The organism is Rhizobium sp. AG207R (genome assembly GCF_027109195.1).
GTDB classification, from domain to species: Bacteria; Pseudomonadota; Alphaproteobacteria; order Rhizobiales; family Rhizobiaceae; genus Rhizobium; species Rhizobium dioscoreae.
This window is the reverse complement of record NZ_JAEPVT010000007.1, coordinates 226,642-282,877: the sequence shown is the minus strand read 5'-3', so window position 1 is coordinate 282,877 and position 56,236 is coordinate 226,642. Positions and strand designations below refer to the sequence as shown.

Annotated in this window: 55 protein-coding genes and 1 tRNA gene (1 of these 56 cut by a window edge); 29 read left to right on the top strand and 27 right to left on the bottom strand. The window is 60.1% G+C overall.

Features of this window, described 5'->3' with window-relative positions; all coding sequences use genetic code 11:
* Positions 1 to 276 precede the first annotated feature (276 nt).
* Genes JJQ51_RS18725 through JJQ51_RS18690 form a run of 8 tightly spaced genes read left to right on the top strand, consistent with a single transcriptional unit; the run spans position 277 to position 9,417 of the window.
* The gene (locus tag JJQ51_RS18725; RefSeq protein ID WP_113395515.1) at positions 277 to 2,595 is read left to right on the top strand and encodes a bifunctional salicylyl-CoA 5-hydroxylase/oxidoreductase; all 2,319 of its coding nucleotides are present in this window, start codon (positions 277 to 279) and stop codon (positions 2,593 to 2,595) included.
* 7 nt (positions 2,596 to 2,602) lie between these two features.
* Entirely contained in the window at positions 2,603 to 3,382 is a 780-nt protein-coding gene (locus tag JJQ51_RS18720; RefSeq protein ID WP_113395516.1) for an SDR family NAD(P)-dependent oxidoreductase, read from the top strand.
* 3 nt (positions 3,383 to 3,385) lie between these two features.
* A complete protein-coding gene (locus JJQ51_RS18715; RefSeq protein ID WP_113330307.1) occupies positions 3,386 to 4,237 on the top strand; it encodes an enoyl-CoA hydratase family protein in 852 nt (283 codons plus the stop codon).
* A gap of 4 nt (positions 4,238 to 4,241) precedes the next feature.
* The gene (locus JJQ51_RS18710; protein ID WP_269245075.1) at positions 4,242 to 5,423 is read left to right on the top strand and encodes an acyl-CoA dehydrogenase family protein; all 1,182 of its coding nucleotides are present in this window, start codon (positions 4,242 to 4,244) and stop codon (positions 5,421 to 5,423) included.
* Between the two features lie 14 nt (positions 5,424 to 5,437).
* Positions 5,438 to 6,619, top strand: a complete 1,182-nt coding sequence (locus JJQ51_RS18705) for an acyl-CoA dehydrogenase (RefSeq protein WP_113395554.1) — start codon at positions 5,438 to 5,440, stop codon at positions 6,617 to 6,619.
* An 8-nt stretch (positions 6,620 to 6,627) separates the two neighbouring features.
* Positions 6,628 to 7,059, top strand: coding sequence for an acyl-CoA thioesterase (locus JJQ51_RS18700; protein ID WP_269245074.1), 432 nt, complete (start codon positions 6,628 to 6,630; stop codon positions 7,057 to 7,059).
* Positions 7,037 to 7,432, top strand: coding sequence for a RidA family protein (locus tag JJQ51_RS18695; RefSeq protein ID WP_069611780.1), 396 nt, complete (start codon positions 7,037 to 7,039; stop codon positions 7,430 to 7,432). Before JJQ51_RS18700 ends, JJQ51_RS18695 begins: the two co-directional genes overlap by 23 nt.
* Before the next feature lie 17 nt (positions 7,433 to 7,449).
* Positions 7,450 to 9,417 (top strand): 3-hydroxyacyl-CoA dehydrogenase NAD-binding domain-containing protein, encoded by a 1,968-nt coding sequence (locus JJQ51_RS18690; RefSeq protein WP_269245073.1) that lies wholly within the window; start codon positions 7,450 to 7,452, stop codon positions 9,415 to 9,417.
* Positions 9,418 to 9,437: 20 nt separating this feature from the next.
* On the opposite strand, the gene JJQ51_RS18685 is transcribed toward JJQ51_RS18690, so the two are convergent.
* The 3 genes from JJQ51_RS18685 to JJQ51_RS18675 form a co-directional block, all read right to left on the bottom strand.
* Entirely contained in the window at positions 9,438 to 10,649 is a 1,212-nt protein-coding gene (locus tag JJQ51_RS18685; protein ID WP_113330311.1) for an adenylate/guanylate cyclase domain-containing protein, read from the bottom strand.
* A gap of 155 nt (positions 10,650 to 10,804) precedes the next feature.
* Entirely contained in the window at positions 10,805 to 11,707 is a 903-nt protein-coding gene (locus JJQ51_RS18680; protein WP_269245072.1) for an SDR family oxidoreductase, read from the bottom strand.
* A gap of 88 nt (positions 11,708 to 11,795) precedes the next feature.
* Positions 11,796 to 12,536, bottom strand: a complete 741-nt coding sequence (locus JJQ51_RS18675) for an SDR family oxidoreductase (protein WP_269245071.1) — start codon at positions 12,534 to 12,536, stop codon at positions 11,796 to 11,798.
* A gap of 122 nt (positions 12,537 to 12,658) precedes the next feature.
* Here JJQ51_RS18675 and JJQ51_RS18670 point away from each other — a divergent pair, with 122 nt between their 5' ends.
* The 3 genes from JJQ51_RS18670 to JJQ51_RS18660 all read left to right on the top strand — a co-directional run bounded on the left by JJQ51_RS18670 (position 12,659) and on the right by JJQ51_RS18660 (position 15,621).
* Positions 12,659 to 13,570 carry a LysR family transcriptional regulator gene (locus JJQ51_RS18670; RefSeq protein ID WP_145632055.1) on the top strand — a complete coding sequence of 304 codons (912 nt, stop codon included), beginning with the start codon at positions 12,659 to 12,661 and terminating at the stop codon, positions 13,568 to 13,570.
* 137 nt (positions 13,571 to 13,707) lie between these two features.
* Positions 13,708 to 15,054 carry an LLM class flavin-dependent oxidoreductase gene (locus JJQ51_RS18665; protein ID WP_269245070.1) on the top strand — a complete coding sequence of 449 codons (1,347 nt, stop codon included), beginning with the start codon at positions 13,708 to 13,710 and terminating at the stop codon, positions 15,052 to 15,054.
* 24 nt (positions 15,055 to 15,078) lie between these two features.
* A complete protein-coding gene (locus JJQ51_RS18660) occupies positions 15,079 to 15,621 on the top strand; it encodes a hypothetical protein (protein WP_113330315.1) in 543 nt (180 codons plus the stop codon).
* 279 nt (positions 15,622 to 15,900) lie between these two features.
* On the opposite strand, the gene JJQ51_RS18655 is transcribed toward JJQ51_RS18660, so the two are convergent.
* The gene (locus JJQ51_RS18655) at positions 15,901 to 16,329 is read right to left on the bottom strand and encodes an OsmC family protein (RefSeq protein WP_269245069.1); all 429 of its coding nucleotides are present in this window, start codon (positions 16,327 to 16,329) and stop codon (positions 15,901 to 15,903) included.
* A 152-nt stretch (positions 16,330 to 16,481) separates the two neighbouring features.
* Between JJQ51_RS18655 and JJQ51_RS18650 the strand changes: the two genes are divergently transcribed.
* Entirely contained in the window at positions 16,482 to 17,747 is a 1,266-nt protein-coding gene (locus JJQ51_RS18650) for a glycerate kinase type-2 family protein (protein WP_269245068.1), read from the top strand.
* 17 nt (positions 17,748 to 17,764) lie between these two features.
* Here JJQ51_RS18650 and JJQ51_RS18645 read toward each other — a convergent pair whose 3' ends face one another.
* Complete coding sequence (locus JJQ51_RS18645) at positions 17,765 to 17,947, bottom strand: hypothetical protein (protein ID WP_269245067.1); 183 nt, start codon at positions 17,945 to 17,947, stop codon at positions 17,765 to 17,767.
* A 276-nt stretch (positions 17,948 to 18,223) separates the two neighbouring features.
* Between JJQ51_RS18645 and ggt the strand changes: the two genes are divergently transcribed.
* The 3 genes from ggt (at position 18,224) to JJQ51_RS18630 (ending at position 23,457) form a co-directional block, all read left to right on the top strand.
* On the top strand, positions 18,224 to 19,966 hold the full coding sequence (ggt, locus tag JJQ51_RS18640) for a gamma-glutamyltransferase (protein WP_269245066.1): 1,743 nt from the start codon (positions 18,224 to 18,226) through the stop codon (positions 19,964 to 19,966).
* 355 nt (positions 19,967 to 20,321) lie between these two features.
* Complete coding sequence (locus tag JJQ51_RS18635; RefSeq protein ID WP_113330319.1) at positions 20,322 to 21,776, top strand: MFS transporter; 1,455 nt, start codon at positions 20,322 to 20,324, stop codon at positions 21,774 to 21,776.
* A gap of 127 nt (positions 21,777 to 21,903) precedes the next feature.
* The gene (locus tag JJQ51_RS18630; protein ID WP_269245065.1) at positions 21,904 to 23,457 is read left to right on the top strand and encodes an alpha/beta fold hydrolase; all 1,554 of its coding nucleotides are present in this window, start codon (positions 21,904 to 21,906) and stop codon (positions 23,455 to 23,457) included.
* A gap of 72 nt (positions 23,458 to 23,529) precedes the next feature.
* Here the strand turns inward: JJQ51_RS18630 and JJQ51_RS18625 are convergent, their stop codons facing one another.
* Both JJQ51_RS18625 and JJQ51_RS18620 read right to left on the bottom strand, forming a co-directional pair.
* Positions 23,530 to 24,807, bottom strand: coding sequence for an L-fuconate dehydratase (locus tag JJQ51_RS18625; protein WP_113355100.1), 1,278 nt, complete (start codon positions 24,805 to 24,807; stop codon positions 23,530 to 23,532).
* Positions 24,808 to 24,848: 41 nt separating this feature from the next.
* Positions 24,849 to 26,009 (bottom strand): CaiB/BaiF CoA transferase family protein, encoded by a 1,161-nt coding sequence (locus tag JJQ51_RS18620; protein WP_113330322.1) that lies wholly within the window; start codon positions 26,007 to 26,009, stop codon positions 24,849 to 24,851.
* Positions 26,010 to 26,245: 236 nt separating this feature from the next.
* On the opposite strand from JJQ51_RS18620, the gene JJQ51_RS18615 reads away from it, so the two are divergent.
* Positions 26,246 to 26,659, top strand: a complete 414-nt coding sequence (locus tag JJQ51_RS18615; protein ID WP_113330323.1) for a carboxymuconolactone decarboxylase family protein — start codon at positions 26,246 to 26,248, stop codon at positions 26,657 to 26,659.
* A gap of 56 nt (positions 26,660 to 26,715) precedes the next feature.
* Here JJQ51_RS18615 and JJQ51_RS18610 read toward each other — a convergent pair whose 3' ends face one another.
* Positions 26,716 to 27,105: a hypothetical protein gene (locus JJQ51_RS18610; protein ID WP_069611796.1), complete on the bottom strand. Its 390-nt coding sequence runs from the start codon at positions 27,103 to 27,105 to the stop codon at positions 26,716 to 26,718.
* 332 nt (positions 27,106 to 27,437) lie between these two features.
* Between JJQ51_RS18610 and JJQ51_RS18605 the strand changes: the two genes are divergently transcribed.
* The 4 genes from JJQ51_RS18605 (at position 27,438) to JJQ51_RS18590 (ending at position 31,104) form a co-directional block, all read left to right on the top strand.
* Positions 27,438 to 27,941, top strand: a complete 504-nt coding sequence (locus tag JJQ51_RS18605) for a cupin domain-containing protein (RefSeq protein ID WP_113355231.1) — start codon at positions 27,438 to 27,440, stop codon at positions 27,939 to 27,941.
* A 213-nt stretch (positions 27,942 to 28,154) separates the two neighbouring features.
* A complete protein-coding gene (locus tag JJQ51_RS18600) occupies positions 28,155 to 29,003 on the top strand; it encodes a MetQ/NlpA family lipoprotein (RefSeq protein WP_113330324.1) in 849 nt (282 codons plus the stop codon).
* 372 nt (positions 29,004 to 29,375) lie between these two features.
* A complete protein-coding gene (locus JJQ51_RS18595) occupies positions 29,376 to 30,458 on the top strand; it encodes a methionine ABC transporter ATP-binding protein (protein ID WP_113395215.1) in 1,083 nt (360 codons plus the stop codon).
* Positions 30,448 to 31,104, top strand: coding sequence for a methionine ABC transporter permease (locus tag JJQ51_RS18590; protein ID WP_069611800.1), 657 nt, complete (start codon positions 30,448 to 30,450; stop codon positions 31,102 to 31,104). The genes JJQ51_RS18595 and JJQ51_RS18590 overlap by 11 nt, the downstream gene beginning before the upstream one ends.
* A gap of 63 nt (positions 31,105 to 31,167) precedes the next feature.
* Here the strand turns inward: JJQ51_RS18590 and JJQ51_RS18585 are convergent, their stop codons facing one another.
* On the bottom strand, positions 31,168 to 32,199 hold the full coding sequence (locus tag JJQ51_RS18585; protein WP_113395216.1) for a hydroxyacid dehydrogenase: 1,032 nt from the start codon (positions 32,197 to 32,199) through the stop codon (positions 31,168 to 31,170).
* 54 nt (positions 32,200 to 32,253) lie between these two features.
* Positions 32,254 to 32,949 carry a DNA-3-methyladenine glycosylase I gene (locus JJQ51_RS18580; protein WP_113395217.1) on the bottom strand — a complete coding sequence of 232 codons (696 nt, stop codon included), beginning with the start codon at positions 32,947 to 32,949 and terminating at the stop codon, positions 32,254 to 32,256.
* Positions 32,950 to 33,208: 259 nt separating this feature from the next.
* Between JJQ51_RS18580 and JJQ51_RS18575 the strand changes: the two genes are divergently transcribed.
* The 7 genes from JJQ51_RS18575 (at position 33,209) to JJQ51_RS18545 (ending at position 36,355) form a co-directional block, all read left to right on the top strand.
* A complete protein-coding gene (locus JJQ51_RS18575; protein WP_092712227.1) occupies positions 33,209 to 33,469 on the top strand; it encodes a DUF982 domain-containing protein in 261 nt (86 codons plus the stop codon).
* Between the two features lie 190 nt (positions 33,470 to 33,659).
* Complete coding sequence (locus JJQ51_RS18570) at positions 33,660 to 33,917, top strand: DUF982 domain-containing protein (protein WP_113355111.1); 258 nt, start codon at positions 33,660 to 33,662, stop codon at positions 33,915 to 33,917.
* Between the two features lie 359 nt (positions 33,918 to 34,276).
* Positions 34,277 to 34,486, top strand: a complete 210-nt coding sequence (locus tag JJQ51_RS18565; RefSeq protein WP_173002450.1) for a DUF982 domain-containing protein — start codon at positions 34,277 to 34,279, stop codon at positions 34,484 to 34,486.
* Between the two features lie 121 nt (positions 34,487 to 34,607).
* A complete protein-coding gene (locus JJQ51_RS18560) occupies positions 34,608 to 34,859 on the top strand; it encodes a DUF6074 family protein (RefSeq protein WP_069611806.1) in 252 nt (83 codons plus the stop codon).
* 100 nt (positions 34,860 to 34,959) lie between these two features.
* Complete coding sequence (locus JJQ51_RS18555; RefSeq protein WP_156090738.1) at positions 34,960 to 35,379, top strand: hypothetical protein; 420 nt, start codon at positions 34,960 to 34,962, stop codon at positions 35,377 to 35,379.
* 286 nt (positions 35,380 to 35,665) lie between these two features.
* On the top strand, positions 35,666 to 35,920 hold the full coding sequence (locus JJQ51_RS18550; protein WP_113355115.1) for a PilZ domain-containing protein: 255 nt from the start codon (positions 35,666 to 35,668) through the stop codon (positions 35,918 to 35,920).
* Positions 35,921 to 36,145: 225 nt separating this feature from the next.
* Positions 36,146 to 36,355 carry a hypothetical protein gene (locus tag JJQ51_RS18545; protein WP_069611809.1) on the top strand — a complete coding sequence of 70 codons (210 nt, stop codon included), beginning with the start codon at positions 36,146 to 36,148 and terminating at the stop codon, positions 36,353 to 36,355.
* A gap of 96 nt (positions 36,356 to 36,451) precedes the next feature.
* Here JJQ51_RS18545 and JJQ51_RS18540 read toward each other — a convergent pair.
* The 8 genes from JJQ51_RS18540 to JJQ51_RS18505 all read right to left on the bottom strand — a co-directional run bounded on the left by JJQ51_RS18540 (position 36,452) and on the right by JJQ51_RS18505 (position 43,944).
* Positions 36,452 to 36,528, bottom strand: a tRNA-Met gene (locus tag JJQ51_RS18540).
* A 163-nt stretch (positions 36,529 to 36,691) separates the two neighbouring features.
* A complete protein-coding gene (mnmA, locus tag JJQ51_RS18535; protein ID WP_269245064.1) occupies positions 36,692 to 37,891 on the bottom strand; it encodes a tRNA 2-thiouridine(34) synthase MnmA in 1,200 nt (399 codons plus the stop codon).
* 273 nt (positions 37,892 to 38,164) lie between these two features.
* Complete coding sequence (locus tag JJQ51_RS18530) at positions 38,165 to 38,818, bottom strand: CDP-alcohol phosphatidyltransferase family protein (protein WP_269245063.1); 654 nt, start codon at positions 38,816 to 38,818, stop codon at positions 38,165 to 38,167.
* 13 nt (positions 38,819 to 38,831) lie between these two features.
* Positions 38,832 to 39,224, bottom strand: coding sequence for a hypothetical protein (locus JJQ51_RS18525; protein WP_113395220.1), 393 nt, complete (start codon positions 39,222 to 39,224; stop codon positions 38,832 to 38,834).
* Positions 39,221 to 40,171: a phosphatidate cytidylyltransferase gene (locus JJQ51_RS18520; RefSeq protein WP_113330336.1), complete on the bottom strand. Its 951-nt coding sequence runs from the start codon at positions 40,169 to 40,171 to the stop codon at positions 39,221 to 39,223. Before JJQ51_RS18520 ends, JJQ51_RS18525 begins: the two co-directional genes overlap by 4 nt.
* A gap of 2 nt (positions 40,172 to 40,173) precedes the next feature.
* Positions 40,174 to 40,821 carry a lysophospholipid acyltransferase family protein gene (locus JJQ51_RS18515; protein WP_113395221.1) on the bottom strand — a complete coding sequence of 216 codons (648 nt, stop codon included), beginning with the start codon at positions 40,819 to 40,821 and terminating at the stop codon, positions 40,174 to 40,176.
* Between the two features lie 207 nt (positions 40,822 to 41,028).
* A complete protein-coding gene (gene serA, locus JJQ51_RS18510) occupies positions 41,029 to 42,624 on the bottom strand; it encodes a phosphoglycerate dehydrogenase (RefSeq protein WP_113395222.1) in 1,596 nt (531 codons plus the stop codon).
* A 141-nt stretch (positions 42,625 to 42,765) separates the two neighbouring features.
* Entirely contained in the window at positions 42,766 to 43,944 is a 1,179-nt protein-coding gene (locus JJQ51_RS18505) for a phosphoserine transaminase (RefSeq protein ID WP_269245062.1), read from the bottom strand.
* A 267-nt stretch (positions 43,945 to 44,211) separates the two neighbouring features.
* Here JJQ51_RS18505 and JJQ51_RS18500 point away from each other — a divergent pair, with 267 nt between their 5' ends.
* The gene (locus JJQ51_RS18500; protein ID WP_229002024.1) at positions 44,212 to 44,997 is read left to right on the top strand and encodes a glycosyltransferase family 25 protein; all 786 of its coding nucleotides are present in this window, start codon (positions 44,212 to 44,214) and stop codon (positions 44,995 to 44,997) included.
* A 10-nt stretch (positions 44,998 to 45,007) separates the two neighbouring features.
* Here JJQ51_RS18500 and JJQ51_RS18495 read toward each other — a convergent pair whose 3' ends face one another.
* Complete coding sequence (locus JJQ51_RS18495; protein WP_269245061.1) at positions 45,008 to 45,823, bottom strand: outer membrane protein; 816 nt, start codon at positions 45,821 to 45,823, stop codon at positions 45,008 to 45,010.
* A gap of 244 nt (positions 45,824 to 46,067) precedes the next feature.
* A complete protein-coding gene (locus JJQ51_RS18490) occupies positions 46,068 to 46,919 on the bottom strand; it encodes an outer membrane protein (protein WP_069611818.1) in 852 nt (283 codons plus the stop codon).
* A 398-nt stretch (positions 46,920 to 47,317) separates the two neighbouring features.
* On the opposite strand from JJQ51_RS18490, the gene JJQ51_RS18485 reads away from it, so the two are divergent.
* Entirely contained in the window at positions 47,318 to 47,800 is a 483-nt protein-coding gene (locus JJQ51_RS18485) for an SH3 domain-containing protein (RefSeq protein ID WP_269245060.1), read from the top strand.
* A gap of 87 nt (positions 47,801 to 47,887) precedes the next feature.
* Here JJQ51_RS18485 and glmM read toward each other — a convergent pair whose 3' ends face one another.
* From glmM to JJQ51_RS18450, 7 genes are all read right to left on the bottom strand, one after another.
* Positions 47,888 to 49,240, bottom strand: a complete 1,353-nt coding sequence (gene glmM / locus JJQ51_RS18480; protein ID WP_113330341.1) for a phosphoglucosamine mutase — start codon at positions 49,238 to 49,240, stop codon at positions 47,888 to 47,890.
* Positions 49,241 to 49,613: 373 nt separating this feature from the next.
* Complete coding sequence (gene ftsH / locus JJQ51_RS18475) at positions 49,614 to 51,557, bottom strand: ATP-dependent zinc metalloprotease FtsH (protein WP_113330342.1); 1,944 nt, start codon at positions 51,555 to 51,557, stop codon at positions 49,614 to 49,616.
* Between the two features lie 116 nt (positions 51,558 to 51,673).
* Positions 51,674 to 52,999 carry a tRNA lysidine(34) synthetase TilS gene (gene tilS / locus JJQ51_RS18470; RefSeq protein WP_269245059.1) on the bottom strand — a complete coding sequence of 442 codons (1,326 nt, stop codon included), beginning with the start codon at positions 52,997 to 52,999 and terminating at the stop codon, positions 51,674 to 51,676.
* Positions 53,000 to 53,004: 5 nt separating this feature from the next.
* Positions 53,005 to 54,012, bottom strand: a complete 1,008-nt coding sequence (gene ybgF, locus JJQ51_RS18465) for a tol-pal system protein YbgF (protein ID WP_069611822.1) — start codon at positions 54,010 to 54,012, stop codon at positions 53,005 to 53,007.
* Between the two features lie 161 nt (positions 54,013 to 54,173).
* Positions 54,174 to 54,707 (bottom strand): peptidoglycan-associated lipoprotein Pal, encoded by a 534-nt coding sequence (pal, locus tag JJQ51_RS18460; RefSeq protein WP_069611823.1) that lies wholly within the window; start codon positions 54,705 to 54,707, stop codon positions 54,174 to 54,176.
* Positions 54,708 to 54,860: 153 nt separating this feature from the next.
* Positions 54,861 to 56,165, bottom strand: a complete 1,305-nt coding sequence (gene tolB / locus JJQ51_RS18455; protein WP_069611824.1) for a Tol-Pal system beta propeller repeat protein TolB — start codon at positions 56,163 to 56,165, stop codon at positions 54,861 to 54,863.
* A gap of 20 nt (positions 56,166 to 56,185) precedes the next feature.
* On the bottom strand, positions 56,186 to 56,236 hold the 3' end of the coding sequence (locus JJQ51_RS18450; protein ID WP_269245058.1) for a TonB C-terminal domain-containing protein. 288 nt of this gene lie beyond the right edge of the window; only the last 51 of its 339 coding nucleotides appear in the window; its start codon lies off the right edge, out of view — the gene reads right to left on this strand; it ends in the stop codon at positions 56,186 to 56,188.

Genomic DNA, 56,236 nt, shown 5'->3' with positions numbered 1-56,236 from the left:
ATCGATCGATCGCCACGACAGCCGTTTCCCCTCGGCGCATGTGGCATTGCTAAAAAAGATCGCACCGAAGGCTGCAATGTTCAAGCAAGAAATTTTAAGCCTAAAATATTTTTGGCTTCTGATTGATTCAAAAAGGCTATTTTCGATTTTCCTGCTATTATGAGTGCCTACAGGCTGCATATTGGAGCAGGAAAAGCCTTGACGAATGGCTCCAACAAGATATTTTAAACTTAAATTATTTTGAGGTCGGCTCCAGCCGAATAAGGAGGGAAAGCGATGCGCATCGTCTGTATCGGCGGCGGCCCCGCAGGGCTCTACTTCGCGCTTCTAATGAAGAAGCTCCATCCTGAACACTCCATCCGCGTCGTCGAGCGCAACCGTCCCTATGACACCTTCGGCTGGGGCGTCGTTTTCTCCGATGCGACCATGGTGTCCATGCGCGAATGGGATCCGGAAAGCGCCACCGAAATCGAGGATGCCTTCAACCATTGGGACGATATCGAAGTCCTGTTCAAGGGCACGCGCCAGCGCACCACGGGCCACGGCTTCGTCGGCATCGGCCGCAAGAAGCTCTTGAACATTCTGCAACGCCGCTGCGAAGCACTCGGCGTCGAGCTGATCTTCGAGACGGAGGTCAATTCCGACCTCGACTATCCCGACGCCGATCTGATCATCGGCTCGGACGGCCTCAATTCCAAGATCCGCAATCATTATCCGGAAGTCTTCCAGCCTGACATGATCACCCGGCCGAACCGCTATATCTGGCTCGGCACCAACAAGCTTTTCGACGCCTTCACCTTCGATTTCCGCCGCACCGATCACGGCTGGTTCCAGGCGCATATCTACAAGTTTGACGACAAGACCTCGACCTTCATCGTTGAGACGACGGAAGAAGCCTATCTCGCCCATGGCCTCGACAAGATGGACCAGGACGGCTCCATCGCCTTCTGCGAAAACCTATTCTCCGAAGTGCTCGAAGGCGCTTCGCTGATGACCAATGCCCGCCACATCCGCGGCTCGGCCTGGCTGAATTTCAACCGCCTGATCTGCGGCAAGTGGAGTCATTTCAACGGCAATTCCCATGTCGTGCTGATGGGCGACGCCGCCCACACCGCGCATTTCGCCATCGGCTCCGGCACCAAGCTTGCCATCGATGACGCGATCGAGCTGACGCGGCAATTCCAGAACCGCGGGCACGAGAAGGACAAGATACCAGCCGTTCTCGAAACCTACGAGGAAATCCGCCGCGTCGATGTCGCCCGCATTCAGAACGCCGCGCGCAATGCGATGGAATGGTTCGAAGTCGTCGGCCGCCGCTATGCCGATACGCTCGAGCCGCCGCAGTTCATGTATTCGATGCTGACTCGCTCGCAGCGCATCAGCCATGAAAATCTGCGGCTGCGCGACAAGACCTGGCTCGAAGGCTATGAGCGCTGGTTCGCCGAAAAATCCGGCCTCGACGTCGGCAACGATCGCTGCCTGCCGCCGATGTTCACGCCCTACCGACTGCGCGATGTCCAACTTATCAACCGCATCGTCATGTCTCCTATGGCGATGTACTCAGCTGACAATGGCGTGATGAACGATTTCCACATGGTCCATCTCGGCTCTCGCGCGCTTGGAGGCGCAGGGCTGATCTTCGCGGAAATGACCTGCGTGACACCGGACGCCCGCATCACGCCCGGCTGCCTTGGCCTTTGGAACGAGGAACAGGTCGCGCAATGGAAGCGCCTCGTCGATTTCGTTCACACGAACAGCGCCGCCAAAGTCGGCATCCAGCTCGGCCACGCCGGCCGCAAGGGCGCGACGAAGCTTGCCTGGGAAGGCATCGACCAGCCGCTCCCCGAAGGCGACTGGCCGCTGATCTCGGCATCAGCAATCCCCTACCTCAAGAACAGCCAAGTGCCGAAGGCCATGGACCGCGCCGATATGGAGCGCGTCAAGGCCGACTTCATCCGCTCGACCGAGCTCGCCATTGAGACCGGCGCCGACTGGCTGGAACTGCATTGCGCCCACGGCTATCTGCTCTCGAGCTTCCTGTCGCCGCTCACCAATCTGCGCGACGACGAATATGGCGGCAGTCACGAAAACCGCGCCCGCTATCCCCTGGAGGTCTTTAGGGCAATGCGCGCCATCTGGCCAGCGGACAAGCCGATCTCCGTTCGTCTCTCCTGCCACGACTGGACTGACGGAGGCAACACGCCGGAAGATGCGGCTATCTTTGCCCGAATGTTCAAGGAGGCCGGCGCTGACCTCATCGACTGCTCTTCGGGCCAGGTGTCGAAGCAGGAAAAGCCCGTCTATGGCCGCCTGTTCCAGACACCCTTCTCCGACAAGATCCGCAACGAGATCGGCATCCCGACGATCGCCGTCGGCGCGATCTCGGAAGCTGACCACGCCAATTCGATCATCGCCGCAGGCCGCGCCGATCTCTGCGCCGTTGCCCGCCCGCATCTGGCGGACCCCGCCTGGGCGCTGCATGAAGCCGCCAAGATCGGCCTGACTTCCATTCCCTGGCCGAAGCAATATCTTTCCGGCAAGACGCAGTATGAAACCAACCTTGCCCGTGCGGCCACGGCAGCACCGGCGAAATGAGGATGAAATGACGACTTCGGGCAAACTCGCCGGCCGTCACGCACTTGTCACCGGGGCCGGCAGTGGCATCGGTGCAGCGATCGCCAAGGCGCTTGCCGCCGAGGGCGCGCACGTCAGCCTCGCGGGTCGCCGCCGCGAGCCGCTGCAAGCGGTTGCCGCCGAAATCGGCACCCAGACATTCGTGGTCGATGGCTTCGATGTCACCAGCCCTGAAGCCGTCTCCCAGGGCCTTGCCAAAACCCGCGAAAAATTTGGCCCAGTCGATATCCTTGTCAACAATGCCGGCGAGGCACCGAGCGCAGCCTTCGAGAAGACGAGCCTCGAGGCCTGGAACCACGTCCTCTCGGTTGACCTGACAGGCGTCTTCGTGGTGACGCAGGCTGCCCTTCCCGACCTGAAGGCTTACGGTTCCGGCGCGCGCATCATCAACATCGCCTCGACGGCCGGCTTGAAGGGATATGGGTACGTCTCGGCTTACGTCGCCGCCAAGCACGGTGTCGTCGGCCTGACGCGCTCGCTCGCACTGGAACTGGCGAAGACCGGCATCACGGTCAATGCCGTCTGCCCCGGTTTCACCGACACGCCGATCATCCAGCGCTCGATCGAAACCATCGTCGCCAAGACCGGTCGAACGGCCGAACAGGCGCTTGCCGAATTCACGAAATCCAATCCGCAGGGACGGCTCGTCACGACGGAAGAAGTTGCCGATACCGTGCTCTGGCTGGCCTCACCCGCTGCGGCATCGATCAATGGTCAGGCAATTGCGGTTGCTGGTGGGGAGGTTTGAGGTATGAGCGATCGGGACATGACGATGAAGGGGCATCTGAAGCCCTTCAAGGATTACAAGCCTGAGCACTTCCTCTGGAATGTCAGCGAAGATGGCCGCGTCGCCACCATCCGCCTGAACCGTCCGGAACGTAAGAACCCGCTGACCTTTGATAGCTATGCCGAACTGCGCGATCTGTTCCGCGACCTCGTTTACGCTTCGGATATCCGCGCCATCGTGCTGACGGGCGCGGGTGGCAATTTCTCCTCCGGCGGCGACGTCTTCGAGATCATCGAGCCGCTGACGCGCATGGCGATGCCCGAGCTTCTGGCCTTCACACGTATGACCGGCGATCTCGTCAAAGCGATGCGCAAATGCCCGCAGCCGATCATCTCGGCAGTCGACGGCATCTGCGCCGGCGCCGGCGCTATCCTCGCCATGGCCTCTGATCTGAGGCTCGCGACGCCGGAAGCCAAGACTGCCTTCCTCTTCACCCGCGTCGGCCTTGCCGGTGCCGATATGGGCGCTTGCGGCATCCTACCCCGCATCATCGGCCAGGGCCGCGCCGCCGAGCTTCTCTTCACCGGCCGCTCGATGACATCTGCGGAAGGACAAGCCTGGGGCTTCTATAACAGCCTGCACGCTAGCGCCGAGCTCGAAAACGAAGCGCTCAAACTCGCCCGCTCGCTGGCCGACGGCCCATGGTTCGCGCACGGCATGACCAAGACCATGCTGAACCAGGAATGGGCGATGGGCATTGACGAAATGATCGAATCCGAAGCGCAGGCGCAGGCGATCTGCATGGCGACGCAAGATTTCCGCCGCGCTTTCGAAGCCTTCGCGGCCAAGCGCCGGCCTGAATTCCAGGGGGATTGAGCTGATGTCCACGGCAAGCAGCCTCCCCGGCCCGACCCGCGATCATCTGGATTGGCCCTTCTTCGAGGAGCGCCATCACCGTTTTGCCGCCGAGGTCGACGCCTTCGCGAGGTCGGGCATCATGGCTTCCATCGATCACGCCGATGTCGACGACGCATGCCGCACGCTGGTCAAGGCGATGGGCGAAGCCGGGCTTCTAGCTGCCGCGACAGGCGCGTCCGATAGCGAACCGCTGATCGATTCCCGCATGGTCTGCCTCGCCCGCGAAACGCTCGCCTGGCATGATGGCCTTGCCGATTTCGCCTTTGCCATGCAGGGGCTCGGCACCGGCGCCATCGGCCTTTCCGGCTCGCACGAATTGCGCTCGACCGTCCTGCCCAAGGTGCGCTCCGGCGAATGGCTCGCCGCCTTTGCGCTGTCGGAAAAGGATGCCGGCTCCGATGTAGCCGCGATGAGCTGCGCTGCCCGCCCCGATGGCGACCACTATGTCCTCGACGGCGAGAAGACCTGGATTTCCAATGGTGGCATTGCCGACGTCTACACCGTCTTCGCGCGCACCGGCGAAGCGCCGGGAACCCGCGGCATCTCGGCCTTCGTCGTCTTTGCCGACGATCCCGGCTTCTCGATTGCCGAACGCATCGAAGTGATCGCGCCGCATCCACTGGCGACGATCCGTTTCGACAATTGCCGCATTCCCGCGTCCCGCCTTCTCGGCGCACCGGGCGAAGGTTTCAAGATCGCCATGCGCACGCTCGATATCTTCCGCGCCTCGGTCGCCGCTGCCGGCCTCGGTTTTGCCCGCCGCGCGCTCGATGAATCGCTTGCCCATGCGCGGTCACGTCCGATGTTCGGCGCGGCGTTGGCCGACCTTCAGTTGACGCAGGCCGCCCTCGGCGATATGGCCACCGGCATCGACGCGGCGGCACTGCTTACCTACCGGGCGGCCTGGCGCCGCGACGTGCAGCGCTTGCCGACGACGCGCGAAGCCGCCATGGCCAAGATGACGGCGACGGAAACCGCGCAAAATGTCATCGACCGCGCCGTCCAGCTTTTTGGCGGGCGCGGCGTGAAATCGGGCGAGATAACGGAAAAACTCTATCGGGAGATCCGCGCGCTTCGCATCTATGAAGGTGCAACAGAAGTTCAGAAACTCATCGTCGCGCGCGAACTTTTGAAGACCAATTAATGGGAGATACCAGCATGAGCCGCGAGATTTTCGACTGGGCCGATCCGTTCCGGCTGACGGAGCAGCTGAGCGACGACGAACGCATGGTGCTTGATACCGCGCATTCCTACGCGCAGGAAAAGCTCGCGCCCCGCGTCCTCGAAGCCTTTCGCCATGAAAAGACCGATCCGGCGATCTTCCGCGAAATGGGCGAGCTCGGCCTGCTTGGCCCGACGATTTCTCCCGAATATGGCGGCGCCGGCCTCAGCTATGTCGCCTACGGCCTGATTGCTCGCGAGGTCGAGCGCGTCGACAGCGGATATCGCTCAATGATGAGCGTTCAGTCTTCGCTCGTCATGGTGCCGATCGAGACCTTTGGTTCGGAAGCGCAGAAGCAGAAATACCTGCCGAAGCTGGCGGCCGGCGAATGGATCGGTTGCTTCGGACTCACCGAGCCGAACCATGGCTCCGATCCGGGCTCGATGGTCACACGCGCAAAGAAGGTCGATGGCGGCTATAGCCTGACCGGCGCCAAGACCTGGATTTCGAACGCGCCGATCGCCGATGTCTTCGTCGTCTGGGCGAAGACCGAGGACGGTCTTATCCGCGGCTTCATCCTCGAAAAGGGCTGGAAGGGCCTGTCAGCCCCCGCGATCCACGGCAAGGTGGGCCTGCGCGCCTCCATAACGGGCGAAGTCGTCATGGATAATGTCTTCGTGCCCGAGGAAAACCTGATGCCGAATGTATCCGGCCTCAAGGGTCCCTTCACCTGCCTCAATTCAGCACGCTTCGGCATCGCCTGGGGTGCGCTCGGCGCCGCCGAGGATTGCTATGCTAGGGCACGCCAATATGTACTCGACCGCAAACAGTTCGGCCGCCCCCTTGCTGCCAACCAGCTGATCCAGAAGAAGCTTGCCGACATGGTGACTGAGATCACGCTCGGCCTGCAGGGCTGCCTGCGTCTCGGCCGCATGAAGGAAGAAGGCCATCCGCCGGTCGAGCTGACCTCCATCCTCAAGCGCAACAGCTGCGGCAAGGCGCTGGATATCGCCCGCGCTGCCCGCGACATGCTGGGGGGTAACGGCATTTCGGATGAGTTCGGCATTGCGCGCCATCTCGTCAACCTCGAAGTGGTCAACACCTATGAGGGCACGCACGACATCCACGCCCTCATTCTCGGCCGCGCCATCACCGGCATCGCCGCCTTTTCGAACTGAGGCCCGCCTTGGCATTCAAGATCACCAGACCTCTGCGCTTCGGAGATTGCGATCCCTCCGGGATCGCCTATTTCCCATCCTATCTGAACATCCTTGTCGGGGTGCTGGAAGACTATTTCGCCTCGATCAGCTTCTCCTGGCGAAAGTTGATCGACGACCGCCGCATCGGTGTCCCCACCGTGCGGCTCGATCTGACCTTCATCAAGCCGGGCCTGCAGGGTGACGATCTCGAATTCGTCCTTGCAGTCCGTGGTGTCGGCCGTTCCTCGCTCGATCTCGAACACCAGGTTTCGGCAAACGGCCATGTGCTGTGGACGGCCAAGCACCGCGTCGTCGCCACCTCGCTCGATACGCATAAATCCATTGAATGGCCGGATGATCTCCGCGCCGCGCTGACCTCTCATCTGGAGACGACCGATGCACACCATCCTGCAACCTGAAGGCTGGGCCAAGCCGATCGGCTATGCCAATGGCATGGCGGCGACGGGCCGCATGGTGTTCGTCGGCGGCCAGGTCGGCTGGAATGCCGCCTGCGAATTCGAAAGCGACGATTTCGTCGAGCAGGTGCGCCAGACGCTGAAGAATGTCGTTGCAATTCTTGCAGAAGGCGGCGCCGAGCCGAAGCACATCACCTCGATGACCTGGTATTTCACCGACAAGCAGGAATATCTCGGCAACCTGAAGGGGATCGGTCAGGCCTATCGCGAGATCATCGGGCGCCATTTTCCAGCCATGGCGGCCGTGCAAGTCGTCGCCCTTGTCGAAGATCGTGCCAAGATCGAGATCCAGGCAACGGCAGTCATTCCGGAATAATATAGGCGGTCAAGATCATGTCGGCATTGCGCTTTTCGGACACCATCTCGGCGGCGCTGACCGACGGGATTCTCGTCGTCACCATAGACAATGCGCCCGTCAACGCGCTCTCTGCCGATGTCCGGGTCGGCCTGATGGCTGCATTCGACCATGCGGAGAAGGATGGCAATATTGCCGGCATCGTGCTCACCGGTGCGGGCAACAGCTTCATCGGCGGCGCCGATATCAAGGAATTCGGCAAGCCGCCGGTCGAGCCGCACCTACCTGATGTCATCGCCCGCATCGAAACCGTTGCCAAACCCGTTGTCGCCGCGATCAATGGCGTGGCCCTCGGCGGCGGGCTGGAAGTGGCGCTCGCCTGCCATCACCGCCTTGCCGCGCCGACCGCGAAGCTCGGCCTGCCGGAAGTCAAGCTCGGCATTATACCCGGCGCCGGCGGCACGCAGCGCCTGCCGCGGCTCACCGGCATCGCCGCCGCCATCGATATGATCGCCAATGCACGCATCGTCTCCGCCGCCGAAGCGCTCAAGCTCGGTATCGTGGACGGCATGGCCAAAGGTGAATTGATCGCCGAAGCTATCACCGACGCCAAGACGGCCGACGCCGCATCGTTACGCCGCACGGGATCGCTGACCGTTCCTCCGGAAGCTACAGATGTGATCGATAAGGCGGCATCGGACGCATTGCGGAAGGCGCGCGGTCAGCGCGCACCGGTCGAAGCCATTCGCGTCGTGCGCCTAGCGGCGACCGTGTCTTTATCCAAAGGGCTGGCCGAGGAACGCCGCACTTTTATTGCGCTTCGCGATAGCGAAGAGGCCACGGCGTTGCGGCATGTCTTCTTCGCGGAACGCGCCGCCGGCAAGGTCGAGGGACTGGAGGGCGTCGCTGCTCGCAAGATCGAAACCATCGGCATCGTCGGCACAGGCCTGATGGGTTCGGGCATCGCGGTCTCCGCTCTCAACGGCGGCTACCGCGTCATCGGCGTCGAGCAAAATGCCGAAGCGGCTGACAAAGGGCGCGAGCGCATCGCCGGCCTACTCGACAAGGCCGTGCAATCCGGTCGCCTCGATACAGCTGGCCGCGAAGATCGCCTCAGCCGGCTGACCGTGACGGCGGAGATTCAAGAGCTCGCAAAAGCCGATATGGTCATCGAAGCTATTTTCGATGATCTCGCCGTCAAGACCGAGCTCTTCCAACGCCTTGATGGCATCGTCCGCGCCGATGCAATCCTTGCGACCAATACCAGCTATCTCGATCCCGATGTGATCGCTTCGGCCACTAAGCTGCCCAAGCGCGTCGTGGGACTGCACTTCTTCTCGCCCGCCCATATCATGCGGCTCCTCGAAGTCGTGCACTGCAAGCAGACGGCGCCTGACGTGCTGGCGACAGCCCTTGCCCTGGCAAAGCGGCTCGGCAAACTGCCTGTCGTATCGGGCGTCACCGAAGGCTTCATCGGCAACCGCATCTTTTCCGCCTATCGCCGCGAAGCGGAATACATGGTCGAGGATGGCGCGTCGCCGCAGGAGATCGACGCAGCACTGGAAGCCTACGGCTTTCCGATGGGGCCCTTTGCTGTGTTCGATATGGCAGGTTTGGAAATCGCCTGGGCGCGCCGCAAGCGGCAGGCCGCAACACGCGATCCCTCGGAACGCTACGTCGTCATCGCCGACCGGCTCTGCGAAGCCGGCCGCTTCGGCCAGAAGACGGGCCGCGGCTGGTATGCCTATCCCGACGGCAAACGGACTGTTGATCCTGAGGTAGCGGTCATGATCGAAGCCGCTCGCGCCGAAAAAGGCATTGTACCTAGGAGCTTCACCGCGGAAGAGATCGTCGGGCGCCTGCTGAAAGCCATGGCCACCGAAGGCGAGGCGTTGCTTGCGGAAGGCATCGCTGCCCGCGCCAGCGATATCGATCTCGTGATGATCAACGGCTATGGCTTCCCTGCAAGCAAGGGCGGCCCGATGTTTGCGGCCGGCCGCCGCTGAAAGCCGTCACCGCGGAGGGGTCAGGCCGCCGAAGAGAGCAGCGTGAACAATTCCTGCGGCCGCTTGACGCCACGCAGTGCATAACGGCCGACGGAAACGAGATCGTTGCTTTGCTGGCCTGCCAGCGCCTCGACGAAATTCGACGACATGAGGATGTTACGGTCAGCCGATCGGCACATCGAAGCGATACGGCTGACTTCGTTGACGGCCGGCCCGATGACCGTGAAGTCCAGCCGGTCCATGCTGCCTATATTGCCATAGAACACGTCCCCGATATGCAAGCCGAGATAAACGTCCGTGACCGGCCGGCCTTCGATCTGCCGCTGCGAATTGAGGTCACGCAGCCGCTGGCGCAGCAGCGATTCCGCCATCAGCGCGGCGGTGCAGGCGTCAGCGGAATTGCGAGCCTTGAAGATCGCCAGCGTGCCGTCGCCGATCAGCTTCAGCACGTTGCCGCCCGCCTCATGGATCGAGGAGATGACCGCATCGGCATAGGCATTCAGCATCGGGATGATTTCATCCGGCTCGGCCGTATCGGAGATGCGCGTGTAGTTGGCGAGATCGGAAAACCACAGTGCCGCCGAAATCCGCTCCGTCTTGCCTCGGGTGATCTTGCCTTCAAGCACATGCCGGGCGGCGTCTTCGCCGAGATAGACCTCGGCAATGGTACGGGCGATGCGGCTCATGCCGGTGCATTTGATGGCGAGAGCAAGCGCCGGCGTCAGCTTGCGCAGCACGCGCAAATCCTCTTCCGGAAATCCCATTTCGGCGGCGGTGGCGAAGTTGGAATAGAAGCAATCCATTTCGCCGATCGTGCCGCCCTCTTCGAAGCGGTGGATCATGGCGATGTAATCGGTGTGACCATCGGCCAGCAGCGTGTCGAGCCCGTAGAAATCGGTCGGATCACCGAAGCCGATACGTCGGCGCACCTCGTCTCCGCCTGTCGTCAGCATATGATAGAAGGCGGAACGCTGCCAATTCTCGGAGGCGATCCCCTGTTGCGTCGGGCCATATTCGAACTCGCGCTCGATGATCTGATTGCCATCCCAGCGGAAGGCGCGGCCCTCATAGACCGGATGCAGCGTATCCATCAGCGCCATGGCCCGATCGATGTTGAGACCATGCTGACGGCACTGCTCGCAGAAACCCGAGAGGATATCGACTTCCGTCATTCCCTTGAGACCGGCTTGCATGAGCCAGCTGGCAATTTCGCCAATGTCCTTCGCGTCCATGGATATCTCCCGACCCTCTGAAGGATTCGCTTTAGTACGAAACTCTAAGGCTTGGAATGCTGTACAACGCAAAATAGCCCCGATGCACGCAACAGATCGCCGCTTCTGTGGCACAGAAGCGGCGATTTGACACGTTCCAAGGATGATTGCGGGCCTTAGGCCTTTGCATGCGGCTTCAGCAGGTCTTCCAGACCGATGCGCCGGAAAAGCTCCGCGCGAACCCGATCGGCAACACCATTGACGATCTCAGCACCATCCTCTGAAGGATCTATATGGGTACGGAACGGCCGCGTTCCAAACGGCATGTCGACAATATCAACGATTGCCGTCGCCACCGAAGCCGCATCGGCATCCGCCGGTTCCAGCGAGGCTAGACCCTTCAGCGCCTGATCGGGAACGCCGGCATAAGGACCATTGTCATATTCCGCAGCGCGAGCCTTGTCTGCCGGCGAACCGGAATGGGCAAAATGGTTGGTGCCCTTCGTAAAAGCGCCTGGCACGATGATGGCGGTCTCGATGCCCCAGCGTGTCAGCTCCGACGCGTAGGAAACCGCAAGCGAATCCATCGCCGCCTTGGCTGCGAAGTAGGGCGAGAGATAGGGCGGCGTGCCGCCGCGCGTGCTGGACGAGGAGACCCAAACGACCAGTCCTTTTCCTTGCCTGCGCATATGAGGCAGCACGGCTCGATTGACCCGCTGGGTGCTGAGCACGTTGATGTCATAGAGCTCGGCAAACTGCTCGGGCGTGAAGGCTTCCGCCGGGCCGAAGGACATATGGCCGGCATTGTGTATGATGGTGTCGATGCGGCCCTGCTCGGCGATAACAGCGGCAATGCCGGCTTCCACTGAAGCATCGGAGGCGACATCCAGTTCAACGGTCCTGAGATCGACGCCGTTCTCCGAAGCGAATGCCGCAGCTGCTTCGACCTGCGGCGCATTGCGCCCCTTGGTTTCGCGGATGCCGGCATAGACAGTATGGCCTGCCTTGGCGAGAGCGCGTGCTGTCAGAGCCCCGAAGCCGCTCGATGCGCCAGTGATTACGATGACTTGCTTGCTCATGGTCCTGTTCCTTTGCTGAATTGGCTTTAGCTGACGATTGATTGAGAGAGGGAGGCAGGCGGCAGGCATTGCCTGCCGCCTGATTGGCTCAGATCATGCCGCCATTGGCGCGCAGCGTCTGACCGTTGATCCAGCCGCCATCCGGGCCGACGAGGAAGGAAACAGCGGCGGCGATATCCTGCGGCGTGCCGAGGCGCTCCAGCGGGTTCATCTTGGCCATGCGGTCGATCAGCTCGTCGCTCTTGCCGTTCAAAAAGAGATCCGTCGCCGTCGGGCCGGGCGCGACCGCATTGACCGTGATCGAGCGCCCGCGCAGTTCCTTCGCCATAATGCCGGTCAAAAGCTCGACGCCGGCCTTGCTTGCGGCATAGACGCCGTAGGTTTCGAGCTTTAGGCCGACGATGCTGGTCGAGAAATTGACGATGCGGCCGCCGTCACGCAGGCGCTTGCCGGCTTCGCGCAACGTATTGAATGTGCCCTTGAGGTTGATAGCGATATGACGGTCGAAATGGGCGTCGTCCGCATCGGCGATCTTCGCAAGCTGCATGATGCCGGCATTGTTGACGAGGACATCGACACCACCGAAGGCAGCTTCGGCTGCGTCGAACATGCGGCGCACAGCTTCGGCATCGGAGACATCGGCTTTCGCGGTCAGCGCCTTGCCACCCTTTTCCTCGATCTTGCGGGCCAGTTCCTCGGCTGCCACCTCGCTGCCGGAATAGTTGATGACGACGGTGAAGCCATCCTCGGCCAGACGCTCGGCGATCGCGGCGCCGATACCGCGCGATGCGCCTGTCACGATCGCTACCTTATTAGAATTGCTGCTCATTTTCCTCATCCTTCGTTGCTTTGCGCCGCAGCGCGTTTCGATGAGGAGAAGATGCCCCTTTTCATGGTGCGGATAATCAGCCAATAATCGGCATCACTATCCGAATTTAGCGAACAAATAATATGGACAAATTCGATGCCATGCGGGTGTTTTGCCGGGTCGTGGAACGGCGCAGCTTCACGCTGGCCGCCGAAGACACAGGTCTGCCCCGCTCGACGGTGACGGATGCGATCAAACAGGTCGAGGCGCGTCTCGGCGTACGCCTGCTGCAGCGCACGACAAGGCATGTCAGCCCGACACTCGATGGCGAGGCCTATTACCAGCGCTGCCTGCGCATCCTCTCCGATATCGAGGATGCGGAAGGCGCCTTTGCCGGGGCGAAGCCGAAGGGCGTCCTGCGCGTCGACGTACATGGAACGCTCGCGCGGCACTTCGTCCTGCCGAACCTGCCCTCCTTTCTCGAAACCTATCCCGATATCGAATTGCAGATCACCGAGGGCGACCGGTTCGTCGATCTCATCCGCGAGGGGATCGATTGCGTGCTGCGCGTCGGCACGCTGCAGGATAGCGACATGGTCGGCCGCCGCGTCGCCATGCTGGAAGAAGTGACGCTTGCGGCACCTGCCTATGTTGAGCGCTTCGGCATGCCCGCCCATCCGGAGACGCTCGCCGGCCACCGCATGGTCGGCTTCCGCTCCTCCGCAACCGGCGGATTGCTGCCGCTGGAATTCCAGATCGACGGCGCCGTGCGCGAAATCACCCTGCCGGCCACCATCTCCGTCAACGCTGCCGAGAGCTATTTCGCCGCGGCAAAGCTCGGCCTCGGCCTGATCCAGGTTCCGCGCTATCACGCCGAGGAAGCCCTACAATCAGGTCAACTGCTGCATGTGCTGAAGGATTATCCACCAACACGGACGCCCGTCTCGATGCTCTATCCACGCAGCCGCCAGCTTTCGCCGCGAGTTCGCGTCTTCATAGACTGGCTGGTCAAGGTTTTTGCCGGACAGAACAGCACTGAAGTCGAGGCCGGATGAATATTCCGCGAAAGCGATCAAATAAATGAAATCGGCTCTTTGAATGCGCGGCCAGCACGCCTACGTCGTAGTGCATTACCCTACGGGCAATGCCGTCACTACTTCATGACGGCCTGACGATTTTCGAGAGAGAGCCCATGACCGAACAGAAGCAATTGAAGCTCGGGGCATTCATGCGCCCCGTCAGCCTGCATACCGGTGCCTGGCGTTATCCCGGCGCCTATCCGGACGCCAACTTCAACTTCCAGCACATCAAGAGCTTCGCGCAGGAACTGGAGAAAGCGAAATTCGACGCCTTCTTCATGGCTGATCACCTCGCGGTCCTCAACATGCCGATCGAGGCTTTGAAGCGCAGCCAGACGGTTACCTCGTTCGAGCCCTTCACCCTGCTTTCGGCGCTGGCCGCCGTCACCGATAGGATCGGCCTCGTCGCCACGGCGTCAACCACCTTCGACCTGCCCTATCACATCGCCCGCCGCTTCGCCTCGCTCGATCACATCAGCGGCGGCCGCGCCGGCTGGAATATCGTCACGACGTCCAATCCCGATGCCGCCCTTAATTTCGGCCTCGAAGAGCATATGGAACATGGCGAGCGCTACCATCGCGCCCGCGAATTCTACGACGTCGTCACCGGCCTCTGGGACAGTTTTGCCGACGATGCTTTCATCCGCGATCCCGAAAGCGGCATCTTCTTCGATCCCGAGCGGATGCATGTCCTCGGGCACAAGGGCGAGGAACTGAGCGTTCGTGGTCCGCTCAACATCGCCCGCCCGCCGCAGGGCTGGCCCGTCATCGTCCAGGCCGGGCAATCGGATGCCGGCCGCCAGCTTGCCGCCGAAACGGCTGAGGCCGTCTTCGCAGCACCCCGAAACCTTGTCGACGGCAAGTCGATCTTCGCCGATATCAAGGGCCGGATGAAGGCGATCGGCCGCAATCCGGATCATCTGAAGATCCTGCCCGCCGCCTTCATCGTCGTCGGCGACACGATCGAGGAGGCAAAGGCCAAGCGGGCAAAGCTCGACAGCCTCGTCCATTACGACAGCGCCATCGCATCCCTATCGATCGCGCTCGGGCATGACGCTTCCAAGTTTGATCCCGATGGCCCGTTGCCGGAGATTCCGGAAACCAATGCCAGCAAGAGCGGCCGAGAGCGCGTTATTGCGCTTGCCGAAGCCGAAAAGCTCACGGTGCGCCAGCTTGCCCAGCGCCTCGGCGGCTATGCCGGCCTTGCCTTCGTCGGCACGCCTGAGAGCATCGCCGATGAGATGGAGCAATGGCTGTACGAGGAAGGCTCGGACGGTTTCAACGTCGTCTTCCCCTTCCTGCCGCAAGGCCTGCTTGACGTGACCACGCGCGTCGTTCCAGAGCTGCAGCGCCGCGGCATCTTCCGCCGCGACTACGAAGGCACGACATTGCGCGAACACCTCGGCCTGCCGCGCCCGGAAAACCGCTTCTTCAAAGTTGCTGCCGAAGCCGAGCAGTAAGAGAGCCCATCACAAGAGAATAACATGAGTCATATCACGCCGATCGATTACGAGACCGCTTCCGAGGCCGTGCGCGCCGAGCATGATCGCGAAATGCAGCTGCGCGGCCGCATGACAAATATGAAGCGGACATTGCTGCACTCGCCGGTGGCGCATCGCATCTATGCGGAATGGTTTCCTTTGCGCGAGGAATTGCGCCCGGCGCTGGACGATCGTGCCGTCTGGCTGCTCTGCCATGCCATAGCGCTCGAATGCCGCTCGATCATTCCGGTCGGCTTCTTCCGGCGCGCATTGATCAATGCCGGCCTGACGCCGGAAACGATCGTACCGAGCGAAGACGAGGCGCTGCTGATCGAATTCGGCAAGGCGATCGTCAAGGATTCCAACGCCATTCCCGAAGAGATTTGGGCACGGTTGAAAGCGCGCTATGACGAGCCGACGCTCGCCAACCTCGTCGCCTTCGCCGGCATCATGATCGCGACGGCGATCTACAATAATGCGGTAAAGGTAGATATCGATCCGGAGCTTGGGCCTTATCTTGAAGGGTTTGAGTTTCCGGCGGAATGAGGGGCAACGGCGGACACCGAACCATCTCGCCCTTGGCGGGCGAGAAAGCAATTTCATTGGTTTAGGAATTGCGACACGGAAGGTCACACATATTCAGAATGATAGCGCAATTTCTAAGCCATTGAAATCGCAAGAGCAGGGGTCCGTTACTTGTTGCTATTGCACTAGGAAAGCCGGTACGCACCTGCCTACCCCTCCCTTGCAAAATCTAGCACTTAGCCTTGCGGCTAAATGCTGATTTTGCTTTCCCGCCCGCCAGGGGCGGGATAGAGCTAAAACTCACACCGAAATCGTTGTCGAAAACTGCGGATTGCCGCGGATCGTGTTGCTCACCGTACAAATCTCATCTTCGGCGGCATGCGCGATCGCGTTGCGGACTTCATGGCTGAAATCACCCTTGATGGTGAAGGCGATATTGAACTTCTCCACGCGAGAGAGGCCTTCGGTCGCCTTCTCACCCGTGACGACGGCAGTGACTTCGGTGAGCTTGTCAAGTACGCCAAGGCTGCTTGCCGCCATGCGGGCGCTCAAGACCAGGCAGGCCGAGAGCGACGAGTAGAGCAGATCGAGCGGATTGAAACCGGGCTGCGACGGCGAGGTGACGATGTCGATTTCGCCGCCGGTCACCGAGGTCACATGCGGAAAACCGGTGCGGCCGACCGTAGCGGTTGCGCCCGTCTGCCTCGTCTTCACTTTCAATTCGGCCATATCGAAAAATCCTTGAAATAAAAAGCGTGAAACTCTTTCTTTCTAAATAGGGATTCGTCGCGCAAGACACAATTGCGGTTCCCTCCTCTTGCGTCTTTCCTCCAGTTAAGCCACCAAATGGTTACAAGCACATCGCTGACAGGCAGTTCGACATGACCGTTTCCGATCCCCGCGCCTTCCTGACCTCGTTGTTCGATGCAGCCGTGCGCGCCGCCGATCCGCTGACGGGCATCCGTACGCATCTGCCTGCTAAGCCAAAGGGCCGGATGATCGTCATCGGCGCCGGCAAGGGATCTGCCCAGATGGCGGCCGCGCTGGAGCAATGCTGGCAAGGCCCACTGGAAGGTCTTGTCGTGACGCGATACGGATTTTCCGCCCCGTGCCGGCAGATCGAGATCGTCGAAGCAGCCCATCCTGTGCCGGATGAAGCGGGCCTCATCGCTTCTCGTCGGCTTCTTAAACTTGTCGAGGGCCTCACGGAGGACGATCTGGTAATCGCTCTGATATCAGGCGGCGGCTCGGCGTTGCTGCCCTCGCCCGCTGGCGGCTTGAGCCTTGCCGATGAAGTCGCAGTCAACAAGGCGCTGCTTGCCTCGGGCGCACCAATCTCTGCGATGAATGTCATTCGCAAGCATCTGTCGACCATCAAGGGCGGCCGGCTGGCTGCCGCGGCCCATCCCGCCAAAGTCGTCTCGCTTGTCGTCTCGGACATTCCCGGCGACGACCCTGCCCTGGTGGCCTCCGGCCCGACCGTACCGGGCGCGGGCACGCGCGCGGACGCACTCGACCTCATCCGTCTCTACCGCATCGACCTGCCGCCGGCCGTTCTCGCCCATATCGAGAAAGTTGAAGCGGATGCGCCGCGCCCGGACGATCCGCGCTTTGCCGGCAATGAAGTGCATCTTATCGCATCTGCCGGCGTCTCGCTGGAAGCCGCCGCCGAGGTAGCGCGTGCCGCTGGCATTGAAGCCGCCATTCTCTCGGACGCCATAGAGGGCGAGGCCCGCGAAGCGGCCCACGTCCACGCTGCCATCGCCCGCGAAGTGCTTCACCGCAACCGCCCCTTCACCAAGCCGGTCGTACTACTGTCAGGCGGCGAAACGACGGTGACCTTAAAGGGCAAGGGCAAGGGCGGGCGAAACTCGGAGTTCCTGTTGTCGCTAGCCATCGACATCGACGGTCACGCCGGCATTTATGCCATGGCCGCGGATACGGACGGCATAGACGGCAGCGAGGACAATGCCGGCGCCTTTGCCGATGCGGATACGGTGAGGCGTTTGCGTAAAGCCGGAATGGTGCCGGCCGAGATGCTGGCAAACAATGATGCATGGACGGCGTTCAATGCCATCGGCGATCTCTTCGTCCCCGGCCCCACGGGAACGAACGTCAACGACTTCCGTGCTATCCTGATCGCGTAACCATCGGAACCGATGGCTTAGACAATCGCAGTGCAATCGTCACAGCGCCAATAGGCGGCTGCCGTCGATGCCCATCGAAGGAAATGTCGGCTGCAATGGTCGCATTCGATTTCCACGACATGCGTCCTTTCGCCAACGATGAATGGCCTGTTCTTGATCCTGCGCTCGCTCTTCCATTGCTCGAGCTTCGTCACGGCCATGATTACCCTCCACGCAACACTCGCCTCGACAAGCAACAATCTAAAATAGATTCAACTAATAAAAGAATATTGCAAGTGCGAAGCGTTTTTCTGCGTGGCAGGAGGACCAAAATTATCCGTAGTATTGCATGGAAGACATAGCTGATCGGATTCCGGCCCATGGCGGGATCCGCTCCATTAAAAAATTGTGACAGCGGATATCGCCATTTTCACACGTGACACCATGTCATTCGTTGGCGATTTTCCATCAAGATAATAATGGGAGGCATACTCATCATGCGCCACTTCCGCCAGCGGGCGATTTCGTCGGTAACCCTGGTCACATTTACTCTCTTTTCCGTCACCGCCAGAGCCGCCGCGCCGCCGCCGATCGAGGCGGAGCATGGCATGGTGGTCACCGCTCAACATCTCGCCACCGATGTCGGCGTCGAGGTGCTGAAGAACGGCGGCAACGCCGTCGATGCCGCCGTTGCAGTCGGCTATGCGCTGGCGGTGGTCTACCCGACCGCCGGCAACATCGGCGGCGGCGGCTTCATGACCATCCGCATGCGCGACGGCAAGACGACCTTTCTCGATTTTCGCGAACGCGCACCCCTGGCGGCGACCAAAGGCATGTATCTCGACGACAAGGGCAATATCGTCAAAGGCGCCAGCACGGATGGCTATCTCGCCGTCGGCGTCCCCGGCTCGGTCATGGGCTTTGAGACCGCCCGCGAGAAATACGGCACAAAGTCCCGCCAGGATCTGATCGCGCCGGCCATTCGCTATGCCAAGGAAGGCTTTACGCTGAACCAGGCCGACGCCGCCGAACTGAATGAGGGCAAGAAGTGGCTGTCGCGCGATCCGGCCACCGCCGCGATCTTTACCAAGTCGGACGGCAAACCCTTCGCGACGGGCGACAAGCTGGTGCAGCCGGATCTCGCCAATGCCCTATCAGGCATTTCCGATCAGGGGCCGGATGGCTTCTATAAAGGGCCGGTCGCCAACGCCATCGTCAAGGCAAGCCAGGACAAGGGCGGCATTCTCGCAAACCAGGATTTCGAACAATACAAGGTCCGCGAACTCGAGCCCGTGAAGTGCAATTATCGCGGCTACGAGATCATCTCCTCGCCGCCGCCCTCCTCCGGCGGCGTCATCATCTGCGAAATCCTCAACGTGCTGGAAGGCTACCCGCTCTCCTATACCGGTTATGCCTCAGCCGACACGGTCCATTACATGGTCGAAGCCATGCGCTACGCCTATGTCGATCGCAACTCGGCGCTCGGCGATCCCGATTTCGTCGACAATCCCGTCAGCAAGCTGCTGGACAAGGCCTATGCCCAGAAGATCCGCGATGGCATCTCCCCCTATAAGGCCGGCGTCTCCAAGGATCTGATGCCGAAAGGCCTCGGTGAAAGCCACGAGACGACGCATTATTCGATCATCGACAATGACGGCAATGCCGTCGCCGTCACCTATACGCTGAACGGCTCCTTCGGCGCCGGTGTCGTTGCGCCCGGCACGGGCATCCTCTTGAACAACGAGATGGACGACTTCACCTCCAAGCCCGGCGTGCCCAACCTTTACGGCTTGGTGCAGGGCGAGGCCAATGCCATCCAGCCGAAGAAGACGCCGCTTTCCTCCATGAGTCCGACGATCGTCACCAAGGACGGCAAGCCCTTCATGGTGATCGGCAGCCCCGGCGGCTCGCGCATCATCACCATCACGCTGGAAGCGATCATCAACGTCATCGATTTCGGCATGAACATTCAGGAAGCCATTGACGCTCCGCGCATCCATCACCAATGGCTGCCGGATAAAGTCTACATGGAGCCGCGTGCACTTTCGCCCGATACGATCAAGCTTTTGACCGCCATGGGCTATACGGTTCAGGTCGACAATAGCTGGCCGATCTGGGGCCAGGCCGCCGGCATTCTCGTGGGCGGCAATAGCCTCAGCGACATCGCCAAGGGCGGTGGCGCCCGCTACAACGGCGCCGTGGACAGCCGCGCCGGCTCGGGGCTGGCCGAAGGCTACTGATCGCCTCGGTGCCTGCTGAAAACGATGATTCGGATCGGTGCCATCACCAACTGGCACCGGTCTTTTTGCTTATGGCATCCGGCCAAACGAGCACATTATCTTACGCGAACAAACCAAGCGTGAGCATTTCGGCGCGATATCGCGCCTATTCATTCACCTCACGTTCATTTGATGCCGTTTGCCCCTGCATGTGCGTCATTTTTTTCATCCCATGAATGGGATTTGCGATTTCTGATATAGCAATCGCGTGCAAGCAGGAGTATACAAACCGCCGTTCAAATAGGCCTTCGCGCCATGACCAGACTTGCGGTTCTGTCTTAGGACCCCACCGCACCATCGAGAGCGATCCCCGACAATGTCGGATCAGATATTCCAGGCCGCCCCCGTCAGGCGGGCCGCACCGAATTTTCGTGTAGTAGCGCTTATCGTAGCAAGCGCAATGTTCATGGAACAGCTTGACGCGACCGTGCTCGCAACAGCCCTTCCGACCATGGCGAGAGACTTCGGCGTCAGCGCGCCGGCCATGAGCATCTCGCTCACTTCATACCTTCTCAGCCTCGCGATCTTCATTCCCGCCAGCGGCGCGATTGCAGACCGCTTCGGGTCGCGCACCGTCTTCCGATCCGCCATCGCCGTCTTCGTCGTCGGCTCGCTTCTCTGCGCGCAGGCGCCGAACCTGTTCTTCCTCGTGATTGCGCGCCTCCTTCAGGGTCTCGGCGGCGCGATGATGCTGCCCGTGGGTCGCCTCGTGCTGATGCGCAGCGTCGCCCGCAAGGATATGGTCAACGCCATGTCCTGGCTGCTGATCCCGGCGCTGGTCGGCCCCATTCTCGGCCCGCCGATCGGCGGCATGTTCGTCACCTATCTCGACTGGCGCTGGATCTTCTACATCAACGTGCCGATCGGCATTATCGGCTTCATCCTGGTGACGATGTTCATCGAGGAGGTGAAAGGCCCGCGCACCGGCCGCTTCGATCTCTCGGGCTTCATCCTCTCGGGCATCTCGCTCGGCTCTCTGCTCTTCGGCTTCGAGATGTCGAGCCGCGAGGGCGAAGGCTATCTCGCGGTCTTCCTGATCTCCATCGGCCTGCTCTTCGGCATCGCCTATTTGCGCCATGCCCGCAAGCACCCCTCACCGATCATGGATTTCTCCTTGATGAAGGTGCCGACATTCCGCACCTCCGTCATCGCCGGTTCGCTGACGCGTATCAGCCAGGGGGCTCATCCCTTCCTCATTCCGCTGATGCTGCAGCTCGGCTTCGGCCTTTCGGCAGCCGCAGCCGGTCAGATCGCCATTGCGACCGCGCTCGGCTCGATGGCGATGAAGCCGCTGCAGGTCCGCATCCTTCGCACGCTCGGCTTCCGCACCGCCCTTATCATCTTCGGCCTGATCGGCACGCTCGGTTACGGCATGTGCGCCATCTTCAAGCCGGATTGGCCGCTACCGGTCATTTTCGTGATCCTGTTCTTCTGCGGCTTCTTCATGTCGTTCCAGTTCACGGCCTACAACACGATCGCTTATGACGAGATCGAGCGCGACCGCATGAGCATTGCCACGAGTTTCTACTCCACCTTCCAGCAATTGATGCTGTCCCTCGGCATTTGCGTCGCCGCCCTTGCCCTGCATGGCTCGACGCAGTTCCTTGGCCACGCCAAGCCCGAGATGATCGACTTCTCCGTCGCCTTCATTGTCGTCACGGCCATTGCGCTTCTCGCAGTCATCTGGAACGCCAGCTTTTCGCGCACAGCCGGTTCGGAAATCAGCGGCCACCGCCGCAGATCGCCCGAAGACAGCCTCGGCGAGCACTGATGCTCGCCGCCTGCCAAGCCAGGCAATAACCTGTTTTGTGAACAGTGCCTCCACGGACGGCGCATTGCATTGAACAATGACGCCAGCCTAAATACCACCAGAACGAAATAACGGTCTGGAGCATCCCATGGTCGCCGGCATCCACCACATCACGCTGATCACACGTAAGGTCCAGGCGAATGTCGATTTCTACGTCGGCTTCCTCGGCCTGCGCCTCGTCAAGCGCACCGGCGGTTTTGAGGATGCCACGCAGCTTCATCTCCTCTATGGCGATGCCGTGGGCTCCCCGGGCTCGCTGATCACCTTTCTGGTTTGGGAAGATGGTTCTCCCGGCCGGGCCGGCGTCGGTCAGGTCGGCGAAATCTCGCTCGCCATCGATCCGGCCAGCATCGGCTTCTGGCTGACACGCGCCCTAAGCGCCGGTCTGAAGCCGGAGGGTCCCTCAGAGGAATTCGGCGAGCCTGTGCTTCGGCTGAAGGATCCGGACGGCGTCATCGTCAAACTGGTGGGAACGAACACGCTGCAGGCCGCAGCTCCTTGGACGAACGACACCATTCCGCAGGAGCACGCGATTGCCCGCATCCGCGGCGCAACGCTGTTCACCGAAACGCCAGAGGAGACGCGAGCCATGCTGGTCGATTACTTTGACTACCGTCCGCTTGCCACCAGCGGAGCGATCAGCCGGCTCGTCTCGGAGCCCGGCGATATCCTCGATATCCGCGATGCCCGCGGCTTCTGGACGAGCGCGCCGGGCACGGGCACGGTGGATCACGTCGCCTTTCGCGCTGCGGACGATGCCGAATTGCAGTTGGTCCACACCGCACTCCAGGCGATCGATTCCGGGCCGACGACGATGCATGACCGCAAATATTTCCGGTCGCTCTACGTTCGCGAGCCCGGCCGCATCCTGTTCGAACTCGCAACCGATGAGCCAGGCATGCTGATCGATGAAGACGAGGCAACGCTTGGCACGCGTCTCTTCGCCCCCGGCGACAGTCCCAAGCTTCTGGCCGAGCTGAACGTGATTCTGCCGCAGTTCTCCATGCCCGGCGAGCCCCGCGTCATCTATCGCGATCTGCCCTTCATCCATCGTTTCTTCACGCCCGAGCAGGCGAACGGCAACGTCTTCGTCCTGCTGCACGGCTCGGGTGCCAACGAAACAACCATGCTGCCGCTCGGTCACAAGATCGATGCCGACGCGACCTTGCTCAGCGTACGTGGCCGTGCACTCGAGGAAGGCGCCCCGCGCTGGTTCCGCCGCAATGGGCCGATGTCCTTCGATCAGGCCGATATCGCCAGCGAGGCCGAAGCCTTTGCCGCCTTCATTGATGGCGCGGTCCATGCCTACGGGCTTGATCCGGACCGCATCGTCTATATCGGCTATTCGAACGGCGCCAACCTGCTGAACGCCATGCTGTCGCTGCACCCGCACCTTATCCGCCGCACGGTGCTGCTGCGCTCCATGGCGGCCCTCGAAAATCCGCCTGCAGCGGACATGTCGGATGCCCAGGTGCTGTTGGTCGCCGGAGAGAAGGATCTGTATGGTCCCTATACTCAACCGCTGGCCGAACGTCTGCGGAATGGCGGCGCCGAGGTTGAGCTTGCAACAGTTCCAGGCGGTCACGAGTTTGACGATGCGGACGTGCCCGTCATTCAGGCTTGGTTGAACAAATCCGCCTGAGGCGGATCTTCCGAATGTAAACGACAAAAGCCCGCCGGATGGCGGGCTTCTGCTTCGAGCAAGCCAGCAGTTTCAACCCTTGAACGTATATTCCGCGATCGATTCCGGCTTCATCTCGATCGAGAAACCCGGCAGGCTCGGCGGCATATAGGCTGCGTCGCGGATGATGCAGGGGTCGATGAAATGCTCGTGCAGATGATCGACATACTCGATCACGCGGCCGTCCTTGGTGCCCGAGACGGCGATATAATCGATCATCGACAGGTGCTGCACATATTCACACAGGCCAACGCCGCCGGCATGCGGCCAGACCGGCAATCCATACTTGGCGGCGATCAGCAGCACCGCCAGCACTTCGTTGAGACCGCCCATGCGGCAGGAATCGATCTGCACGATATCGATCGCGCCCTCGGCGATGAACTGCTTGAACATGATGCGGTTCTGGCACATCTCGCCGGTCGCGACCTTCACCGGCCCGATGGCCTGGCGGATCTTGCGGTGTCCCGCAACATCATCCGGGCTTGTGGGTTCTTCGATGAAGAAGGGTTTGGCGAAGGCGAGCTTCTTCACCCAGTCGATCGCCTGATTGACTTCCCAGACCTGGTTGGCGTCAATCATGAGATAACGGTCGGGGCCGATCACTTCGCGGGCAATGGTCAGGCGGCGGATATCGTCTTCGAGATCGCGGCCGACCTTCATCTTCACATGGTTGAAACCGGCGTCGATCGCCTCCTGGCACAGGCGGCGCAGCTTGGCATCGTCATAGCCGAGCCAGCCAGCAGATGTCGTGTAGCAGGCATAGCCCTCGCGCTCGAGCGTGGCGATGCGGTCCGCCTTGCCGGCTTCCGCCTTCTTCAGGATAGCGACGGCCTCGTCGCGGGTCAGCACATCGGTCAGGTAACGATAATCGACGATATCGGCGATCTGCTCGGCATCCATCTCCGAAACTAGCCGCCAGACCGGCTTGCCGGCCTCCTTGGCAAGCAGATCCCAGACAGCATTGACGACCGCGCCCGTCGCCAGATGCATCGCGCCCTTTTCCGGGCCGATCCAGCGCAGCTGGCTGTCGCTGGTCAGATGCCGCCAGTATTTGCCGGGGTTTTCCAGAACCGTCGCAAGCTCCGTGCCGACGACAAGATGCCGCATCGCCTCGATCGCCATGCAGCAGATGTCGTTGCCACGGCCGATGGTGAAGGTCAGGCCGTGACCGGCAAGGCCCGGTCTGTCGGTGTCGAGGATGACATAGGCTGCCGAATAATCCGGATCCGGATTCATCGCATCCGAACCGTCGAGGCTCTGCGATGTGGGGAAGCGCAGATCGAAAACGCGAAGATTGGTGATGCGCGTCATTGGAAAACTCCTTCTAAATCCATCGCGGCCTCTCGACCCCTTCAGCCAAGGTCGAACTCCTCCCAGAGTGCCGCATTATGCTCGCCAACGTGCGGGGCCGCACGCTCGAATTTCGGTCGCTGCCCATCGATACGGATAGGCGAGCGGGTGGTACGCAGGCTGACGCCATCATCGCGCCCGACCGTCTGCAGCATGTCGAGAACACGAAATCCTTCACTGCCCAGAAGCTCCGGCCAGTTCAGCACTTTTGCGCACCAGATGTCGGCAGGTTCGAGGATCGCTAGCCAGTCGTCAACGTTGCGGCTGGCGATGCGCGCAGCGATCAACGCTTTGATTTCATCGCGCGCCGTGAACCAGCTTTTCTCATGATCGCGATAGGCCGCAAGCTCGTCTATCCCGAGCAGATCGGCAAGTTTGGAAATCGGCGTCATAGCGATGGCGAGATAGCCGTCGGCGGCGGGATAGACGCCATAGGGGGCGGAAAGATAGGCATGGGCGCTACGAACATGGGAGCGCTCGGGCAGCTTATAGCCATTATTCATGTGAACGCTCAGCACCTCAACCTGCAGATCGACCAGGGCTTCCAGCAGGCTGGTCTCCACCAGTCCACCCTCGCCCGTCACGCCGCGCCGCACCAGCGCCGCCAAAATACCCTGGGCGGCAGCCGCACCCGCCAGCATATCGCCGATCGCGAGACCAAAAGGCACGGGCCCCTGTCCCTCGTCGCCGTTCAGCCACATGACGCCGGAACGCGATTGCGCCAGAAGATCCTGCCCCGGCCGCCCGACCCATGGTCCCTCTTCGCCGTAGCCGCTGATCGAGCAATAGACGAGACGCGGATTGAGCTTGCTTGCGGCCTCGTAATCCAGCCCCAACCGCTCGATCACACCGGGGCGAAAGTTCTGAATAAGCACATCGACCTTGGAGACCAGCTTGCGCAGCACGCTCATATCGCGCTCGTTTTTCAGATCGACCGCGAGGCTTTCCTTGGAGCGGTTAATCGCGTGGAAGATCGTCGAATCACCGCTTTCATCGTCGCTGAGATAAAGCCTGCGCGAAAGATCGCCGCCACCGGGACGCTCGATCTTGATCACCCTGGCGCCGAGATCCATCAGCCGCAGCGAGCAATAGGGACCCGACAGAAACTGGCTCATGTCGACGACGACAAGTCCGGCCAGCGGCAAGTCCCTCTTCAGTGTCATTGATATTCCCGCTCCCCGACATCACCCCGGCCCAAAGCGCCTCTCCGCCTTGAGGATTATCCTCGTCACCGGTTCCTGCGTCAGCCTCAATCTTCTTATGTGAATAGTATTTTCACATATGGATGACTTTTGCAAACGAAAAGAGGAAGGATAATGGAAGCTCCCGCGCCCAGGTCGTCAGGAAATAGATTATGGTTCCACATAATGAGAGCTGATGAAATGAAGGGAGATAAGGAATGGCGACGGTCAAGTTACTCGATGATGCGGAAGCCGAGGCAATCCCGGCGGTCAAGGCTGTGTTCGACGACATTCGCGCGGTGAGAAAATCCGATTTCGTCAATAATTTCTGGCGCGGCCTCGCCAATGATCCTGCATTGCTTAAGCGCACCTGGGAGGGCCTGAAAGCGGTCATGGTGGCGGACGGCGCACTTGATCCGCTCGTGCGCGAGATGATCTACATAGCAGTCTCCACGGCCAACGGTTGCACCTATTGCGTCCATTCGCATACCGCAGCCGCCAGAGCAAAGGGCATGACTGACGCCCAGCATGGGGAACTGCTGGCGGTTATCGGACTTGCCGGACAGACCAATCATCTCGTGACGGCGATGCAGATCCCCGTCGATCCGGAATTCGATGTCGGCGGCCGATGACACGCAAAAGGCCCGCGGGCACATGCCGGCGGGCCTTCCATAAACAATCTTCGCTGTTAGCGATCCGACGTTTCCGCCGCCTGGGTATCTGCCGCAATGGCAGCGACGTTGACGCCGTTGTTCACGACCAGCAATCTTTTGCGAACCAGAACGCCCATCACGCGGGCGGCGGTCGAAAAGGTCATCGTGTCGAGCGGACCCTCGCCCTCCCAAGGCTTGGTCAGCCGCTCGGTCACGGCCGAGACGATATTGTTGGGCACGATATCAGTGCATTCGCGCATAGCTTCGAACACGACGCTAATGGGATGGATACGTCCCTCGAACGTCACGATTGGTTCGGTTACTTCGCTGTCCCATTCCTCGAAGGCATAGAGCGCTTCGCGGAAGAGCTGCTGCAGGGTAATGGGGGCATGACCCTCATGAAGGGGCGGCAAGGCATTCGACATGTCTGTCTCCTTTCAATTGGAAGTCCGGCGCATATATGAAAGTTGATGGTCTCTCCTCCGAGACCCAAGCGCTGCTTCTTCAGTTTGGCGCGCCTTAAATGGGGGGAGCGGCGCGGCAAACCATCTTGTGACCGGCGCAACGCGGGACGCACACGAAATGTTCCCACCGGTCATGTAACTTGATCAAGTCTATAGATTAATCTCGACTTGAAAAGCCTCAATGATAACTTTCTGCAATTCTCTTTATTTTTGAATGGCTTCATGTAGAGTGAAATGACAGCGCATCTGTGGAAGGCATGCGAATCTCCATTCAGGGCCGAAAGGACGCGACCATGTGCGGCGATCACGAACACGAGCACCAACATGGGCATGATCATAGCCACCAACAGGTCGATTGGCGTGAACATGGCGTCAAGATCATTCCGGGCAATGCCCTCGACCCGAATACGGCGCAGACGCCGGGCATGAACCGCGCAACCGCAATCAATCATGCCCGCGCAGGCGCTGAAAAGATCTGGGCAGGAACCGTGACGATCCACGCCAATGCCAAGACCGGCGCCCATCATCACGGCGACCTTGAAAGCATCATTTATGTGGTCAAAGGCCGGGCGCGAATGCGCTGGGGCGAGAACCTGGAATTCGTCGCCGAAGCCGGGCCTGGCGATTTCATCTTCGTGCCGCCTTATGTGCCGCACCAGGAGATCAATGCAAGCCGCGACGAAACGCTGGAATGCGTGCTTGTCCGCTCCGGGCAGGAGCCAGTCGTCGTCAATCTGGATATCGAACCGGTCGAAAAGCCGGAAGAGGTCCTCTGGAAGGACCCAATCCATCGCTGAGGCGATCAATTTTTGAGCAAATGCCTATTTTGCCGCATAAGTAATCTATAGTAATTATAGAAAATAAGTTTGCTCTTTTGCGTTGCACTGAAAAGAGTTTTTCAGAACCGCAGTGCACAACGCATGATCCTGCTTCGCGGATAGACCGCGCGTCTGAAATGATCCTGCTGTCAACGAGAGAACGATCTCGATCATCTGGAACAGGGATTTCCCATGACTGAAAAGCTTTCTAGAGGTTTCGCTGCGCTGCGCCTTTCCCGCCGCGCCGGCCTTGCCGCCATCCTCGCTTCCGCTGTCGCCGTCTTCGGCCTGACAGCAACCGCCATGCCGTCTTTCGCTGCAGACAAGACGATCAAGGTCGGCATCATGAGCGGCGAGGACGAGGATGTCTGGCGCGTCGTGGTCGCCGAGGCCGCCAAGAAGGGCCTGAAGGTCGAGCCGGTCGTCTTCAACGATTATACCCAGCCCAACGAAGCACTCGAGCGCGGCGAAATCGACGCCAACGCCTTCCAGCACAAGCCTTACCTCGACAACCAGATCAAGCAGCACGGCTATCACATCGCGATTGCCGGCTACACGGGCATCTGGCCGATCGGCCTCTACACGAAGAAGTACAAGACGGTAGCCGACCTTCCGAAGGGTGCTGCCATCGGGGTGCCAAACGATCCATCCAACGAAGGCCGCGCATTGCTCGTTCTGCAGCATGAGGGCATCATCAAGCTCAAGGAAGGCACCGGCATCCTCGCCACGGTTGCCGATATCGCTGAAAACCCGAAGAACGTCGACATCAAGGAGCTGGATGCCGGCATCGTCGGCCGTTCGATCGATGATCTCGATGCAGCCGTCGTCAACACCGACTGGGCACTGAAAGCAGGGCTCTCGGCGAAAGACCGCATCGCGCAGGAGCAGACCGAAAACAATCCGTACCGCAACTTCATCGCCGTCAAGCAGGGCAGCGAGAATGAAGCCTGGGTCAAAACGCTGGTCGCCTCCTATCAGAACGACACCGTCAAGGCCGAGTTCGACAAGGTCTACAAGGGCACCGGTCAGAGCGCCTATTGATCTCAGAACGGCGCGGGGGGACAGCGCTGAACGGCGGGCGGCCGGGGCATCTTGCCCGGGCCGCCTTTGATGTTTTCCCCGGCAGGATGCGATGAAGTGTAACTGAAATTGGCCGAGAAATTCGTGGAGAGTGTGCACCCCCCTTCTGTCCCTTTCGGGACATCTCCCCACAAGGGGGGAGATCGGAAATACGCGGCAAGCCATTGCCAGAAACACGCATCGCATCTGCTGACACATTGCCGATTGTTCTGCTAAGCGCGCAACAAACTCCCAACGATCTCCCCCCTTGTGGGGGAGATGTCACGAAGTGACAGAGGGGGGTACAATGGCCTCAACGAACTCGGAGGCCGCTTTTATACAAAGAGAAGCACTATGAATTCTTTCACCCCAGCCACATCGATCGACGGACAGGCGCCGCCTGAAGCGACAGGCGACGAGATCGTCCGCCTGGTCGATGTCCGCCGCCGGTTCGGCGCGACGCCAGCGTTGGATGGCATATCGCTGACCGCACGCCGCGGCGAAATCGTCGGCATCATCGGCCGCAGCGGCGCCGGCAAATCGACGCTGATCCGCTGCCTGAACGGGCTGGAGCGTGTCGATAGCGGCGAGATCCACATCGAGGGCCGCGATATCGCCCGCCTTTCGGAGAAGGAGCTGCAACCGCTGCGGCGCCGCATCGGCATGGTCTTCCAGCACTTCAATCTGCTGTCCTCCAGGACGGTCGAGGAAAACATCGCACTGCCGCTGAAAATCGAGGGCGTCGCCAAGGCGGAACGATTACAGCGCGCCCGCGAACTGCTCGAACTCGTCGGCCTTGCCGACAAGGCCAAGGCCTACCCGTCCGCCCTGTCCGGCGGCCAGAAGCAGCGCGTCGGCATTGCCCGCGCCCTTGCCGCCCGGCCCGCAATTCTCCTGTCGGACGAAGCCACATCCGCGCTCGATCCGGAAACAACCCGATCCATTCTGGCATTGTTGAAGGACATCAACCGCAAGCTCGGCCTGACGATCCTGCTCATCACCCACGAGATGGAAGTGATCCGCTCGATCGCCGATCGCGTCGCGGTCATCGATGCCGGCCGGATCGTCGAGGAGGGCTCGGTATGGACGGTTTTCGCCAATCCCCAGCAGGACATCACCGCGAGCCTGCTCAGCGGCGCGCGCCCGCAGCTTCCAGACCATATTGCCGCCCGCCTTTCCCCGACATCGGGCGCCGAAGCCATCCTTAGCATCGATCTTGCCGGCCCTGCCGCGCAGGGTGCGCTCTTTGCCGAACTCTCGGCCGCTCTTCCCCGCTCCTTCCGGCTGGTCCATGGCGGCATCGACCATATCCAGAACCAGCCCGTTGCCCGCTTCTTCGTCGCGGTGCCGACGCGCGACGCGACCTTGCCGACCCAAGTCGGTGACTTCTTGAAAGCCCGCTCCGCACGGGTGGAGGTTCTAGGCTATGACAACTGATGTAATCCTCGGCCTGCTTTGGCGCTCCTTCTGGCAAACCGTTTGGATGACGGGCGCCTCCGGCTTTCTTTCCCTCATTATCGGCCTGCCGCTCGGCCTTGCTCTCGTCGCAACCAGCCGCGGCGGCATCGCTGAACAGGGCGCGATCAACCGCGTCCTGGGCATCCTGGTCGACGGCTTCCGGGCCGTGCCTTTCATCATTTTGCTTATCGCCCTGATCCCGCTGACGCGCCTGATCGTCGGAACCGCGCTCGGCACGACAGCCGCGATCGTGCCGTTGACCATCGCCGCGATCCCCTATTACGCGCGCGTCGCAGAGGTCTCGCTCCGCGACGTCGATCGCGGCCTGATCGATGCCGTGCGCGCCATGGGCGGCAATCGCTGGACGATCGTCCGCGAAGTGCTGATACCGGAAGCGATGCCCGGCATCGTCGCCGGCTTCACCGTGACCATGGTCACACTGATCGGCGCTTCGGCTATGGCCGGCACGATCGGCGGCGGCGGCCTCGGTGACCTTGCCATCCGCTATGGCTATCAACGCTACGAGACGAGCGTCATGATCGCCGTCGTCATCATCCTGATCATTCTGGTCTGGGGCATGCAATGGCTGGGCGATCGCCTCGCCAATAGGCTCGATCGCCGCTAGCTTCGTCGATACGAATCCACTCCCGGTACAGAAAGACATTGCCCCGGGAGTGAAGACGAAAGATCAGTTGCGCGTCACTGGCCTCGAGCGCATGCGCGATACCGTTTCCCGCTCGGCGCGCTTGCAGCGCATCGGCGGCAGGCCGCGATCCATCAGATCCATATCCTCCAGCACCATGTCGCCCATCTTCTTGAAGGCGCTGTCGAGCGCACCGGCACGATGGGCGGAGCGGAGGAAGCCCTTGAGCTTGCGTACCGGGTGATCGGAGCCGAGCGGCTCCTCGGGGTAGACATCGCTTGCCGCCACGATATGGCCCGAGGCGACAGCCGCCATCAGTGCATCGAAATCGACGACATCGGCCCGGCTGAGCAGAATGAAGGCCGCGCCCTTGCGCATCCTGGCAAAAGCCTCGGCACCCAGAAATCCCTTGTTCTCGCTGGTGACTGCGGCAACAACGAAGACGAAATCGCTGTTGGACAACACCTCATCGAGCCCAGCGGGCTGCACGCCATGCTCCTTGAGGATCGACGGCGGCATCCAGGGATCGAACACCCTGATATTGGCGCGGAAGCCGGAAAGCACGCGGTTCAGCGCCTTGCCGAGATCACCGAAGCCGACAATACCGACATCGCTGCCGGCAACGAGCCGCGCCTTCGCATTGCCATCGCTACCCCAGAGTTCCCTGCCCTCGCGGAAATCGACATCGGCATCGACGATCCCGCGCGCCAGGCTCAGAGCAAACCCCAGGCCGATCTCGGCGACCGGCTCGGCAAAAACGAGGCCAGTGGTCACGACGTGGATGCCGCGCTCGAAAAGCACTTCATAGGGCATGTTGTTGATGAGATTGCTCTCGACATTCAGGATACAGCGCAGTTGCGGCATGCGGTCCAGCGTTTCCCTCAATAGTGGCGGCTGGCCGATGATGTAGCGCGCCTCAGCGAGCACCTCGTCGCCCAGTCCGGCGATATCGTCCGAATCCGCCTCGACGAGGCGATATTTCGAATGAAGGAGCGACAGTGCATCCTTGGTGAAGATAAGCTCGAGCGAGCGCGGCTCCGGCGCGCTGATGGCCAAGGGTCTGCTATCGTTCGTCATTCTGCTCCTCCAATCTCGCGGCGCGATCCAACATCATTCGATGGATGAGATCAATCAGGCCTCGTCCTCTTCTCCCGGCATTCCGACGGAGAAGGCGCAGATGCGCGAGAGATAAGTCATCGGTAGGCCCGTCTCGACGTGCCAGGCGCTGAACTGATCCTGGATCAGTCGAAGATCCTTCTTGGTGGGCTTATTCTCCGAGATAGGGAGGCCGGAAAGCCGCAGGCAGACGAGAACGTCATGGCTCATGACGAAGCTGTCGCGGCCGATTGCCCGCAGGAGATACTGCCCGGTCATGCCGCCGAGCCGGTTTGCCTGCTTGTCCAGGAGAGCAAGCAGGCCGATCTGATCCTCCAGCGGCCAATCGGCGAAGAAACGGCCGGCGCTGCCGTGCTCATCTGCAATCGCGCGGATGAACTGTGCATTGGCCCGCACCGACATGATCTTGGCGCCGTTGCGGATGACCCGTGCGTCCGAGGTCAGATCATGCCAGTAATCATCCGGCGCCAGATTGAGAAAAGCGGGGTCGAAGCCGGAGAATGCCGTTTCGAAACCAGCCCATTTCGAATCGATGACGTTGCGCACAAAACCCGCATAGAAGATGTAGCGCGTCATCTCCGACAAGATCCGATCATCGGGCAGAGCACGCAGCACTTCATGGTTCGGCACCTTGGGCATCAGCGCCTTTAACCCGTCGGCGCCTCCCTTGCGCTTCTCGGCCCGCTCCCTGATCTCGGCAAAGCTTCCCATCACCCTCTCCTGTCGGCCACGCTGTGGGCCAAGTCTTTTATGATCTCATCGCCCAGTGCAAGTAATCTCCGCGCAATGATTTCCTGTGAAAAACACGACGTCGAAAGTTATGACTCGAAAGTTGATCACACCGGCATTCGAATTGATTTCCCGACGATTGAAACAGTTCCGAAGTGCTCCAGATATCGTCTTGAAATTAACTTGAGATTCCGCACACCGTAGCGTTAATTTCGGCGGCGTCGGATCGGAGCCTCCTGCAATGAACAATAAAGACTGGAATTATCCCATCATGGTCATCTGCAAGCGCACCGGAAAAGTCTATACGGTCGCGAACACCAAGGAAGCGCTGGACATGCTGCTGAACGCATGGCCTGTCGCAGAGGGCAAGGCTTTCATGATGGCTCTGCAGGTCTGTGCCGACGTCGAAAGAGGCCAGGGACAACCGCTGGAAGCCCGCAATAGCTTTGTCGCTGCAGCATCGGAGGCTGGCGTCCCCCTTGAGATGCCGGTGATTCAGTAGGAATTGCTGCCCTGTTTCGAGACCTGCTGCGCACCGTTTTCACAAGGCTTGATTGGGGTATGTCCGGTAGGCTGCCACACTGTTGGGCGCCGCACCGCTCTTACAGAAATGGTGCGGACCGATTTTCCGGAAATTGCGAAACTTTTTGCCGTGGCGGGAGTTTCACTCGCAATGTCGGAGCATCATCGAAATGAAAATGACCTTTAGGGCCGGCGCAAGCCGCTGGCCAGAGCCCGTATATCTGCGTATCGGCCACGGCATGCCGGAAGCAATTCGAAGCCCGAAGGAAGCCCACAATCACCTCCTTTTCCGCTGGCCGACCGTCAGAGGCGAAAAATACGATTCGGCCAGAAGCCTCTGCCTTGAAGCCGTGACCGACCCCTTTCTTTGCGAGTACGCCAGGAAGGTGTTCATCGAGGCCTGCATCGAAGCCGGCGTGCTCGACTAGATAGCGATACTGAACCTGTTGCCGATCCGTGTTTGAGTACGCAAGCTTCCGTGCTCTGCATGCGGTATCTCGGCATAGGGCCGTCGGCCACCGCGCGTGCGTGACCACAAGCTCTCCCAAGATCTATCCAATTCTGCGGGAGAGATACGATAATTCGTCGCACTTCTACAATCATTGCGAGAATTTACAAGGTGAATTTGCTCGCCACGTACCAAGGAGCGGAACCTGTTTCACTGACCTCGGCCGGAAAGCGTCCGAATCGGAACGCTTCTTGCTGTGTTACCGAAGCATGAACGTTTCGGAGGTAATGCGTTTTGAAACGAAACACTTTACGACCATTTCCAGCTGTCACGCTTGTCATGGGTGAGAATGGCGGAACCCGCCGCGTCAATTCGGTGCATCAGGTCGCAGAGCTGCTGCTGGAACATTGGCCGGTGGCAAATGGCGAAGACTATGTCGCAGCGGTACGGGTCTGCCTCGAAGCTATGCTTGGCGCCGTCCCTGCCGAAGCCGTAAGAGAGGCCTTGATCAAGGCTGCTCGGGAAGCAGGCATATCCGTAATGCAGTGAATCACCCATCCTTCCCGCACCACGCGGGATCTCTCTGACATTATTCACTTTTTATGAACGAGTGCCGGCGATCTTTGCCAACAGAGGCAGGCGATTCGCCCCTGCCGATGACGGAGAGAATATGTCGCTTCTACCATTCCCGGCCGACAGGCGTACCAGTGATGTCAGGCGGTGTGCCACAGCCCTTCAGCAGCTACATGGTGAGGCGGCAAACCGCTTCTGGCGCTCGGAAATGGCACTTTTTGCCAACGCCTTGCGCGAACAGGGAGTGGAAGACGGCGAAATCTCGCGGCAAGCCGGCCTCTTCATGCATGCGGTCCAGATGGAACTGCAGCTTGCCTATGCCGAAGAGGAACTGAACGCCTCGGCCTGACGGCGTTAGAGCTTCTCCGCTTCCTTGAATTGCGAGAACGCTCTATCTCTTTGTTTTTTCGCAGTTCCGGACGGAAAACCGCTACGCAGTTTTCCTGGAGTTGCTCTATTTCGGCAATCTGCAAAATGCGATGGATTTGTCGCCGCTGGTCGGTGACTTGATCTGCACGGTCCATTCTCCCCCGGGAAAATGGAGCCCCTTTGACGAAACCACGCCGGTGATCTGCGCGCAGGCCTTCCTGGCATCGGCGTTCGGCAGATCTATGGTCGCCATGACGGCGTACCTCCGGCTGGAAACCTGGCAAGGTGCTGTAAACAAGCCGGTATTGTCGATCATCTTGCAGACCCGGAACGCATTGCTCACGGCATCGTCTGCAGCCATCGCGGAATTGGCGATCACCAGCATGGTGGCCGCTGCCAAAAACAATCTCATTGAAAATCCCGATCCCCTATGGCGGCACGGTGCCAGAGCATGTTTCGTCTTGCAAGAGATGTTGCATGGATTTCCATTGGCCGTTTGAAAATACAACGCAATTGACGGCAACTTGTTCGCCGGTGGCTGCCTTCATCAGACACCGCTGAGATATTCCGCTTGCGATCAAACCAGAGAGATTGGCTCTCGAAGATATGGCGGTGCCGATGCACCGGGCTGTGCCTGCCTCCGTCCAGCTGGTATCTTGCCGATACCCGCCACTCCCCTTCGCTGCATCTGACGGCGGGAAGCGCTCAATTTGCGACTTCCCATTAATATCTTCGATATTAGAACATGCCATATTAGTGAAAAACAGGACTGAAGGAGCCAGCGCGATGACGGCATTCTCACCCGAAGGCCGGGTAGCCACCCGAAAGCGAACGCTTCTCGGCGCGAAAATCATATTTAACGACGGCCACTCGGTCTTCGATTGCCTCGTCCGAAATCTGTCCGATACCGGCGCCATGATCCAAATCGAAAACCCACTCGCCGCACCCAACGCCTTCAAACTGCAACTTTCGGACGAAAGATTATTGGCTTGCGCAGTGCGCTGGCGAAAAATCAACAGCATGGGCGTCGAATTTGTATGAGGCCGTCCCTCGGCGGCTAATGCCTCTGGCCGCCTTGCAAAACATAGATACCGGAAGAGCTATCAGCCAAATCTGATCGATATGGAGTTGCCAACGATATCCCAAATCGCAGTTGCCGCCCTACCGATCAGGTTCGCCCGGAACAAATAAGCCGCACCGTGCATTCACAAACATATGGTCCAAACATATGGCGCTTTGCCGAATTGGTTTGTGAAGGAGACGGCTATGAACCAAGACACTATCGATCGGCTCGATACCATCAGCCAGCAGCTTCATGATCGAGCTCTTGCTCTGGCCCAGTCGCAATCCCAGGAAGGCCAAGACCATGCCCTCATGATGTCGGCACTAGCAACCTTGGCGGCGGCAGTAAGAACCTTGGATGACGACGTCGCTCGTCTCGACGGCCCCAAGGGGATTGGCGCGGCCGGTTCTTGAATTCAGCCCTTTCAAATGTCGAAAGGGTTTAGCTTTCGCGCCCATAACAAACGAGCGCTTTCTTAGCCAGCCGTGCAGAATTGTTGGAGGGACGTATGGTAGCGGAGGAGGGATTTGAACCCCCGACACAAGGATTATGATTCCTCTGCTCTGACCTACTGAGCTACTCCGCCACGCTGCGCTTGATGTCGAACATCAAACACAAAGGTCAAACGAACCGCCACTCAAAAAGCGCCGGCCCATCGGTTGAGCGGCTTATAAGGTGCGGCTCGGCTTGGTGTCAAGCGGATGATTTGGAAAAATCAGTGGTTTCTCCAAACCGATCTTATCTATCGTTCAAGCTGCGACCGGGCTTCCCAGCAGCGCCTTCAAGGAAGCTTCCGCCATCGGCTCGCGTTCCGAACGTTCGATGAACCCGCCGCCATAGACGCGGGCGTCGTCACCGGGTGCCGAATAGAGCGCGCAAGCCTGGCCGGGAGCCACGCCGGCCTCGCCGATGGTAAGGTCTACATAGATGCCGCTGGCGTCGGCGTGCAGCACGGCAGGCGACGGTGCGCGGGTGGAGCGGACCTTGGCGAAACAGGAAAAGCCCTCGCCGGAAGCGGCTTGCTCCAGCGGCTCATCGCCCAGCCAGTTGACATCACGTAGATAGACGCGATGCGTTTCCAGCGCTTCCTTGGGGCCGACGATGACGCGGCGCGAGCGGGCGTCGAGATAGACGACATAGAGCGGCTCGCCTGTAGCCACACCGATGCCGCGGCGCTGGCCGATCGTGTAGTGCAGGATGCCTTCGTGCTGGCCGAGTACGCGGCCATCGAGATGGACGATCTCGCCGGCAAGCGCCGCGTTCGGCTTAAGCTTGGCGATGACATCGGAATATTTGCCCTGCGGCACGAAACAGATGTCCTGACTATCGGCCTTCTTGGCGACGATCAAGCCCATCTCTTCGGCAAGCGCACGGGTCTCGGCCTTCGGCATGCCGCCGAGCGGAAAGCGCAGATAGTCGATCTGTTCCTGCGTCGTGGCGAAGAGGAAGTAGCTCTGATCGCGATCGGCATCGGCCGGACGATAGAGCGCGCGGCGATGCGGATGCTCCGGCGATGGGTTCGGGCGCGAGCGGATATAATGCCCTGTTGCCAGCGCATCGGCGCCGAGTTCCTTCGCGGTCGCCAGCAGATCGGCGAACTTGACGGTCTGGTTGCAGGCAACGCAAGGGATCGGCGTTTCGCCGGCGACATAGCTCTCGGCGAAAGGATTGATCACCGTCTCGCGGAAGCGCTTTTCATAGTCGAGTACGTAATGCGGGATGCCGAGCGTTTCGCAGACGCGGCGCGCATCGTCGATATCCTGGCCGGCGCAACAGGAGCCGGCGCGATGCACGGCGGCGCCATGGTCATAGAGCTGCAGCGTGATGCCGAGCACATCATAACCCTGCCGCTTCAAAATGCCGGCAACGACGGAGCTGTCGACACCGCCCGACATGGCGACGACGACGCGGGTATCTTCCGGCCTCTTGTCAAAATCCAGTGTATTCACGGTCGTTGCCGCCAGTCTTGAACGATCTTCGATGCTGCCGAGCGGGATGACCTTTCATTGAAACGCCGTCACGCTCTCACGATTTCATTTCGCATGATCTGATCCAAAAACCGCTGCACACTTTTCGGGATCATGCTTCCTGCCGCCGGATGCCATGCAAAAGCGGCGAATTTTCATCACAAGGGCCTTTAGCCGCTCTTTGCAGCCAGCCTCAATTGTGGACGGATATAGAAAGGATTGCCAACCCATGCAAGGGGTGAGCGAAATCGCGAATCATCCCTTTGCCTTCAAATGCCGGATCAGATTGCGGCTGCGCCTCGCCACCGTGACCGCCGATCCGATGCCAACGATCCAGAGCGCAACGGTCAAAACCCAGCTGCCGCCGGTCCATAGAGCCTCGATAATCGAAAGCAAAGCCGCTGTCGTAGTGACCGCCATGCGATGCTGCTTGGCCATCGGGCCGACGAAATCGCTGGGGTTGCCTGCGGCGCGGCCAAGCTCGCGCACATAGGCCGTCAGCACAGCAAAGGCAGCCGCCGCCCAGCCGAGGCCCGGCGCTCCAATGCCATAACCGATACCGGCGAAGATGAGGATATCGGCGATCCGATCCGGAAATTCGTTCCAGAACGGCCCATCGGCTTCAGCCTTTCCGCCTTCGACTGCCACCATGCCATCGAGCAGATTGCAGAGCAGACGCAGCTGGCAGAACAAGGCGGCAAGGATCAGCAGGACCACCCGCATCCCGACGCTTTCCGCGACGCCAGAGAGCCAGAACGAAGCCCCTGCCAGCGCTGCCATGAGCATGCTCGCTTGTGAGATCTGGTTCGGCGTTACCGAAAGCGCGGTCATGCGCCGCGCCAGCGTCTGAGCCCATCGCGTGTTGCGGCTCGCCAGCGGTCGTCTGTCGCCCATCCCCTCGCCTGTCATCGCCCCTCACCTTTCATGACTTCGCGGCATTGCCTGAAATTGAATAATTATAGATCGCCGCATAGCTGGAGGAGACCAGCAGTGGCACGGCGATGGTCTTCAGGATCTCCGGCGTGCCGCTCAGCGCGTGGATGACAACCAGGATGGTCGCCGAGCCCAGGCAGGCGATAAGTGGCGGCGCCCAAAGGCGCACAAGGCCGCTGAATCGCCGCGACAAAGCCTCGACCACGGATTTCAGGAACAGCGTCAGGCAGCCAGAAAGCACGCCCTGCACGAGGCCTGATACCAGAGGCCGCGGCATCGGGTGCAAGCGATTGGCGAAGACAGCCCAGCCGCCCATGGCAAGAAAGGCGAAAAGCACGTGCACGATGCTGCTGCCGGCAAGCGCTTTCACCTTTCCGCTCATGACAGTGACCACCAGAAGCGCACGAGATGGAAGAAGATCGGCGCGGAAAAGACGACCGAGTCCAGCCGGTCGATCAGCCCGCCATGCCCTTCGATGAGATGCCCCCAATCCTTGACACCGCGATCCCGTTTAATCGCCGACATCACGAGCCCGCCGAAGAAGCCCATGATGGTGATGATAAAGGCGAGAAGCCCGGCCTGCAGCGGCGTAAATGGCGTCACCCACCAGAGCGCCGCCCCGATCAACGAGGCGCTGATGACGCCGCCCACAAAACCCTCAACCGTCTTCGATGGCGACAGACGCGGCGCGATCTTGGTTTTTCCGAAGAGCTTGCCCCAGACATATTGCAAGACGTCGCTGAGCTGCACGACGATCACCAGGAAGGCGATCAGCAGCACGTTGCGGCCTTCATATCCCGGAATATGCAGCGTCAGCAGCGCCGGCACATGCGAAGCGCAGAAGACGCAGATCATCAGCGCCCATTGCACCTCGGCGATGCGCACGAGAAACCGCTCGGTATCTCCGCGCAGCACCGCGATAATCGGCATGAAGAGAAAGGCGTAGACGGGAATGAAGATCGAATAGATACCGTATTGCTCGGCCCAGAGCAGGTAATATTGCACCGGCAGGGCGACGAAGAAGGCGGCGGCAAGCGCCCAATGATCCGCCCGTTTCGTGTTGATCAGCGTCACGAATTCGCGCAGTGCCGCAAAGGAGCAGAAGGCAAACAGCAGGATGACGCCGGCACGCCCGGCAATGAAGGCGATGCCGATCAGCACCACCATCACCCACCAGGCCTTGATGCGCGCATTGAGGTTTTCGATCGCCGCATTCGATCCGTCGGGCGACAGGCGCTGTTCCAGCACATAGCCGATGATCGAGGCGACGATCAGAACGCCGAAAATGCCGAGAACGAGATGGATCAGATCGGCGCTTGCCGCACTCATGCTCAGTCTCCTGCCCGCTTGGGCGCCAGCGCCAATAAGGCCGCTTCGGCTCTTGCCAGGAACTCCGCCTTTTCCTCGGTCTCGCCGATATGCAGCGCCTCACCGAAGGTGACGGTGCAGATCAGCGGAATAGGCACGAACTCGCCCTTAGGCATGACGCGATTAAGATTGTCGATCCAGACGGGCACGAGATCGATATCGGGGCGAGCCCGGGCAAGATGGAAAAGCCCGCTCTTGAAAGGCTGCAGCGGCTGATCGGTCAGATTGCGTGTGCCCTCTGGAAACAGGATCAGCGAGGAACCGGCGTCGAGCGCCTGCGTCATCTGCGTGACCGGATCCTCCTTGCGCGCTTCGCGATCGCGCTCGATCAGCACGGCGTTGAAAACGTCGCGGCCGATGAAACTATTCAACGGCGATTTCAGCCAATAATCCGCACCCGCTACCGGGCGCACGCGTCGGCGCAATCGTGGCGGCAGGACGGTCCAGATCAGGATGAAATCGCCATGGCTGGAATGATTGGCGAAATAGACGCAGCGACGGGTTTGCATGCCGCTCTCGGGCCAGATCGCCCGGACGGCGGTGATGGCGCGTGCAAACAGCACGATCGCCACGGAGACAGGCCTGGCCAGCCATTCGATCGGCGTGCCCATCCCTTTTCCCAAAAAATCCTTCCACAATGCCTCCATGACATAGAGATAGGCGCGTTTCCTCGCCCCCGATAGTGTGCCGGCCAGGCTTATCCACAACCCTCACAACCATAAAGAAAGCCCGGCGCAACTCGTGTCGCGCCGGGCTTTCGGACTGGCTCTTGGGAGGAGCGAACTCTGTGGCTGCACCCTTCTTCGGGGCGGGCAGGCTCAGTCGACGTTGAAGACCAGCGGCTTTGCCTGGCGGATCGCCTGATGTGCTGTCAGCTTGGCAAGAACGTCATCGCTGATCGGGCCGTCGACATAGAGAAGCGCGATGGCATCACCGCCCTGCTTGTCGCGTCCGAGCTGGAAGTTCGCGATATTGACACCGGCGGAGCCGAGCGTCGTGCCGATGAAGCCGATCATGCCGGGAACGTCGGTATTGGCGATATAGACCATGTGGTTGCCGACATCGGCGTCGAGATTGATACCCTTGATCTGGATGAAGCGCGGCTTGCCGTCCGAGAAGACGGTACCGGCGACGGAACGCGTCATGCTGTCGGTGGTGACGGTCAGCTTGATATAGCCGTCATAAACACCAGTCTTGTCGCGCTTGACTTCGGCAAGCACGATTCCCTTTTCCTTGATCATGATCGGGGCCGAAACCATGTTCACATCGGCAACCTGATTGCGGATCAGGCCGGCGAGCAGCGCGCTCGTCAGAGCCTTGGTGTTCATGTTGGCGGTGACGCCGTCATAGAGGATCTCGATTTCCTTGATCGGATCGTCCGTGACCTGGCCGACGAAAGCGCCGAGAACATCGGCAAGCTTGATGAACGGCTTCAGGATCGGTGCTTCTTCAGCCGTGATCGAGGGCATGTTGATGGCGTTGGAGACAGCGCCCTTCATCAGGTAGTCCGACATCTGCTCGGCGACCTGAAGCGCGACGTTTTCCTGGGCTTCGGTCGTGGAAGCGCCGAGATGCGGCGTGCAGACGACATTCGGCAGGCCGAAGAGCGGGCTTTCTTTGGCGGGCTCGACCTCGAAGACGTCGAAAGCGGCACCGGCGACATGGCCTGATTTGATGGCGGCGGCAAGGGCTGCCTCATCGACGAGACCGCCGCGAGCGCAGTTGATGATGCGCACACCTTCCTTCATCTTGGCGATGGCAGAGGCGTCAATAATGTTGCGGGTCTTGTCGGTCAGCGGCACATGCAGCGTGATGAAGTCGGCGCCGGCGAAGAGCTCATCAAGCTCGACCTTAGTCACGCCCATTTCCTCGGCGCGTTCCTTCGACAGGAAGGGGTCGTAGGCCAGGACATGCATCTTCAGGCCGAGGGCGCGGGCAATCACGATGGAGCCAATATTGCCGGCGCCGATGATGCCGAGGGTCTTGCCGGTGATTTCGACACCCATGAACTTCGACTTTTCCCACTTGCCGGCCTGTGTCGAGGCATCGGCAGCCGGAAGCTGGCGGGCAACGGCAAACATCAGTGCGATGGCGTGTTCGGCGGTCGTGATCGAATTGCCGAACGGCGTGTTCATGACGATGATACCGCGGCGCGAGGCGGCCGGGATATCGACATTGTCAACGCCGATACCGGCGCGGCCGACGACCTTGAGGTTCTTGGCCGCTTCGATGATCTTCTCCGTCACCTTGGTGGCGGAACGGATGGCAAGACCATCGTAGTTGCCGATGATTTCGAACAGCCTGTCCTTGTCCTTGCCAAGCTGCGGCTGGAAATCGACTTCGACGCCGCGATCGCGGAAGATCTGGACGGCGGTTTCCGACAGTTCGTCGGATACGAGAACGCGAGGTGCCATGGAGGCCTCCTGAAAAAGGTCAGCTAAGACGAGCAATCCCACGAAATGCGAAACGGCTTTCCGGTCGGAATTGCATAAAAATAATGAGAATTCGGAATGCTGGGCCCCGCCTCACCGGCGGAGCCATAAACGCGTCAAACCTCAGGCAGCAGCCTGGGAGAGCGTCGCCTTCTGCGTTTCGAAAGCCCAGGCAAGCCAAGGCATCAGCTTCTGCATGTCGGAAGCTTCGATCGTCGCACCGGCCCAGATGCGCAGGCCTGACGGCGCGTCGCGGTAATGGCCGATGTCATAGGCGACGCCTTCCTTTTCGAGGAGTGCAACCAGGCCCTTGGCAAAATTCGCCTGGCCATCGGCATCGAGAGCGACGACATCCCTGTCTACGATCTTCAGGCAGACGGAGGTGTTGGATGCTGTCTCGGCCTTGACGGCGAGATTGGCGATCCAGTCGTTGGCGGCAACGAAATCGTGGATGACCTTGGCGTTGGCATCGGCGCGGGCGATCAGCGCCTTGAGGCCGCCGAGATCCTTCGCCCAGAGGAGAGCGTCGATATAATCTTCGACGCAGAGCATCGAGGGCGTATTGATCGTCTCACCGGCGAAGATGCCTTCGATCAGCTTGCCGCCGCTGGTCATGCGGAAGATCTTCGGCAGCGGCCAGGCCGGTTGATAGGTCGTCAGGCGCTCGACGGCGCGCGGCGACAGGATGATGACGCCATGGGCGCCCTCGCCGCCAAGTACCTTCTGCCAGGAGAAGGTGACGACATCGAGCTTGGCAAAATCGAGGTTCTGAGCGAAGGCTGCCGAGGTGGCGTCGCAGATCGTCAGGCCCTTGCGATCGGCGGGGATGAAATCGCCGTTCGGAACACGAACACCCGAGGTGGTGCCGTTCCAGGTGAAGACCACGTCGCGGTCGAAATCGACAGCGGAAAGATCGGGCAGCTCGCCATAGCCAGCTTCGAGCTTGCGGACGTCCTTGAGCTTCAGCTGCTTGACGACGTCGGTGACCCAGCCGGCACCGAAGCTTTCCCAGGCGAGCATGTCGACGCCGCGTTCGCCGAGCAGCGACCAGAGCGCCATCTCGACGGCACCGGTGTCGGAAGCGGGAACGATGCCGATGCGGTAAGCCGCAGGCACTTCCAGAATTTCGCGAGTGAGATCAATGGCCTGCTTCAGCTTTGCCTTGCCGACTTTCGCGCGGTGCGAACGGCCAAGAGCCGCGTCGGAAAGAGCGTTAAGCGTCCAACCGGGGCGCTTCGAGCATGGACCAGAAGAGAAATGGGTATTATTCGGACGGATGTCCGGCTTGGCGAGCTTAGTCATGATGCTATCCTCTCAGATAGAAAGCCCTTCGTTGGGGAAGGGTGTCCCGCCGCCGGATATATTGGAAGCCGCCCGCAAGCGCAATAGTAAAAATTACGGATGGCACTCCCTCACGAAGTCGTGCAGAAAGTGTGATGACATGCAAGTTACGCGCAATGGAAATAAGCCAAATTTGGCCCCATAAAAGCTGGATTCCGTGCAGACGCGCAATCATATAAGACGGTGAGCGCGCCAATTTTGCGCCGATAGAAATAACAAGTGTGCCCGATGTCCCTAACTGCACTCGCCGAAAACCCTTTGATGCCCGTACAGGCCATGCCGGTCTATTTGATCAATATCGATCGCGCGGCAGAGCGGCTGGCCGAGATCCAGCGGCAAAGCGAGGAATTCGGCTTCCGATTCGAGCGCATCGATGGCATCGATGGCGCGCTCGTCCCGCGCGACCAATGGATCGATGTCGACCATGTCCGTTTCCAGCGCCGACATGGCCGGACCATTCTGCCCGGCGAATACGGCTGCTACCGCAGTCACTTGACGGCTCTGCGCCAGTTTCTGGCAAATGGCGGCGAAATAGCCATCATCATCGAAGACGATGTCGCCTTGGATGCCGAGTTTCTGGCACGTGCCGCGGCAGCCAGGGAAGCCGCGCCGGCCGCCGATCTCATCAAGCTTGTCAATCACCGTTGGAACGGCTTTCGCGCCATGGCGCGGAGCCTCAAGGGAGATATCGTCGGGCGTTGCCTGTTCGGTCCACAGGGTTCCACCGCCTGCTATCTCGTCACGCGCCGCGGCGCCGAGAAGATCGTGAAATCGCTCTCCGTGATGTCGCTGCCCTGGGATGTGGCCGTCGAGCGCGGCTGGGACATGCATATATCCATCGTCAGCACGCGCGCGAATATTGCCGGTTTCAGCCGGCTGCAGAGAACGACCATGATCGGCTGGCGCCGCGATTATCGAGCAGCCAAATCTTCTGCCCTGCGGCGTTTTCCGGCGCACATTTTTCGAACTTTGGATTTCTTTCGCCGCATCGCCTATGTGCTGACGACGCCATAGGCGATGAGCTTTACCAAGTGGTGATCCGCAGGCCGACACGAATTTCGTGACGCGACAATGCCCCGTCGCGGCCTGTGGTGGCGCTGGCCGCAGAATCGCCAAACATGTCACCGCCGGCGATATGGGAGAAGCGATAGCCGAGATCGACCTTGACGTTCGGCGCGACTTCATAGGCGACACCCGCCATCAAGGCATAGGTCATGCGCCAGTCACTTTCGCCAGGATATCGAGCACTGACCGACGCAGCACCGCCGCAACCCGATGCGCCGCCAAGACAGGAGCCGGTGACATTGACACTGTTCCAGGAAACCCGCGTGGCACCAAGACCGGCGCCGACATAGGGCGTGAAACCCGCAAGCGTCCCGAGATCGACATAGCCGTTGACCATGAGGCTGCCGGCCCTGAAGGAGGAACGGGCCTTCGTGGAGCATCCCGTGCCGCCGGCCCCGCCGGAACACGGCGAATCGCTCGAAATGCGGCCATTGAAATCACCGCTGAAGAAATCGCCTGACACGTCGGCGCGAAACAGATCGTTGAATTGATAGCCGATACCAAGGCCGCCGGAGAAATCCCCGCCGAACCGGGTGGAATCAAAGCTGCTCGAACTGTAATCGCCACCCGCAGGATCATAGGCACGAAGTCTCGTATCCGTGCGGCTGGCGTTGACTGCATAGCCCACATCGCCGCGCACATACCATCCCCTGGCATCCTTGACGCTGACCTCCGGCATCTTGATTTCCGGTGGTGCTGCATCGGCCGCAAAGGCAATACCCGCTGATGCGCCTGCCATCGCTGCAGCCAGCGCCAAAGCGTCAAAACGGATCATTACCCCTCGCCTTCCATCCTCGGGCCGACGCCCGCGCGTCGAATCGGCTGGCCTGTGCTTCCTCGCAATATCCTCAAAAAGAGGATCCGATGCAGGAAGGCGGCCATTCTCATTTCATTAACCATAGGGAATTCATGGTTAATGAAGCTTTAAAGCAGCGCGGAATTACTTAACGGAATGGGAAAAAGAAAAAGCCGCCCGGAAGAAACCGGACGGCTTTTTAATAACGTGGATTGGATATTGCTTACTTGTAGACCGACGGCTGAACCGGGATATCGGCCGGCGGCATGTAGCTTGCGGTCTGGCAGCCGCCGAAGGTGTAGCGGGCACCGATGCGGGCTTCGTGCAGGTTCAGACCCTTGTCGTAGCCAGGACCGCCATTCTCGTTATAGCCGAACATGTCGCCGCCTTGAACGTGACGGTAGCGATAGCCAACATCGGCCTTGAGATTGCAGCTCAGGTCGATGGATGTACCGGCCATCAGCGCATAGGTGAAGCGCCAGCTGCCGCGGCCATTATGCGTGACCGAGCCGTCGCAGGAATCCGGGTTGGCGTCCGAGCACGACGTGTTCTTCAGATTGCTCCACTTGACATAGGTGCCGCCGAGACCGCCACCGACATAGGGGGTGAAGATGCCGTAAGTGCCGAGATCGACATAAGCGTTGGCAAGCAAGCTATAGGCCGTCAGCGAAGCGAGATCGCGAGAGGTCGCCGCGGTCGGAGTAAAGCCCGGGCCGCAGGCGCCGCAATCGCCCTTCGTGGAGCCCTTGAAGTCGGACTTGAAGAGATAATCGAGCGTCAAGTCCGTGCGCAGGTAGTTGTTGATCTGGTAACCGACACCGCCGCCGAGCGTGACATTGCCGTCCAGCTTCGCACGATCGAAATCGACCAGGCTGGAATTGGAGCCCTGGAAGTAGTTGGCACCGCGCAGGTTCGTGAAGGCATAGCCGACATCGCCGCGCAGATACCAGCCGCTGGATTGGGCGACGGTCACTTCCGGCGCCGGCTGAACCGGTTCCGGTGTATAGAGATCAGCAGAAAAGGCCGACGTGCCAACAAGCAAAGTGGCAAGTGCCCCTATCAGGGTTTTCATCATGGCTTTGGCTCCAAATTTCTTGCCCTTGGCACAGCAAATGCTTGCCAATTGAAAAGACATGACAGGGATAATGATGAAAAGGAGTTAAAACCTGATTAACTACGAATATTTACCCTGTTTATTCAGAAATTATACTTTATTTTATATATTAGAGAACATTGATTTTTAAATAAAGAGAATGGGATACGATTACCCGCTTCCTCTATTTCCTCACAGGAACACAGCGTCCGGGCACAAAGCCAGGCCCGACGCTCTAAACCAATTGGCAAGAAACGAACCATTACAGTGCTTCGGCCGGGAGATAATTCAGGAGGAAGTCGCTGACTTACCGTCGAACAATATGGGCCAGCCTGGGCCTTGCTCTTATCTTCTTGAGCTCCGTCACACTGGCAGGCACGATGCCGGTCAAGCCGGCGGCAGCCACGGCCACTGCTTGGAACAAAGGGCGCGAGACGGGCTTGCCGATCCCGCGCTACGTTTCGCTCCGAGCTCATAAGGCACGCATGCGCGTCGGGCCTTCAACGATCTATGCCACGAAATGGATCTATATGAAGCCGGGTCTTCCCTTTGAAATCATCGATGAATACGGCCATTGGCGACAGGTCCGCGATGATACCGGAGTGACCGGCTGGATGCACAGCGCCCTGCTCTCCGGAACACGGACGGCCGTAGTCGCCCCCTGGCTGACGAAGAATGCCATGCTGCGCACCGATCCGAATCCCGCCGCCAAGGCAATCGCGGAGCTGCAGCCGCGCGTACTGGTCTCGCTGCAATCCTGCACCGGAACCTGGTGTCGTGTTTCGGTCCGGGAGCATTCCGCCAGAGGCTATGTCAGGCAGAACAAGCTTTGGGGCGCCTATCCCGGAGAAATGTTCCAGTAGGCCGACCATCATGCCGAAACTGAAAATACTATGGCCGCCTCGACGAAGCGGCCATAGTATTATTCCGGAATTACTTCTTTCGTTTGCTCAAGCGGCCGAACGCACACTCGAGATCACGTCGATCAGTCCGCCGACGATACGTTCGATCTGGCCGCGATCGTCGCCTTCCGCCATGACGCGGATCAGGGGCTCGGTGCCGGAAGGGCGGATCACCAGACGGCCGTTGCGGGAAAGCTCGCTTTCCGCATCGGCAATTGCCTGGCGCACCTGAATGTCCTCCAGTGGCTTGCCGCCGGAAATGCGGACATTGCGCAGCAGCTGTGGTACCGGTTCGAAACGGCGACAGACTTCACTGACCGGCTTGCCCGTGCGCTTCACCGCAGCAAGGATCTGCAGCGCAGCCACGAGGCCGTCGCCCGTCGTGCCATAGTCGGACAATACGATGTGGCCGGACTGCTCGCCGCCGACATTGTAATTGTGCTGGCGCATATGCTCGACGACATAGCGGTCGCCGACGGCCGTGCGCGCAAGCGACATGCCACGATCGTCCAGGAAGCGCTCGAGGCCGAGATTGGACATCACGGTTGCGACAATACCATTGCCGCGCAGCGTCTGGCTCTCGGCCCAGCTTTCGGCAATGACGGCCATCAGCTGGTCGCCATCGATGATCGTGCCAGTCTCGTCCACGATGATGACACGGTCGGCATCCCCATCGAGCGCGATACCGATATCGGCGCGGACTTCGTCTACCTTTTTCTGCAGGGCAACGGGGCTGGTGGAGCCGCAGTTCAGATTGATATTCGTGCCGTTCGGCTCATTGCCGATGGTGACGACGTCGGCGCCAAGCTCCCAAAGAGCGGCCGGAGCGACCTTGTAGGCGGCGCCGTTGGCACAGTCGATGGCGATCCGCAGACCCTGCAGCGTCACATCGCGCGGCAGCGTGCGCTTGGCATGTTCGATATAACGGTCATGCACGCCATCGATACGCTTGGCGCGACCGATATTCTCCGACTTGGCAAGATGCTCCGACATGTCCTTGTCGAGCATCTCCTCGATTCTCATTTCCAGATCATCGGAGAGCTTGTAGCCATCCGGCCCGAAAAGCTTGATGCCGTTATCCTCGTAGGGATTGTGCGAGGCAGAGATCATCACGCCGATATCGGCGCGCAGCGAGCGCGTCAGCATGGCGACAGCGGGTGTCGGGATAGGGCCGAGAACGAAGGCATCGACACCGGCCGCGGTAAATCCCGCCACCATGGCGTTTTCCAGCATATAGCCGGAAAGGCGCGTGTCCTTGCCGATAACGACGCGATGGCGATGGCTGCCTCGATGGAAGATCGTGCCGGCAGCGATACCTACGCGCATGGCAAGATCCGGCGTCATCGGATAGATATTGGATTGACCGCGAATTCCGTCAGTTCCGAAATAACGACGTTTCATATGCACTCCTGTCGTTGCCGCGTCCTCATCGGGACTGCAGCGGCATCGATATCGCCGCCCCAAAGCAAGCGACACTGCAAACATCGATGCTTGTGGCTCATGCCACAGATTGTAAAACTCGGCACTTAAATTACCGAGAACGCCTATTACAACGCGTTACCATTAATAAGCACTAAAAAACCGTACCAGGTCGAGACCGACAATAGTCCAATTCACAGCCTACTGCCTCCGCATTACTTTGCCCCACCCGCCAGTTGCCACAAGGGCTGATCAACATCGGAAGCGTTACGTCCTTCTGCCCTCTCCTAAACAAAAGGCCAGTCACCTGAAACAGGTGGCTGGCCTCTCAACCGAGATTGAACGCCTCGCGCCTTTAGCGCGGCTGTGGTTCGAAACCGCCTTCGGGTTCATCGCCCTTGGCACCGACTGAACCGTCCTTCTTGGCGCCGGTCTTCGGCACGGCCGAACCACGGCTCGGCGGCGTATCGTCACCGAGGTCGCGCGCCGGCTTTTCGCCGCGGATCAGCGCCTTGATTTCCTCGCCCGTCAAGGTCTCATATTCGAGCAGGCCTTCCGCCAGTGCGACGAACTCATCGTGCTTGGAGGTGAGGATATCCTTGGCCTGCTGATAGGCTTGGTCGATCAGACGGCGAACCTCGTTATCGATCTTCTGAGCCGTTGCTTCCGAAACGTTCTTGGATTGCGAAACGGAGTGGCCGAGGAAGACTTCCTGCTGGTTCTCGCCATAGGCGACCTGGCCGAGCTCGTCGGAGAAACCCCACTGCGTGACCATCGCACGGGCAAGCTTGGTCGCCTGCTCGATATCGGAGGATGCGCCGGAGGTGATGTTCTCCTTGCCGAAGGTCAGCTCCTCGGCAACGCGGCCGCCCATCATGATGCAGAGGCGCGACACCATCCACTTGTAGCTCATCGAGTAGCGGTCGCCCTCGGGGAGCTGCATGACCATGCCAAGCGCACGGCCGCGCGGAATGATCGTCGCCTTGTGCAGCGGATCTGCGACAGCGACATTGAGCGCCGTAATCGCGTGACCGGCTTCGTGATAGGCGGTGAGCTTCTTTTCCGCCTCGGTCATGGCCGAAGAGCGACGCTCGGCGCCCATCATAATCTTGTCCTTGGCGTCTTCGAATTCCTGCATCGTCACCAGTCGCTTGTTGCGGCGGGCGGCCATAAGAGCGGCTTCGTTGACGAGGTTCATCAGATCCGCACCGGAGAAACCGGGCGTACCGCGGGCGAGCGTCTTGAGATCGACATTCGGAGCCAGCGGCACGTTGCGGGCGTGAACCTTGAGGATGCGCTCGCGGCCGACGATATCCGGGTTCGGCACCACAACCTGACGGTCGAAACGGCCCGGACGCAGCAGCGCGGGGTCGAGAACGTCGGGACGGTTGGTCGCGGCGATCAGGATGATGCCTTCATTGGCTTCGAAGCCGTCCATCTCGACCAGCAGCTGGTTGAGCGTCTGTTCGCGTTCGTCGTTGCCACCGCCGAGACCGGCACCACGATGACGGCCGACGGCATCGATTTCGTCAATGAAGATGATGCAAGGCGCATTCTTCTTGGCCTGCTCAAACATGTCACGGACACGGCTTGCACCGACGCCGACGAACATTTCGACGAAGTCGGAACCGGAAATGGTGAAGAACGGCACGTTGGCTTCGCCGGCGATGGCGCGCGCCAGAAGCGTCTTACCGGTACCGGGAGGTCCGACAAGCAGCACGCCGCGCGGAATACGACCGCCGAGGCGCTGGAACTTCTGCGGATCGCGCAGGAATTCGACGATTTCTTCCAGATCCTGCTTGGCTTCGTCGACGCCGGCGACGTCATCGAAGGTGACGCGGCCATGTGCCTCCGTCAGAAGCTTTGCCTTCGACTTGCCAAAGCCCATGGCGCCGCGCGAGCCGCCCTGCATCTGCCGCATGAAGAACAGCCAGACGCCGAGGATCAGGAGCATCGGCAGCAGCGTGCCGAGATAGCTCAGGAAGCTCGAGGAGCCATCCGATTCCGGACGGCCGACGATGTTGACGTTCTTGCTTTGCAGGCGTTCAAGCAGGCTGTCATCCACGACCGGAGCATAGGTCTGGAAAGGCGTGCCGTTTTCGACATAGCTGCCGACAACGCGGTTGCCCGTGACGGTCACGTCACGAACACGACCGGAATCAACTTCCCGGAGGAACTGCGAATACGGTATTTCCCTGGAGCCTGTTTGTGCCGGCGCGTTCTGAAACATGCTGAACAGGGCAATCAACAGCAGAGCTATGATTGCCCACAGAGCGAAATTACGAAAATTAGGGTTCATCGAACTCCCCAGCACTGAAACTTCCGCCGCTTGAGCGACGGCATTACTTGATCCCTAACATAGGGTTGCGCCAAGCCCTTGCCAAGGCAAACCGCATCGCCGCATGTTTTTTCCGTCTATAGGACCGAAAGCGGCAGCCGCATATAGGCTTCGCGGCCAAAAGCCGCAGAAAGGCGATTGGCGAATGTGAGGTCAAATCGTGTCAAAAAGCGGTCGAAGGGCGCAAGATAGGGCACAACCGTCACCGCTGCCGCCTTTGCCTCCCCTTCCGTCGCCGCGAGCGGCATCGCCGCCCGGGCGCGCAGCACCACGCCCTTCGGCATAGTCGCCGGAAAAATCATCATATTTTCCGTGCCTGCTGCGACAATCCGAACCGGGGCGTTGCTCGAATTACTGATCTCGAAACGACCGTCCCAAATGCCTTTCTCGCCCGGCAACAGCCTCAGCGGCGCGATATTGCGGCTTTCCCGCATAAGATAGAGTCCATCGCGCCTGAGGTCGAAGACCACGCCGCCGGCCGTACGTCGACCGGGGCTGGCACCGTTCACAAATTCGAGAACGCGCTCCATTTGCACATGTCCAGGCGCATACGCCTTGCCGCCGAAGACGGCAGCAAGATAGGAAAGCGCATAAGCGACAGCTGCCCGATCCGCCGAAAGTCCGGCTCGATCGATGACACAAGACGCCTGTGCGTGAATTGTGACCCAATCATCGAGCCATGCAGCCGCTCTCTCGGAAAGAGCTGCGCGATCGGCGCCGATATCCACAGGCACACCGGCCATCGGCTCCGCTTGGAGATCTCTGCGCGTACGCACACGCTCGTATTTTATATCCTCATTGCTCGGGTCGTCGAACCAGGATAGGCCATGCCTCCCGAGAAAGGTCCTGATATCCGCCCGCCGACAGGCGAGAAACGGCCTGACGATCCAGATGCGCCGATCGAACAAGACCGCATCAGCAATGCCTGTGCCATGACCGCCCTGCCCGCGGCGCGCGCTGCGCATCGCCATCGTCTCGCGCTGATCATCAAGCGTATGGGCTGTTACGATCACATCGGCCGAAATATCGGAGGCCAGGTCTGCGAGCAATCCGTAGCGCGCTTCACGCGCAGCCGCCATGATGCCGGTCTCGGGCTTTTCCCCCTCCCAGCGGCGGACGAAATGCGGGATGCCGCGCGAAGCACAGAATGCCGCGACCTCGCGCGCCTCATCTGCTGCTGCGGCGCGCAGACCATGATCGATGGTCGCAGCGCTCAGAGTAATATCTTTGTGAGGATGAGATTTCAGCCGCTCGGCAAGGGCAATCAGAAGCCCGGTGGAATCACTGCCGCCGGAAACGGCGACCAGAACATGAGCAGGCTTCGAAAGAGAATGAAGAAATTCCGTCGCGGCGGCTTCGGGCATCAGGACTGTGGCACCGCTGGTCACAGCGTCAATGGGCATGGCAATCAGCAGGCAAGCCGCTTCTCTTCGCTGGCAACCTTGCCGGTCACAGCCTTGGAGGCCTTGGGATAACGCTTGGTCACTTCGCGAAGCGTGGCGCAGGCCGTGTCCTTGTTGTCGAGCGCCGCAAGCGACATGCCGAGCTTCAGCAGCATTTCGGGCGCCTTTTCGGAGGTGCTATATTTCTGATGCGCATTCAGAAAAGTCTTGGCGGCCTCGTTATACTTGCCTTGCGAATAAAGCGCTTCGCCGAGCCAGAAATTCGCATCCGCAGCCCGGGAGCTGCTCGGGTAGCTGTCGAGATACTGACGGAACTCCTGTTCGGCGACGCTATAGTCGCCGGACAGGACATGACCGTAGGCAGCCTTGTATTGGTCGTTCTCGCTGCCGAGCGAAGCCGTCTGCGAGCCGGAGCCCGCGCTTGGCGGCGCGCCCGAACCATTGTTGGCCCCCGTCATCGAGGAACCGATCTGATCGCCGCTCTGGTCGAACTGGATAGAGCCAAGCTGGCTCGGCGGCTTGCCACCGCCGGCGCCGCGCGGCGCGGCGCTGCCGTTCTGCGAATCGGTGATGACGCCGGCAATATCGTCCTGCTGGCCGCCGCTCTGGGCAGGCACGTCGGCCTCGCTCTTCTTCATCGTCCCACCGGCAGCCGGCGCAGCACCGCCGCCGCGCTTTTCAAGCTGCTGGAAGCGGAATTCATTGTCTTCCTGCGCCTTGCGGATCGTCTCCTGCATCTGCAACAGCTGATAGCTCATTTCCTCGACACGGCCATTCAGCTGGCGCATCTGGTCCTCAAGCTGCTGCAGGCGAACTTCGGCATCGCTGTTTTGAACGTTGATGACCGGCGCCTGGCCGTATTGTGCTTGTCTTTGGGAATTGCCGGAAGCCGATTGCGCGGAAGCCTCGCGGCCCCCGAGATGGATTCCGAACAACGACAAGGCAGAAGCATCGCGTTCGCTACCCACGACGGCAGCGAGACAAAGCATGCTCGCCACGACAAGTTTTTTCATATGGATCGTCCTGTCCTATTGATTCTTCGGGCCGGAGGGCTCGAACAGGAGATTTTTACAATTGCTCTCAAAAAGCAACGGAGTTCGGCCAAAGTGTGGTCAAAAAAGTAAAGGCGGCCAGGAGGCCGCCTTTTGCATTTCGATCAGTCTTTCTTCGCCTATCAGGAGCCGGCGCCGTTGAGCACGGTGACAGCGCGGCGGTTCTGCGACCAGCAGGATTCGTTGTCGCAAGTAGCGACCGGGCGCTCCTTGCCGTAGGAAATCGTCTTCATGCGGTTCGCGGGAACACCGCGCGAAGCGAGGTAGTTTTTCGCAGCTGCTGCGCGACGTGCGCCAAGAGCAAGGTTGTACTCGCGCGTGCCGGTCTCGTCGGCATGACCTTCGACCGTGATGGAGTAGTTCGGATAACGGGCGAGCCACTGGGCCTGACGATCGAGCGTCTGGGCAGCTTCGGAGCTGATGGAGGAGCTATCAACAACGAAGAAAACGCGGTCGCCGACATTGACCGTGAAGTCCTGCGGCGAGCCCGGAGTAGCATTGCCGGCACCGTTCAGGCCAAGACCGTTGGCATCGTTCGGCAAACCCTTCTTGGAAGCGCAGCCAGCCAGAGAAAGGCCGACGAAAAGCGCGATCATGATCGGGTTGCGTGCGAGGTTTTGCATGTGGCCAACGGCCTGGGTTGCGGTACGGCTCATGGCCGGTCTCTCCTATAAGTCTCTATCAGGGTTGCCAGACTGTAACCGGGTTCGGTTAATCCGATTCCAACAAGTATGGTTAATGATGTCCTAAAATTGTCGCCAAACGGTCCAGTCACAGGACTTTGCGGCGATAAAGTGGCGAGCCCTTCATTACTCGAGAAGCGGCGACCATGCCGGGTCAGAAGCGAAGCCCGGCGTCGGGATCTTCTGTTCGTTATAACCGGTCAGGTCGATCGAATAAATTTGCGGCCCGCTTGCGCCGGACGGCGCGCGGAAGAACATGATGACGCGGCCGTTCGGCGCCCAGGTCGGTCCCTCACTGTAGGAGCCGGAGGTCAGGATTCGCTCGCCGGAACCGTCTGGTTTCATGACGCCGATGGAAAAATTGCCGCCGGCACGCTTGGTGAAGGCGATGAGATCGCCGCGCGGCGACCAAACCGGCGTGGAGTAGGAGCCGTTACCGAACGAGATGCGGCGCTGGTTGGAGCCATCGGCATTCATGACATAGATTTGCGGCTGTCCACCGCGGTCGCTTTCAAAGGCAACCTGCGTGCCATCGGGCGAATAGGACGGCGAGGTATCGATCGCGGCCGTCGAGGTCAGGCGTGTCGTGGTGCGCGAGCGCAGGTCCATCGTATAGATATTGGCATTGCCTTCCTGCTGCAGACTCATGATCACACGCTGCCCGTCCGGCGAGAAGCGCGGCGAGAAGGTCATGCCGGGGAAGTTGCCGACCAGTTCGCGCTGGCCCGTCTGCAGCTGCAGCAGATAGACGCGCGGCTGCTGGTTGGCGAAAGACATGTAGGTCACTTCCTGCCGGTTCGGCGAGAAACGCGGCGTCAGCACGAGGTCACTGCCGTCGGTCAGCATGCGCACATTGGCGCCGTCCTGATCCATGATGCCGAGCTGCGTCTTGCGGGCCGTCTTCGGGCCGCTTTCGGCGACGAAAACGACGCGGGTATCGAAATAGCCCTTTTCGCCGGTGATCTTCTGATAGATTGCATCGGCGATGATATGCGCGACACGGCGCCAGTTATCCGGCTGGGCGAAGAACTGCTGGCCGATCATCTGGCTGTTGCCGAACGTATCCCAGAGGCGGAACTCGGCGCGAAGGCGGCCGCCTTCCTGCGTGACGCGGCCGGTCACCAGAGCCTGCGCGTTGATCGAGGTCCAGTCCTGGAAGCGCGGGGTCGAATCCGGATTGGTGATCTTCTCGATGAAGGCCTGCTTGTTGATCGGAGCGAACAGTCCGGAGCGCTGCAGGTCGGCGGCGATCACGCTCGAGATCTGCGGGCCGAGCGTATCATTCGACAGAAGGTCTGTGATAGCGATCGGCATGGGCTGGACGTTGCCCTTGTTGATGTTGAGCTCGACCACGGCATAGGCCGGAGTGGATGCCACAGCCATCAAGCCTGCTAGCACCAGCAGGAGACGAACGAGGGAGTTTCTGATCATATGTATCAAGCCTTTCAGCATTAATTCGCCGGATCGCTGGCATCGAAGTTGACTACGACTTCTTTCCAGTC

Coding starts and splice junctions, on each gene's coding strand:
- JJQ51_RS18490 (WP_069611818.1), bottom strand. CDS start 46,919: ATGATGAAAACCCTGATAGGGGCACTTGCCACTTTGCTTGTTGGCACG.
- JJQ51_RS18485 (WP_269245060.1), top strand. CDS start 47,318: ATGCCGGTCAAGCCGGCGGCAGCCACGGCCACTGCTTGGAACAAAGGG.
- JJQ51_RS18520 (WP_113330336.1), bottom strand. CDS start 40,171: ATGAGTGCGGCAAGCGCCGATCTGATCCATCTCGTTCTCGGCATTTTC.
- JJQ51_RS18580 (WP_113395217.1), bottom strand. CDS start 32,949: ATGGGAAGCTTTGCCGAGATCAGGGAGCGGGCCGAGAAGCGCAAGGGA.
- JJQ51_RS18715 (WP_113330307.1), top strand. CDS start 3,386: ATGAGCGATCGGGACATGACGATGAAGGGGCATCTGAAGCCCTTCAAG.
- JJQ51_RS18650 (WP_269245068.1), top strand. CDS start 16,482: ATGACCGTTTCCGATCCCCGCGCCTTCCTGACCTCGTTGTTCGATGCA.
- JJQ51_RS18495 (WP_269245061.1), bottom strand. CDS start 45,823: ATGATCCGTTTTGACGCTTTGGCGCTGGCTGCAGCGATGGCAGGCGCA.
- JJQ51_RS18690 (WP_269245073.1), top strand. CDS start 7,450: ATGTCGGCATTGCGCTTTTCGGACACCATCTCGGCGGCGCTGACCGAC.
- JJQ51_RS18560 (WP_069611806.1), top strand. CDS start 34,608: ATGTCGCTTCTACCATTCCCGGCCGACAGGCGTACCAGTGATGTCAGG.
- JJQ51_RS18660 (WP_113330315.1), top strand. CDS start 15,079: ATGAGTCATATCACGCCGATCGATTACGAGACCGCTTCCGAGGCCGTG.
- glmM (WP_113330341.1), bottom strand. CDS start 49,240: ATGAAACGTCGTTATTTCGGAACTGACGGAATTCGCGGTCAATCCAAT.
- JJQ51_RS18605 (WP_113355231.1), top strand. CDS start 27,438: ATGTGCGGCGATCACGAACACGAGCACCAACATGGGCATGATCATAGC.
- JJQ51_RS18705 (WP_113395554.1), top strand. CDS start 5,438: ATGAGCCGCGAGATTTTCGACTGGGCCGATCCGTTCCGGCTGACGGAG.
- JJQ51_RS18685 (WP_113330311.1), bottom strand. CDS start 10,649: ATGGACGCGAAGGACATTGGCGAAATTGCCAGCTGGCTCATGCAAGCC.
- JJQ51_RS18625 (WP_113355100.1), bottom strand. CDS start 24,807: ATGACGCGCATCACCAATCTTCGCGTTTTCGATCTGCGCTTCCCCACA.
- JJQ51_RS18620 (WP_113330322.1), bottom strand. CDS start 26,009: ATGACACTGAAGAGGGACTTGCCGCTGGCCGGACTTGTCGTCGTCGAC.
- JJQ51_RS18550 (WP_113355115.1), top strand. CDS start 35,666: ATGACGGCATTCTCACCCGAAGGCCGGGTAGCCACCCGAAAGCGAACG.
- pal (WP_069611823.1), bottom strand. CDS start 54,707: ATGAGCCGTACCGCAACCCAGGCCGTTGGCCACATGCAAAACCTCGCA.
- JJQ51_RS18595 (WP_113395215.1), top strand. CDS start 29,376: ATGAATTCTTTCACCCCAGCCACATCGATCGACGGACAGGCGCCGCCT.
- JJQ51_RS18670 (WP_145632055.1), top strand. CDS start 12,659: ATGGACAAATTCGATGCCATGCGGGTGTTTTGCCGGGTCGTGGAACGG.
- JJQ51_RS18675 (WP_269245071.1), bottom strand. CDS start 12,536: ATGAGCAGCAATTCTAATAAGGTAGCGATCGTGACAGGCGCATCGCGC.
- tolB (WP_069611824.1), bottom strand. CDS start 56,165: ATGATCAGAAACTCCCTCGTTCGTCTCCTGCTGGTGCTAGCAGGCTTG.
- JJQ51_RS18600 (WP_113330324.1), top strand. CDS start 28,155: ATGACTGAAAAGCTTTCTAGAGGTTTCGCTGCGCTGCGCCTTTCCCGC.
- JJQ51_RS18530 (WP_269245063.1), bottom strand. CDS start 38,818: ATGACAGGCGAGGGGATGGGCGACAGACGACCGCTGGCGAGCCGCAAC.
- JJQ51_RS18590 (WP_069611800.1), top strand. CDS start 30,448: ATGACAACTGATGTAATCCTCGGCCTGCTTTGGCGCTCCTTCTGGCAA.
- JJQ51_RS18645 (WP_269245067.1), bottom strand. CDS start 17,947: ATGGCCGTGACGAAGCTCGAGCAATGGAAGAGCGAGCGCAGGATCAAG.
- JJQ51_RS18630 (WP_269245065.1), top strand. CDS start 21,904: ATGGTCGCCGGCATCCACCACATCACGCTGATCACACGTAAGGTCCAG.
- JJQ51_RS18570 (WP_113355111.1), top strand. CDS start 33,660: ATGAAAATGACCTTTAGGGCCGGCGCAAGCCGCTGGCCAGAGCCCGTA.
- JJQ51_RS18680 (WP_269245072.1), bottom strand. CDS start 11,707: ATGAGCAAGCAAGTCATCGTAATCACTGGCGCATCGAGCGGCTTCGGG.
- JJQ51_RS18710 (WP_269245075.1), top strand. CDS start 4,242: ATGTCCACGGCAAGCAGCCTCCCCGGCCCGACCCGCGATCATCTGGAT.
- JJQ51_RS18610 (WP_069611796.1), bottom strand. CDS start 27,105: ATGTCGAATGCCTTGCCGCCCCTTCATGAGGGTCATGCCCCCATTACC.
- ftsH (WP_113330342.1), bottom strand. CDS start 51,557: ATGAACCCTAATTTTCGTAATTTCGCTCTGTGGGCAATCATAGCTCTG.
- JJQ51_RS18725 (WP_113395515.1), top strand. CDS start 277: ATGCGCATCGTCTGTATCGGCGGCGGCCCCGCAGGGCTCTACTTCGCG.
- ggt (WP_269245066.1), top strand. CDS start 18,224: ATGCGCCACTTCCGCCAGCGGGCGATTTCGTCGGTAACCCTGGTCACA.
- ybgF (WP_069611822.1), bottom strand. CDS start 54,012: ATGAAAAAACTTGTCGTGGCGAGCATGCTTTGTCTCGCTGCCGTCGTG.
- JJQ51_RS18565 (WP_173002450.1), top strand. CDS start 34,277: ATGGGTGAGAATGGCGGAACCCGCCGCGTCAATTCGGTGCATCAGGTC.
- JJQ51_RS18655 (WP_269245069.1), bottom strand. CDS start 16,329: ATGGCCGAATTGAAAGTGAAGACGAGGCAGACGGGCGCAACCGCTACG.
- JJQ51_RS18585 (WP_113395216.1), bottom strand. CDS start 32,199: ATGACGAACGATAGCAGACCCTTGGCCATCAGCGCGCCGGAGCCGCGC.
- JJQ51_RS18505 (WP_269245062.1), bottom strand. CDS start 43,944: ATGACTAAGCTCGCCAAGCCGGACATCCGTCCGAATAATACCCATTTC.
- JJQ51_RS18575 (WP_092712227.1), top strand. CDS start 33,209: ATGAACAATAAAGACTGGAATTATCCCATCATGGTCATCTGCAAGCGC.
- JJQ51_RS18635 (WP_113330319.1), top strand. CDS start 20,322: ATGTCGGATCAGATATTCCAGGCCGCCCCCGTCAGGCGGGCCGCACCG.
- JJQ51_RS18515 (WP_113395221.1), bottom strand. CDS start 40,821: ATGGGCACGCCGATCGAATGGCTGGCCAGGCCTGTCTCCGTGGCGATC.
- JJQ51_RS18695 (WP_069611780.1), top strand. CDS start 7,037: ATGCACACCATCCTGCAACCTGAAGGCTGGGCCAAGCCGATCGGCTAT.
- JJQ51_RS18545 (WP_069611809.1), top strand. CDS start 36,146: ATGAACCAAGACACTATCGATCGGCTCGATACCATCAGCCAGCAGCTT.
- JJQ51_RS18665 (WP_269245070.1), top strand. CDS start 13,708: ATGACCGAACAGAAGCAATTGAAGCTCGGGGCATTCATGCGCCCCGTC.
- tilS (WP_269245059.1), bottom strand. CDS start 52,999: ATGCCCATTGACGCTGTGACCAGCGGTGCCACAGTCCTGATGCCCGAA.
- JJQ51_RS18720 (WP_113395516.1), top strand. CDS start 2,603: ATGACGACTTCGGGCAAACTCGCCGGCCGTCACGCACTTGTCACCGGG.
- serA (WP_113395222.1), bottom strand. CDS start 42,624: ATGGCACCTCGCGTTCTCGTATCCGACGAACTGTCGGAAACCGCCGTC.
- JJQ51_RS18525 (WP_113395220.1), bottom strand. CDS start 39,224: ATGAGCGGAAAGGTGAAAGCGCTTGCCGGCAGCAGCATCGTGCACGTG.
- JJQ51_RS18500 (WP_229002024.1), top strand. CDS start 44,212: ATGTCCCTAACTGCACTCGCCGAAAACCCTTTGATGCCCGTACAGGCC.
- JJQ51_RS18615 (WP_113330323.1), top strand. CDS start 26,246: ATGGCGACGGTCAAGTTACTCGATGATGCGGAAGCCGAGGCAATCCCG.